The sequence below is a fragment of the Pseudobutyrivibrio xylanivorans genome, from assembly GCF_010906925.1.
Lineage (GTDB): Bacteria > Bacillota > Clostridia > Lachnospirales > Lachnospiraceae > Pseudobutyrivibrio.
Genome location: NZ_VTVE01000002.1, coordinates 346,029 through 403,699, shown reverse-complemented (window position 1 = coordinate 403,699; position 57,671 = coordinate 346,029). Strand labels below are relative to the sequence as shown.

General features: G+C 39.6%; 63 protein-coding genes (2 of these 63 cut by a window edge). 61 read left to right on the top strand and 2 right to left on the bottom strand.

What is annotated here, in order from left to right; translation table 11 throughout:
- From F0Q01_RS08625 to F0Q01_RS08410, 44 genes are all read left to right on the top strand, one after another.
- Positions 1–168 carry the end of a phosphotyrosine protein phosphatase gene (locus F0Q01_RS08625; RefSeq protein ID WP_090153054.1) on the top strand. 285 nt of this gene lie to the left of the window's left edge, so the window shows 168 of its 453 coding nt (coding positions 286–453); the start codon falls outside the window, past its left edge; the stop codon is at positions 166–168.
- A gap of 26 nt (positions 169–194) precedes the next feature.
- Positions 195–680 (top strand): deoxycytidylate deaminase, encoded by a 486-nt coding sequence (locus F0Q01_RS08620; RefSeq protein ID WP_090153050.1) that lies wholly within the window; start codon positions 195–197, stop codon positions 678–680.
- A gap of 25 nt (positions 681–705) precedes the next feature.
- Positions 706–1,002 (top strand): AtpZ/AtpI family protein, encoded by a 297-nt coding sequence (locus F0Q01_RS08615; protein ID WP_090488168.1) that lies wholly within the window; start codon positions 706–708, stop codon positions 1,000–1,002.
- A gap of 4 nt (positions 1,003–1,006) precedes the next feature.
- Positions 1,007–1,444 carry a hypothetical protein gene (locus F0Q01_RS08610; protein ID WP_176753716.1) on the top strand — a complete coding sequence of 146 codons (438 nt, stop codon included), beginning with the start codon at positions 1,007–1,009 and terminating at the stop codon, positions 1,442–1,444.
- Positions 1,441–2,169 carry a F0F1 ATP synthase subunit A gene (gene atpB / locus F0Q01_RS08605; RefSeq protein ID WP_176753715.1) on the top strand — a complete coding sequence of 243 codons (729 nt, stop codon included), beginning with the start codon at positions 1,441–1,443 and terminating at the stop codon, positions 2,167–2,169. The genes F0Q01_RS08610 and atpB overlap by 4 nt, the downstream gene beginning before the upstream one ends.
- 42 nt (positions 2,170–2,211) lie before the next feature.
- On the top strand, positions 2,212–2,469 hold the full coding sequence (gene atpE, locus F0Q01_RS08600; protein WP_090488165.1) for an ATP synthase F0 subunit C: 258 nt from the start codon (positions 2,212–2,214) through the stop codon (positions 2,467–2,469).
- A 166-nt stretch (positions 2,470–2,635) separates the two neighbouring features.
- A complete protein-coding gene (gene atpF / locus F0Q01_RS08595; protein WP_090153045.1) occupies positions 2,636–3,151 on the top strand; it encodes a F0F1 ATP synthase subunit B in 516 nt (171 codons plus the stop codon).
- Positions 3,139–3,705 carry an ATP synthase F1 subunit delta gene (atpH, locus tag F0Q01_RS08590; RefSeq protein WP_090153043.1) on the top strand — a complete coding sequence of 189 codons (567 nt, stop codon included), beginning with the start codon at positions 3,139–3,141 and terminating at the stop codon, positions 3,703–3,705. Before atpF ends, atpH begins: the two co-directional genes overlap by 13 nt.
- Positions 3,702–5,207, top strand: coding sequence for a F0F1 ATP synthase subunit alpha (atpA, locus tag F0Q01_RS08585; protein ID WP_090153039.1), 1,506 nt, complete (start codon positions 3,702–3,704; stop codon positions 5,205–5,207). The genes atpH and atpA overlap by 4 nt, the downstream gene beginning before the upstream one ends.
- Positions 5,208–5,222: 15 nt before the next feature.
- Positions 5,223–6,089 (top strand): ATP synthase F1 subunit gamma, encoded by an 867-nt coding sequence (gene atpG, locus F0Q01_RS08580; protein ID WP_090153036.1) that lies wholly within the window; start codon positions 5,223–5,225, stop codon positions 6,087–6,089.
- 22 nt (positions 6,090–6,111) lie between these two features.
- Complete coding sequence (gene atpD, locus F0Q01_RS08575; protein WP_090153033.1) at positions 6,112–7,506, top strand: F0F1 ATP synthase subunit beta; 1,395 nt, start codon at positions 6,112–6,114, stop codon at positions 7,504–7,506.
- A 10-nt stretch (positions 7,507–7,516) separates the two neighbouring features.
- Positions 7,517–7,921 carry an ATP synthase F1 subunit epsilon gene (atpC, locus tag F0Q01_RS08570; protein ID WP_090153030.1) on the top strand — a complete coding sequence of 135 codons (405 nt, stop codon included), beginning with the start codon at positions 7,517–7,519 and terminating at the stop codon, positions 7,919–7,921.
- Positions 7,922–7,942: 21 nt separating this feature from the next.
- A complete protein-coding gene (locus F0Q01_RS08565) occupies positions 7,943–8,176 on the top strand; it encodes a hypothetical protein (protein WP_090153026.1) in 234 nt (77 codons plus the stop codon).
- A gap of 157 nt (positions 8,177–8,333) precedes the next feature.
- The gene (locus F0Q01_RS08560; protein ID WP_090488163.1) at positions 8,334–8,876 is read left to right on the top strand and encodes a helix-turn-helix domain-containing protein; all 543 of its coding nucleotides are present in this window, start codon (positions 8,334–8,336) and stop codon (positions 8,874–8,876) included.
- 231 nt (positions 8,877–9,107) lie between these two features.
- The gene (locus F0Q01_RS08555) at positions 9,108–9,710 is read left to right on the top strand and encodes a DJ-1/PfpI family protein (protein ID WP_090488161.1); all 603 of its coding nucleotides are present in this window, start codon (positions 9,108–9,110) and stop codon (positions 9,708–9,710) included.
- On the top strand, positions 9,694–10,632 hold the full coding sequence (locus F0Q01_RS08550) for a D-alanyl-D-alanine carboxypeptidase family protein (protein ID WP_090488159.1): 939 nt from the start codon (positions 9,694–9,696) through the stop codon (positions 10,630–10,632). The genes F0Q01_RS08555 and F0Q01_RS08550 overlap by 17 nt, the downstream gene beginning before the upstream one ends.
- Before the next feature lie 150 nt (positions 10,633–10,782).
- Positions 10,783–11,286 (top strand): GreA/GreB family elongation factor, encoded by a 504-nt coding sequence (locus F0Q01_RS08545; RefSeq protein WP_090152991.1) that lies wholly within the window; start codon positions 10,783–10,785, stop codon positions 11,284–11,286.
- Between the two features lie 132 nt (positions 11,287–11,418).
- Positions 11,419–12,855, top strand: coding sequence for an aminoacyl-histidine dipeptidase (locus F0Q01_RS08540; RefSeq protein WP_090488157.1), 1,437 nt, complete (start codon positions 11,419–11,421; stop codon positions 12,853–12,855).
- Between the two features lie 36 nt (positions 12,856–12,891).
- Positions 12,892–13,965 (top strand): 6-phosphofructokinase, encoded by a 1,074-nt coding sequence (locus F0Q01_RS08535; protein ID WP_090152986.1) that lies wholly within the window; start codon positions 12,892–12,894, stop codon positions 13,963–13,965.
- A gap of 30 nt (positions 13,966–13,995) precedes the next feature.
- A complete protein-coding gene (gene dnaX, locus F0Q01_RS08530) occupies positions 13,996–15,594 on the top strand; it encodes a DNA polymerase III subunit gamma/tau (protein WP_090488155.1) in 1,599 nt (532 codons plus the stop codon).
- Between the two features lie 44 nt (positions 15,595–15,638).
- The gene (locus F0Q01_RS08525; RefSeq protein WP_090152981.1) at positions 15,639–15,977 is read left to right on the top strand and encodes a YbaB/EbfC family nucleoid-associated protein; all 339 of its coding nucleotides are present in this window, start codon (positions 15,639–15,641) and stop codon (positions 15,975–15,977) included.
- Between the two features lie 5 nt (positions 15,978–15,982).
- The gene (gene recR, locus F0Q01_RS08520; protein ID WP_090488153.1) at positions 15,983–16,582 is read left to right on the top strand and encodes a recombination mediator RecR; all 600 of its coding nucleotides are present in this window, start codon (positions 15,983–15,985) and stop codon (positions 16,580–16,582) included.
- A 150-nt stretch (positions 16,583–16,732) separates the two neighbouring features.
- The gene (locus tag F0Q01_RS08515; protein WP_090488151.1) at positions 16,733–17,146 is read left to right on the top strand and encodes an EamA family transporter; all 414 of its coding nucleotides are present in this window, start codon (positions 16,733–16,735) and stop codon (positions 17,144–17,146) included.
- 46 nt (positions 17,147–17,192) lie between these two features.
- The gene (locus tag F0Q01_RS08510) at positions 17,193–18,092 is read left to right on the top strand and encodes a M15 family metallopeptidase (RefSeq protein ID WP_242941851.1); all 900 of its coding nucleotides are present in this window, start codon (positions 17,193–17,195) and stop codon (positions 18,090–18,092) included.
- 728 nt (positions 18,093–18,820) lie between these two features.
- On the top strand, positions 18,821–21,739 hold the full coding sequence (locus tag F0Q01_RS08505) for a DUF6240 domain-containing protein (RefSeq protein WP_090488149.1): 2,919 nt from the start codon (positions 18,821–18,823) through the stop codon (positions 21,737–21,739).
- 166 nt (positions 21,740–21,905) lie between these two features.
- On the top strand, positions 21,906–23,522 hold the full coding sequence (locus F0Q01_RS08500; RefSeq protein WP_090488147.1) for a flagellin: 1,617 nt from the start codon (positions 21,906–21,908) through the stop codon (positions 23,520–23,522).
- A gap of 67 nt (positions 23,523–23,589) precedes the next feature.
- Positions 23,590–24,066 carry a flagellar protein FliS gene (locus F0Q01_RS08495; protein ID WP_090152968.1) on the top strand — a complete coding sequence of 159 codons (477 nt, stop codon included), beginning with the start codon at positions 23,590–23,592 and terminating at the stop codon, positions 24,064–24,066.
- A 128-nt stretch (positions 24,067–24,194) separates the two neighbouring features.
- The gene (locus F0Q01_RS08490) at positions 24,195–24,653 is read left to right on the top strand and encodes an A24 family peptidase (protein ID WP_163927202.1); all 459 of its coding nucleotides are present in this window, start codon (positions 24,195–24,197) and stop codon (positions 24,651–24,653) included.
- Between the two features lie 12 nt (positions 24,654–24,665).
- Entirely contained in the window at positions 24,666–25,655 is a 990-nt protein-coding gene (locus F0Q01_RS08485) for a hypothetical protein (protein ID WP_090488144.1), read from the top strand.
- A complete protein-coding gene (locus tag F0Q01_RS08480; RefSeq protein WP_330388730.1) occupies positions 25,624–26,862 on the top strand; it encodes a CpaF family protein in 1,239 nt (412 codons plus the stop codon). Before F0Q01_RS08485 ends, F0Q01_RS08480 begins: the two co-directional genes overlap by 32 nt.
- Positions 26,796–27,548, top strand: a complete 753-nt coding sequence (locus F0Q01_RS08475; protein WP_090488140.1) for a type II secretion system F family protein — start codon at positions 26,796–26,798, stop codon at positions 27,546–27,548. The genes F0Q01_RS08480 and F0Q01_RS08475 overlap by 67 nt, the downstream gene beginning before the upstream one ends.
- A complete protein-coding gene (locus F0Q01_RS08470) occupies positions 27,532–28,770 on the top strand; it encodes a type II secretion system F family protein (protein ID WP_090488138.1) in 1,239 nt (412 codons plus the stop codon). Before F0Q01_RS08475 ends, F0Q01_RS08470 begins: the two co-directional genes overlap by 17 nt.
- A gap of 14 nt (positions 28,771–28,784) precedes the next feature.
- Positions 28,785–28,979 (top strand): Flp1 family type IVb pilin, encoded by a 195-nt coding sequence (locus tag F0Q01_RS08465; protein ID WP_242941850.1) that lies wholly within the window; start codon positions 28,785–28,787, stop codon positions 28,977–28,979.
- A complete protein-coding gene (locus tag F0Q01_RS08460; protein ID WP_090488136.1) occupies positions 28,979–30,466 on the top strand; it encodes a DUF5702 domain-containing protein in 1,488 nt (495 codons plus the stop codon). The genes F0Q01_RS08465 and F0Q01_RS08460 overlap by 1 nt, the downstream gene beginning before the upstream one ends.
- A 23-nt stretch (positions 30,467–30,489) precedes the next feature.
- Positions 30,490–31,458 (top strand): TadE/TadG family type IV pilus assembly protein, encoded by a 969-nt coding sequence (locus F0Q01_RS08455; RefSeq protein ID WP_143096649.1) that lies wholly within the window; start codon positions 30,490–30,492, stop codon positions 31,456–31,458.
- Positions 31,459–31,474: 16 nt separating this feature from the next.
- Positions 31,475–31,912, top strand: coding sequence for a prepilin peptidase (locus F0Q01_RS08450; RefSeq protein WP_090154141.1), 438 nt, complete (start codon positions 31,475–31,477; stop codon positions 31,910–31,912).
- Positions 31,909–32,115, top strand: a complete 207-nt coding sequence (locus F0Q01_RS08445; protein WP_090154139.1) for a hypothetical protein — start codon at positions 31,909–31,911, stop codon at positions 32,113–32,115. The genes F0Q01_RS08450 and F0Q01_RS08445 overlap by 4 nt, the downstream gene beginning before the upstream one ends.
- A 3-nt stretch (positions 32,116–32,118) precedes the next feature.
- Positions 32,119–33,261: a DUF6382 domain-containing protein gene (locus tag F0Q01_RS08440; protein ID WP_090488132.1), complete on the top strand. Its 1,143-nt coding sequence runs from the start codon at positions 32,119–32,121 to the stop codon at positions 33,259–33,261.
- 85 nt (positions 33,262–33,346) lie between these two features.
- On the top strand, positions 33,347–35,914 hold the full coding sequence (gene secA / locus F0Q01_RS08435; protein WP_090488131.1) for a preprotein translocase subunit SecA: 2,568 nt from the start codon (positions 33,347–33,349) through the stop codon (positions 35,912–35,914).
- Positions 35,915–36,011: 97 nt separating this feature from the next.
- Positions 36,012–36,806 (top strand): class I SAM-dependent methyltransferase, encoded by a 795-nt coding sequence (locus F0Q01_RS08430; protein WP_090488129.1) that lies wholly within the window; start codon positions 36,012–36,014, stop codon positions 36,804–36,806.
- Positions 36,807–37,099: 293 nt separating this feature from the next.
- A complete protein-coding gene (locus F0Q01_RS08425) occupies positions 37,100–37,942 on the top strand; it encodes a DUF5688 family protein (RefSeq protein ID WP_090488127.1) in 843 nt (280 codons plus the stop codon).
- 180 nt (positions 37,943–38,122) lie between these two features.
- A complete protein-coding gene (locus F0Q01_RS08420; RefSeq protein ID WP_090488125.1) occupies positions 38,123–38,320 on the top strand; it encodes a hypothetical protein in 198 nt (65 codons plus the stop codon).
- Positions 38,307–38,891: a hypothetical protein gene (locus F0Q01_RS08415; RefSeq protein ID WP_090488123.1), complete on the top strand. Its 585-nt coding sequence runs from the start codon at positions 38,307–38,309 to the stop codon at positions 38,889–38,891. The genes F0Q01_RS08420 and F0Q01_RS08415 overlap by 14 nt, the downstream gene beginning before the upstream one ends.
- 53 nt (positions 38,892–38,944) lie before the next feature.
- Positions 38,945–39,982, top strand: a complete 1,038-nt coding sequence (locus F0Q01_RS08410) for an acyltransferase family protein (protein ID WP_090488121.1) — start codon at positions 38,945–38,947, stop codon at positions 39,980–39,982.
- Between the two features lie 32 nt (positions 39,983–40,014).
- On the opposite strand, the gene F0Q01_RS08405 is transcribed toward F0Q01_RS08410, so the two are convergent.
- Entirely contained in the window at positions 40,015–40,872 is an 858-nt protein-coding gene (locus tag F0Q01_RS08405) for an AraC family transcriptional regulator (protein ID WP_090488120.1), read from the bottom strand.
- A 159-nt stretch (positions 40,873–41,031) separates the two neighbouring features.
- On the opposite strand from F0Q01_RS08405, the gene dapF reads away from it, so the two are divergent.
- The 7 genes from dapF to F0Q01_RS08370 are packed head-to-tail and all read left to right on the top strand — an operon-like array spanning position 41,032 to position 47,733.
- Positions 41,032–41,865, top strand: a complete 834-nt coding sequence (dapF, locus tag F0Q01_RS08400; RefSeq protein ID WP_090154122.1) for a diaminopimelate epimerase — start codon at positions 41,032–41,034, stop codon at positions 41,863–41,865.
- Positions 41,866–41,910: 45 nt separating this feature from the next.
- Positions 41,911–43,383: a UDP-N-acetylmuramoyl-L-alanyl-D-glutamate--2,6-diaminopimelate ligase gene (locus F0Q01_RS08395; protein WP_090488117.1), complete on the top strand. Its 1,473-nt coding sequence runs from the start codon at positions 41,911–41,913 to the stop codon at positions 43,381–43,383.
- Entirely contained in the window at positions 43,370–44,263 is an 894-nt protein-coding gene (gene dapA, locus F0Q01_RS08390; protein ID WP_090154118.1) for a 4-hydroxy-tetrahydrodipicolinate synthase, read from the top strand. The genes F0Q01_RS08395 and dapA overlap by 14 nt, the downstream gene beginning before the upstream one ends.
- A 1-nt stretch (position 44,264) precedes the next feature.
- Complete coding sequence (locus F0Q01_RS08385) at positions 44,265–44,945, top strand: rhomboid family intramembrane serine protease (protein ID WP_242941849.1); 681 nt, start codon at positions 44,265–44,267, stop codon at positions 44,943–44,945.
- Positions 44,946–44,947: 2 nt separating this feature from the next.
- A complete protein-coding gene (locus F0Q01_RS08380) occupies positions 44,948–45,943 on the top strand; it encodes an SCP-2 sterol transfer family protein (RefSeq protein WP_090488115.1) in 996 nt (331 codons plus the stop codon).
- Between the two features lie 23 nt (positions 45,944–45,966).
- Positions 45,967–46,383: an HIT family protein gene (locus F0Q01_RS08375; protein ID WP_090488113.1), complete on the top strand. Its 417-nt coding sequence runs from the start codon at positions 45,967–45,969 to the stop codon at positions 46,381–46,383.
- A gap of 21 nt (positions 46,384–46,404) precedes the next feature.
- Positions 46,405–47,733: a serpin family protein gene (locus F0Q01_RS08370; RefSeq protein WP_090488111.1), complete on the top strand. Its 1,329-nt coding sequence runs from the start codon at positions 46,405–46,407 to the stop codon at positions 47,731–47,733.
- On the opposite strand, the gene F0Q01_RS08365 is transcribed toward F0Q01_RS08370, so the two are convergent.
- Positions 47,734–48,798: an undecaprenyldiphospho-muramoylpentapeptide beta-N-acetylglucosaminyltransferase gene (locus tag F0Q01_RS08365; RefSeq protein WP_090488109.1), complete on the bottom strand. Its 1,065-nt coding sequence runs from the start codon at positions 48,796–48,798 to the stop codon at positions 47,734–47,736.
- Positions 48,799–48,939: 141 nt separating this feature from the next.
- On the opposite strand from F0Q01_RS08365, the gene F0Q01_RS08360 reads away from it, so the two are divergent.
- From F0Q01_RS08360 to lysS, 10 genes are all read left to right on the top strand, one after another.
- Positions 48,940–49,299: a response regulator transcription factor gene (locus F0Q01_RS08360; protein WP_163927200.1), complete on the top strand. Its 360-nt coding sequence runs from the start codon at positions 48,940–48,942 to the stop codon at positions 49,297–49,299.
- A 107-nt stretch (positions 49,300–49,406) separates the two neighbouring features.
- The gene (locus F0Q01_RS08355; protein ID WP_090488105.1) at positions 49,407–50,615 is read left to right on the top strand and encodes an SH3 domain-containing protein; all 1,209 of its coding nucleotides are present in this window, start codon (positions 49,407–49,409) and stop codon (positions 50,613–50,615) included.
- Between the two features lie 118 nt (positions 50,616–50,733).
- Entirely contained in the window at positions 50,734–51,729 is a 996-nt protein-coding gene (gene argF / locus F0Q01_RS08350; RefSeq protein WP_090154103.1) for an ornithine carbamoyltransferase, read from the top strand.
- On the top strand, positions 51,722–52,489 hold the full coding sequence (locus F0Q01_RS08345; protein WP_090488103.1) for a biotin--[acetyl-CoA-carboxylase] ligase: 768 nt from the start codon (positions 51,722–51,724) through the stop codon (positions 52,487–52,489). The genes argF and F0Q01_RS08345 overlap by 8 nt, the downstream gene beginning before the upstream one ends.
- 23 nt (positions 52,490–52,512) lie before the next feature.
- Positions 52,513–52,839: a DUF6145 family protein gene (locus F0Q01_RS08340; protein ID WP_090154099.1), complete on the top strand. Its 327-nt coding sequence runs from the start codon at positions 52,513–52,515 to the stop codon at positions 52,837–52,839.
- 3 nt (positions 52,840–52,842) lie between these two features.
- On the top strand, positions 52,843–53,613 hold the full coding sequence (locus F0Q01_RS08335) for a type III pantothenate kinase (RefSeq protein ID WP_090488101.1): 771 nt from the start codon (positions 52,843–52,845) through the stop codon (positions 53,611–53,613).
- A complete protein-coding gene (gene dusB, locus F0Q01_RS08330) occupies positions 53,613–54,590 on the top strand; it encodes a tRNA dihydrouridine synthase DusB (RefSeq protein WP_176753745.1) in 978 nt (325 codons plus the stop codon). The genes F0Q01_RS08335 and dusB overlap by 1 nt, the downstream gene beginning before the upstream one ends.
- A 143-nt stretch (positions 54,591–54,733) precedes the next feature.
- Positions 54,734–55,213: a transcription elongation factor GreA gene (greA, locus tag F0Q01_RS08325; RefSeq protein ID WP_090154093.1), complete on the top strand. Its 480-nt coding sequence runs from the start codon at positions 54,734–54,736 to the stop codon at positions 55,211–55,213.
- Between the two features lie 88 nt (positions 55,214–55,301).
- Positions 55,302–56,687: an MATE family efflux transporter gene (locus F0Q01_RS08320; protein WP_177209282.1), complete on the top strand. Its 1,386-nt coding sequence runs from the start codon at positions 55,302–55,304 to the stop codon at positions 56,685–56,687.
- A 94-nt stretch (positions 56,688–56,781) separates the two neighbouring features.
- Positions 56,782–57,671, top strand: the beginning of a protein-coding gene (gene lysS / locus F0Q01_RS08315) for a lysine--tRNA ligase (RefSeq protein ID WP_090488098.1). The gene runs 1,138 nt beyond the window's last position; only the first 890 of its 2,028 coding nucleotides appear in the window; its start codon is at positions 56,782–56,784; the stop codon falls past the right edge of the window.

Below are 57,671 nucleotides of genomic sequence, written 5' to 3'. Positions count from 1 at the left end.
AGTGAATACACTAATGCCACAGAGGAAAATACACGCCTCTTAAATGAGCTTGTTGGGGACGAGCTTGAGGTGATGGATCCATATGGTGGCTCAGTACAGACATACGGACTGTGCTATGAGGTCTTAAAGGCATCAATTGAGAAGTTAATGAGGGTATTAGAGGCATAATTTATATTGTATTGGAGGAGAATACCATGAGTGATAAGAGACTAGATTATATTAGCTGGGATGAGTACTTTATGGGCGTTGCAGTATTATCGGGTATGAGATCTAAAGACCCAAATACACAGGTTGGAGCTTGTATTGTTAGCCAGGATAATAAGATTCTATCCATGGGTTACAATGGTTTTCCAAATGGATGTTCAGACGACGAGTTTCCTTGGGCAAGAGTAGGAGACCCTCTGGAGAATAAGTATTTCTACACAACACACAGCGAGCTTAATGCAATATTGAACTATAGGGGTGGTTCGCTTGAAGGCTCAAAGTTGTATGTATCTCTTTTTCCATGTAATGAGTGTGCTAAAGCAATTATTCAGTCTGGTATCAAGACAATAATTTACGATAGCGACAAATATGAAAACACACCATCAGTTATCGCATCTAAGAGAATGCTTAGAGCAGCAGGTGTGGAGTTTTATCAGTATCAGCACACAAATCGAGAAATTAAAATAACACTATAATTGTCGGATTTTATAGGAGACAACATTGAAGGACAAGAGAAAACAAAATCGGGAAGTAACAAATTCCCTGGTGCTTGTGTTGCAATTTGGCCTAAACATTATAACGCCAATATTGCTGTGCACCATAGTTGGAGCAGTTTTAACTAAAAACTTTGGCTCCAAGGGATATACGATAGCAGGCATTCTGATAGGCATAGTTGCGGCATTTAATGGCGCCTACAGAATGGTTAGGGGTTATCTCAAGAATCCGGAGTCTCCGGGGCAGCGTGCGAGACGTCTGGAAGAAGAAGCAAAACAAAGTCAAGAGGTAAAGGATGATTAATTGGATGAAGAGATTGAATCAAGCCTTGCCGGGCTTGGTTTTAGGAATCCTTCTGTACGGATTGCTGGTTGAGATTATCGGTGTCTGGTTTGTAAATGACAAACTTAGATATACTACAGGACTTTTAATTGGAATCGGATGTGCTATTGGCATGGCCATTCACATAGCGATGATTATTGAGGAATCAGTGAGAATAGGTCCTGGACATGACAAGTATCTTTCATTTAAATCGGTGGCGAGATATTTTGTCTTGTGTGCAATTATGATAGGGATGACGTTTTTTAAACTTGGAAACATGTTTACAGCGATCATCGGTGTACTTGGGCTCAAGGTTAGTGCCTACGCACAGCCTTTGCTAATAAAAGCTTTCAAAAAGAAACATGAAGATATGGAAAGCAATGAAGATTTAGAAATAAATAGTGAAAAGGAGGTGAAAGTGTGACAGAAGGAATTTTACTGGCCTCAAGCGATACTGTGGACATGATAAAAGGTCTGTTCAAGTATGAAATATTTGGACAGGAGGTTTGGATCACAACCTCACATGTTTGCATCTTAATCGTGTGGCTTTCATTGGTAATCTTTTCCATAATTGCCAATCGCAAGCTGAAGCATGCCACTGAAGTTCCTGATACCTTCCAAAATATTCTGGAGCTTATTGTAGGACTCCTAGATAGCATAGTGGAAGGAAGTATGGGTAAGCACGCACCAGTGTTTGCAAACTGGATATGTACCATATTCTGTTTCATTTTGGTATCCAACTTATCTGGTTTGGTTGGCCTAAGACCACCAACAGCCGATTACGGTACAACACTGGCTCTTGCATTAATTACCTTTGTTTGCATTCATGTAGTAAAGGTAAGGCATCAGAGTGCAAAGGACATTTGGGTGGATAAATGTTCACCATTGCCACCATGGTTGCCAATTTGGCTTCCTATCAATGTCATTTCTGATATTGCGGTGCCTATTTCAATGTCACTACGTTTATTTGCAAACGTTCTTTCAGGAACAATCATTATGGGTCTTGTATATGGATTGCTAGGAAAGTTCGCCTTAGTATGGCCTGCAGCATTGCATGTATACTTTGATATTTTCTCAGGTGCAATTCAGACCTACGTTTTCTGTATGTTAACAATGACGTACATTACTCAGTCTTATGGTGATTCTTAAGAGGACTGAAAAAGAATAATACTTTTTAGGAGGAAAACATTTATGAACATTACAGGTACAGACTTAATTAAAGCTTGCTCAGCAATTGGTGCTGGTCTCGCAGTTATCGCTGGTATTGGTCCTGGTATCGGCCAGGGTATTGCAGCAGGTCACGGTGCAGCAGCCGTTGGACGTAATCCAGGAGCACAGGGACAGATCATGTCTACTATGTTACTTGGTCAGGCCGTTGCCGAGACAACAGGTCTTTATGGCTTAGTTATCGCCCTTCTGTTACTCTTTGTACAGCCATTAGTAGGATAAAAAAATCATCAAGATTTTTATTATCCGTATAAGGATGCTTTTTTGGAAACAGGTTTACAAAAAAGTAGTCTGGCTGAAAGCCAGATTAAAATGAAGTTTTCATATACTTCATTTTAACCATGGCTAATAAAACCTAGGAAGAAAAATAAAAAAGGAGGGCTAAAAGTTGGAAAGACTATTTGACTTAGATGCACAATTGCTTAATGATGCAGTACTTTTAGCCATTGCAGTATTCTTCCTATTCCTTATAATGTCCAACATGCTGTTCAACCCAGCTAGAAAGCTGCTTAAGGACAGAAAAGAAGGCATTGCAAAGGATATTGCAGATGCAAAGAACGATAAGGAAGAGGCAGAAAAGCTAAAGGCGGAGTACGAAGCAAAGCTTAAGGATATCTCAAAAGAAAGAGATGCTATCCTAAGCGAAGCAAGACAAAAAGCCTTGAAGAATGAAACCAAGATTGTAAGCGATGCTAAGGAAGAAGCAGCTGCCATCGTAGCACGTGCTAACGAAGAGGCAGAGCTTGAGAAGAAGAAGGTTGCAGACGAGGTTAAGCAGGAGATGATTTCTGTAGCTGCTGTAATGGCACAGAAGGTTGTAGCTGCCAACATCGATACAACAATTCAGAATACCTTAGTAGAGCAAACACTTAAGGAAATGGGTGAAAAAACATGGCTAAATTAGTCTCAAACGTATACGGTGATGCGTTGTTTGAGTTAGCTGTGGAATCAGGAAGAGTCGATGACTTCTTAAAAGAAGCAGAAGGTGTAATCGAAGTTGTTAAAAAAGATGACGGCTTTTCTCAGATGATGAATCATCCAAAGATCAATAAAGAAGAGAAGCTTCAGATTATCGACGAGATTTTCAAAGGCAGAGTAAGTGATGAGATTGTGGGACTCCTTAGAATGCTTGAGGAAAAGGACCACATCAAAGAAATAGAAGGCGTTTTAAACTATTACATTGAAAAAGTTTACGATTACAAAAAAATCGGTCGCGCAACTGTTTCAACTCCACTTGAACTTACAGATGCTCAGAAAGCAGATGTCGAGAAGCGTTTGCTTCAAACTACAGAATATAGCTCATTTATTATGAACTATATCGTAGACCCTGAGTTAATCGGGGGTATGGTAATTCGCATTAAAGATAGAGTTGTTGATAGTTCTATCAAAACTCAGATTAATAAATTGTCACACGAGTTATCAAATATTCAATTGAAAGTAGGTGAATGCGCTCCATGAATTTAAAACCAGAAGAAATTAGCTCGGTTATCAAAGAGCAGATGAAACGCTATGCAGCGCAGCTTGACGTGGCAGACGTAGGAACTGTTATTCAGGTTGCCGATGGAATTGCACGTATTCACGGATTACAGAACGCTATGCAGGGTGAGCTCCTTGAGTTCCCTGGTGAAGTTTACGGCATGGTCTTAAACCTTGAGGAAGACAATGTAGGTTGTGTTCTTTTAGGAAACGATAAGAATATCAACGAAGGCGATACAGTAAAGACTACTGGTCGTGTTGTTGAGGTTCCAGTTGGTGACGCTATGCTTGGACGTGTAGTTAATGCGCTTGGACAGCCTATCGATGGAAAGGGACCTATTGAAACTACTAAGTTCCGTCCTATCGAGCGTGTTGCTTCAGGTGTTATCTCACGTAAATCCGTAGATACTCCATTGCAGACAGGTATTAAAGCTATCGATTCCATGATTCCTATTGGACGTGGACAGCGTGAGCTTATTATCGGAGATAGACAGACAGGTAAGACTGCTATCGCTATTGATACAATCATTAATCAAAAGGGACAGGGCGTAAAATGTATTTACGTTGCAATTGGCCAGAAGGCTTCTACAGTTGCAGCCCTTGTTAAAACATTAGAGGAATATGGTGCTATGGCTTGGACAACAGTTGTTGCCGCTACAGCATCAGAGCTTGCACCACTTCAGTATATCGCTCCTTATTCAGGATGTGCTATCGGTGAGGAGTGGATGGAGAATGGACAGGACGTTCTCATCATCTATGATGATTTGAGTAAGCATGCTACTGCATACCGTACACTGTCATTACTTCTTCGTCGTCCACCAGGACGTGAGGCTTACCCAGGCGATGTATTCTACTTACACTCAAGACTTCTTGAGCGTGCAGCTAGACTTTCAGATAAGTTAGGCGGCGGTTCACTTACCGCACTTCCTATCATTGAGACTCAGGCAGGCGATGTATCAGCATATATCCCTACCAATGTTATCTCAATTACTGATGGTCAGATTTATCTTGAGACAGAAGCATTTAATGCAGGTTTCAGACCAGCCGTTAACGCAGGTCTTTCAGTATCCCGTGTAGGTGGTTCTGCTCAGATTAAGGCTATGAAGAAAATCGCAGCTCCTATCCGTGTTGAGCTTGCTCAGTATCGTGAGCTTGCAGCTTTCGCACAGTTTGGTTCAGAGCTTGATGCAGATACAGCTGAGAAGCTTGCTCAAGGTGAGAGAATCAAGGAGATGTTAAAGCAGCCACAGTATGCTCCAATGCCAGTAGAGTATCAGATCATGATTATCTATGCTGCTACTAAGAAATATTTGCTTGATATTCCAACAGCAGACATTCAGGCTTTTGAAAAGGCATTGTTTGATTTGGTTGATACCAAGTATCCAGAGATTCCTGAGTCTATTAAGACTACAAAGGTTCTTGAGGATGATATGGAGCAGAAGCTTATAAAGGCTATCGAGGAGTGTAAAAAGAGCTACAAGTAAGGAGGGTGATCTGTTATGGCCTCAATGAGAGACATAAAGAGAAGAAAACAGAGTGTTTCCAGCACTCAGCAGATCACTAAGGCCATGAAGCTTGTATCTACAGTAAAGCTCCAGAAGGCTCGTTCTAAGGCAGAGCAGACTACACCGTATTTTAACGCTATGTACAATACAATCTGTAGCATGCTTGCCAAGGCAGGAGCAGTAAATAACAAGTACCTTAAGGACAATGGTTCTGAGAAGATTGGCGTTATTGTCATCACATCAAACCGTGGTCTTGCAGGTGGTTACAATTCAAATATTGTAAAGATGATTACTGGTTCTGATATGAAGCCTGAGGATGTAAAGCTTTATGTAATAGGACATAAGGGAGGCGAAAGTCTTACTCATAAGGGTTATGAGATTGTTAAGGACTATTCTCCAGTGATGGAGGCCCCTACTTATGCAGATGCAATGGAAATCTGCAAGGATGTCCTAGGAGCATATGCAAGCGGGGAAATCGGACAGATTTACCTTGTATATACACACTTCAAAAATACAGTTAGCCAGATTCCAAAGCTTATGAAGCTACTTCCAGCAGAGGTTGCAGAGGAAGATGTTGCAGCAGCTAAATCTTCAGGTGCAGAGGCTCTTATGAACTTTGAACCAAATGAAGAAGAGGCTCTCGACCTCATTGTTCCAAAGTATGTGACTTCACTTGTATATGGTGCCTTAGTTGAGGCGGTTGCATCTGAAAATGGTGCTCGTATGCAGGCAATGGATTCAGCGACAAATAATGCTGAGGAAATCATTAGTGATCTATCATTAAAATACAATCGTGCCCGCCAGGGATCAATTACTCAGGAGTTGACCGAGATTATCGCTGGTGCCGAGGCACTTTCTTAAAAAAGCAGATAGGAGTGAAAAAATGGCAAATAATATTGGTAAAATCACTCAGATTATCGGTGCCGTACTTGACGTAAGCTTCGCAAATAGCGAGCTTCCAGAAATCAACGACGCTCTTGAAATTACAAGAGATAATGGAGAGAGACTGGTTGTCGAGGTAGCACAGCATTTGGGTGACGATACAGTTCGTTGTATTGCCATGGGTCCTACAGATGGTTTAGTACGTGGAATGGATGTACTTGCTACAGGAGCACCAATTTCGGTTCCTGTTGGTGAGGCAACACTTGGTCGAATCTTCAACGTACTTGGAGATGCTATTGATGAGCAGCCAGCACCTGAGGGTGTTGAGAAGATGCCTATCCATAGAAAAGCTCCAGCATTTGAGGAACAGGCAACATCAACAGAAATGCTTGAAACAGGTATTAAGGTCGTTGACCTTCTTTGCCCTTATCAGAAAGGTGGTAAGATTGGATTGTTCGGTGGTGCCGGTGTAGGTAAGACCGTACTTATCCAGGAGCTTATCCACAACATCGCAACAGAGCACGGTGGATACTCAGTATTCACAGGTGTAGGTGAGCGTACTCGTGAGGGTAATGACCTTTACTATGAAATGAAGGAGTCAGGCGTTATCGACAAGACCTGCATGGTTTTCGGTCAGATGAACGAGCCACCAGGAGCTAGAATGAGAGTTGGTCTTACTGGACTTACTATGGCTGAGTACTTCAGAGATAAAGGTGGAAAGGACGTGCTTCTTTTCATCGACAATATCTTCCGTTTTACTCAGGCTGGTTCAGAGGTTTCAGCCCTCCTTGGTCGTATGCCTTCAGCCGTTGGTTATCAGCCAACACTTCAGACAGAGATGGGTGCTCTTCAGGAGCGTATCACATCTACAAAGAATGGATCTATTACATCAGTTCAGGCTGTATACGTGCCTGCCGATGACTTAACAGACCCAGCTCCAGCGACAACATTCGCGCACTTGGATGCTACTACAGTTCTTGAGCGTTCTATCGCCGAGCTTGGTATTTATCCAGCGGTAGACCCACTTGGTTCTACATCGCGTATCCTTGACCCACGTATCGTTGGTCAGGAGCACTTTACAGTTGCACGTGGTGTTCAGGAGATTCTTCAGAAATATAAGGAATTACAGGATATTATCGCTATCCTCGGTATGGATGAGCTTTCAGAAGAGGACAAGCTTGTAGTTAACCGTGCACGTAAGATTCAGAGATTCTTGTCACAGCCATTCTTCGTAGCTGGTCAGTTTACTGGTCTCGAAGGAAAGTATGTGCCAATCGCTGAGACAGTACGTGGCTTCAAGGAAATCCTCGAAGGTAAGCATGATGATATTCCAGAGAGTTACTTCCTCAATGCTGGTACAATCGACGAGGTTCGTGCCAAGATGAACGCAAAGTAGGAGGTGGCAAATGGCAGATAACACCTTTAAAGTATCAATCATTACGCCAGAGCGTACCTTTTATGAAGGTGAGGCTACTATGGTTGAATTTAATACAGTCGAAGGACAGATTGGTGTGCTTCCAAAGCACATCCCTTTGACTACTGTTATTGCGCCGGGCATTTGCACAATCCATGAGGCAGAATCAGAAAAGAGAGCCGCTGTTCATGCAGGACTTGCAGAGGTTTTGCCTGACAAGGTGACAATATTGGCAGAGATTGCCGAGTGGCCTGATGAAATTGATTTAAGCCGTGCCCGCAGCGCGGAAGAGAGAGCTAGAGAGCGATTAGCAAGCAAGGCCGAAAATATAGATTTGCTAAGAGCTGAGATAGCTTTAAAGAAAGCATTAATTAGACAGGATATTCTTGCTAAATAATGCAAATGGGAGGAACGCACCATGTTAGATGCTGATACAAGGCGAGACATAGAAGATCTTAAAAGACAATTGAAAACCTATGAGGATGAAGAGGCTCAGTTGCTAAAAGAGCTGGAAGTTTGTCGTGCACGAAAAACTGAAGTAAAGGACAAGCTTAAAGTGTTGAGCGATGACGATAAGTATCAACAGGACATGTTGGCTATGGTCTACCAGCAACGACATGGTCTAGGTAAGTCTAAGAATCCCGAAGAATAAAATGTACATTTTATGTGGCACCGTATTTGCGGTGCCATTTTTTTATTATTATAATAAATGCAAGCTGAAGTTGCGTAAATGCAAATGTAAATTGGTAGAAAATAAATGCAAGAAAGATAAACTTCTAAATATAAAAGATTGAAAGGAGGATAATAACATGAGTTTTGCGGAAAATCTAAAAGAAACAAGAAAAAGAAATCAAATGTCTCAGGAAGAATTGGCAGAGATGCTGGGGGTAAGTAGGCAAGCTGTCTCTAGATGGGAATTAGGCGATGGTTATCCAGAAGTAGAAAAGCTAATTATTCTGGGTGAAAAGCTTAATGTCTCACTAGACTATTTGTTACTTGATAAGAAAGAGTTTGATGAAACAGCCCCTGATAAAGAAAGAGTACAGTCCTCAAATAGAACTATTAGAATCACATCACCAAATGAAGGAGTAATAATAGACACAACCCTCGTTATGCGCTCCCAGGAATTCAAGGGCTCAAAGAATAGCCCAAAGTATGCTCTTTTTGCATCAGAAAAAGGAAATTCAATATTTGGCCCTCTAAATAGATTCTTAGGTTGGTACAGAGACATTGAGAATATCACAAAGGAGATTGAAGAAATCAATCAAGCAATGGATAAAGGCGAGGCATCATATATTTTGAGGTATAGTGTGAAGTGCAAGAGGAAGTTTTTGAAGGTTGAGATGGAGTGAGTAATAGTTAAATTCCACTGATAATAGTTACAAGCTGTATAAATAGATGAATTAATATGGTACAGTTATAAAAGGTAGTTTGAGGTAAAGGGGGATGTTATGTTAACTATTTTAGCAGCAGGACAAGGGCACACAGACATTGTAATATGGATTTGTATAGGTGTGGCTGTATTTGGAGGTTTACACATAACAAAAAAGAAGTAATCATCTACGCGAGGAGAATATGCACTTATGAAACGAATACTAATATTTTGTTGTACTGGATTTGAGATGATGGAGTTTGCTCCATTCTACGACGTGGCCGGTTGGGCAAAAAGCGAATACGGCTTTGATGTAGAAATCGATACATGCGGATTTACTAAAGATGTAAAAAGTGCATTTTGGGGAACAGAAATCAAGGTAGATAAATTAATCGCAGAGGTAAATGTGGATGACTATGATGCACTTGCAATTCCTGGAGGAGACCATCTCTATGGTTTCTTTGGCGAGGCATACGACGAGAGATTTCTAGAGTTAATTCGTAAATTCGATAATAGCAAAAAGGGAATAGCAAGTATTTGTGTGGCGGCCCTTCCAATAGGAAAAAGTGGTGTGTTAGCCGGAAGAAAAGCTACTACTTATCATCTTGCAGATGCCTATAGACAAAAGGAATTAGCAGGCTTTGGTGTAAATGTAATACCTGATGAGCCAGTTGTAATAGATGATAATATAATCACCTCATATTGTCCGCAGACTGCACCGGCAGTTGCTTTTGAGATGATGAAAAAGCTCATTGGAGAAGAGAAAGTAAACGTAGTAAAAGAAGGAATGGGTTTTGATGAAATTAATATTTAAAAACATTAAGAAAAAATTATATACATTGGCTTTAATTGGAGCAATGCTTTCAGCAGCCTGGACCAATTATGTCGTTGTAGATGCTGAGGAATATGTAGCACAGCAACCAGCTATAGCATTTGATGCAGCAGGATGTCTTGTTGCAAATAATGCAACTGGAAGAATCATATATTCACAGAATGCAGATGCCGTATTGGAACCTGCTAGTACTGTAAAAATCATGACGGCGCTTTTGACAGTGGAAGCTATCGAAAGAGGAGATATTGCATTAGATTCTCCAGTACTTGTGAGCAGTACAGCATTAGCGAGCCTTCCATCAGATGCTAGTCATGTGGAGCCAAGACTTATGGCAGGAGAGGCGCTCAATGTAGATCAGCTTTTATCTGCTATGATGGTAAGCTCCGATTGTCAGGCATGTAATGTGCTTGCTGAATTATTAGGTGGTTCGGTACCAAATTTCGCAGCCATGATGAATGCTAGAGCAGCTCAGCTTGGATGTGTAAATACCAATTTTACGAATCCTTCTGGTTATCCAGATAATAAGATGTACACCAATGCGACAAGCTTGTATTTAATTACTGCAGAGGCTATCAAGCATCCGCTTTTTAACAAGTATTTCGGATTACAATCTGCTGTGATTCCAGCAACCAATTTATGTGTTGCACCAAGAATACTAGTTAACACAGACGCCTTGATGATACCAGGAAATATTTACTACAATCCAGCAGTAATAGGTGGCAAGACAGGAACAGCAAATAGAGCAGGTCAGTGCCTTGTCAGTGTTGCCGAAAGAGATGGTAAGAAAGTTATTTCTGTAGTGCTAGGTGCAAGAAACAGAACTATGATAGATGGCAATGTTATTTCCATGAGATACTATGAGAGCAATAGATTGATAGAGCACGGATTTAATAATTATTGGTAAATATAGTGAGAGATGAAAGTAGGAGTGATTATCAACAGACAATTATCATAAACCCCTTCAACATGAAAGCACCCTAATTGCGGGGTGCTTTTTACTATGGATTTTATGTGCTAAACTATATAAATACTGAAAATAATTTTGGAGGTAGTTATGGGCGAGAGATTAACCAAAGGTGATATAGAAAAAATACAGGCAGAGATAGATGAGAGAAAGCTGGTTATCAGACCAAAGCTTCTAGAAGAGGTTAAGGAGACAAGAGCGCAGGGCGATTTATCTGAGAACTTTGAGTATCATGAGGCAAAGCGTGCTAAAAATATGAATGACAGCCGTATCAGATATTTGGAGAAGATGCTTAAATTTGCAGAGGTTGTAGATGATTCAAGTGCCGAGGATGAGGTGGGAATTAACAACACAGTTACCATTTACATTCCAGAGGATGATGTGGAGGAGACTTATAAGCTTGTCACATCTATCAGAGGCAATTCTCTGAAGGGACTTATTTCAATAGAGTCGCCTCTAGGTGCAGCAATTAGAGGCAAGCACGTAGGCGACAAGGTAATGGTAAAAGTTAATGATGATTATTCCTACGAAGTAGAGATTAGGAACATAGATAATTCATCTACAGACGAGGATGACCAAATTAAAAGGTATTAAATTAAAGACCTAAGTTCGATAGAATTTAGGTCTTTAAAATGTTATAGTAAAGATAGGTTTTTATGGGTAAAACTGAGTAAGCATCTTAGAGGGGTGCGATAAATAATTAATAGTTAGGAGATTTATTTAAAAATGGCAGTATTAAGCAATTGTAAGCCAGAGAGAGTATTTCATTATTTTGAGGAGATTTGTAGTATCCCACATCCTAGTTACCACGAGGAGAAAATTAGCGCATATCTAGTAGATTTCGCTAAGGCTCACAACTTGGAGTATTACCAGGATGATTTATACAATGTAATTATGATTAAAGAGGCATCTGAGGGAATGGAAAGTGCAGCTCCACTTATTCTTCAGGGCCACATGGATATGGTTGCTGAGCAGGAGCCTGATTGCAAGAAGGACATGCTCACAGAGGGGCTTGACTTAGAGATTGTTGATGGGTTCGTTACAGCTAAGGGCACAACACTTGGGGGCGATGATGGAATTGCAGTAGCTATGATTCTTGCAATTCTTGAGGATGATCAGCTTAAACACCCACGCCTAGAGGCAGTTATTACCGTTTCAGAAGAGGTTGGAATGGAAGGAGCGGCCGCTATTGATGTTTCAATGCTCAAAGGTCGCAAGCTTCTTAATCTCGACAATGAAATGGAAGGACAATTCTTAGCTGGTTGTGCAGGTGGATGCAGAATGGAGATTAAGTATCCATTTGTAAAAGAGTCAGTTAAGGGGTCATTAGTTTCAGTAGATGTTAAGGACTGCACTGGTGGTCACTCAGGTGCAGAGATTAATAAGGGCAGAGCCAACGCTTCATTTATGGCTAATAGACTTTTAGCTGCAGCAGTTGAGGTTTCTGATATTAATCTTGTAGATTTTGTTGGTGGTACAAAGGATAATGCTATCCCTCGTGCTACATCATTTAAGGTAATTGCTTCTGATGAGGCTGTTAAGGCAATGGAAGCAGAGGCAGCTGCAATTAAAAATGAATTTGCTATCACAGATCCTGATATGAAAATCGAGTTTAAGAATGAGGGTGATGTGACAGTTGATGGCGTAAGTGCCGCAGACTCTAAGCGTATTGTTGAGCTTTTATTATCTATGCCAGATGGAATTCAGGCAATGAGCCATGATATTGAGGGTCTTGTTGAGACTTCTCTTAATCTCGGTATTTTAAAGCTTAATGAGGATCATCTTTTATTTGCAAGCGCTCTTAGAAGCTCAGTAGACAGTGCTAAGAAGGCTCTTATGAGAAAGGTGTCAATGGTTGCTAAGGCATACGGTTGTGATGTTTCAGCTCATGGTCAGTATCCAGCATGGGAGTACTTGAGAGTCTCAGCTTTTAGAGATGAAGCAGTTAAGATTTACAAGGAAGTTACAGGTCAGGATGCAGTAGTTGAGACTATTCATGCAGGTGTTGAGTGTGGTCTTTTAGCATCAAAGCTTCCAGGACTTGATGCAGTTTCAATTGGACCAGAGATGTACGATATTCATACTCCAAAGGAGCGCCTTTCTATCGCTTCTACAGAGAGAATATACAATTATGTAAGACGAGTTATAGAGGAAAGTAAATAATTAATTAGGGGTTACTAGGAGGAAGGAGAAGAGACTATGTTTAGAATCGGAATGCTTACTAGTGGTGGTGATTGTCAGGCTCTTAACGCAGCTATGCGTGGAGTAGTTAAGGGTTTGGCTGCAAATGTTAAGGATTTGGAAGTTTACGGATTCTTCAACGGCTACAAGGGTCTTATTTACGGGGATTACAGACTCCTTACTAATCAGGATTTTTCAGGAATCCTCACAAGAGGTGGTACAATTCTTGGTTCTAGCCGTCAGCCATTTAAGCTTATGAGAGAGCCAGATGAAAACGGTCTTGATAAGGTAGAGGCTATGAAGTCCAACTACTACAAGTTGAATCTTCAGTGTCTTGTTATCCTTGGAGGTAATGGTACACAAAAGACCGCCAATCTCCTTAGAGAAGAGGGCCTTAACATCATTCATCTGCCAAAGACAATCGACAATGACATCTACGGTACAGATTTTACATTCGGTTTCCAGAGTGCCATTGATATCGCTTGTAACACTATCGATTGTATTCATACAACAGCGTCTTCTCATAGCCGCGTATTTATTGTAGAGGTTATGGGACACAAGGTAGGCTGGCTTACACTTTATGCAGGCGTTGCATCAGGTGCAGACATTATCCTCCTTCCAGAGATTCCTTATGATATTAAAAAGGTAATTAAGGCTATCAATCGTCGAGCAGAAGAGGGCAAGGGATTTACCATTTTGGCAGTTGCCGAGGGAGCTATTTCCAAGGAAGACGCCAAGCTCTCTAAGAAGGAATATAAGAAAAAGCTTGAGACCTCAAAATTCCCATCAGTTTCTTATGAAATTGCAGATAGAATTCAGAAGGAGACAGGTATTGAGGCTAGAGTTACAGTTCCTGGTCACATGCAGCGAGGCGGTAGCCCAGATCCATATGATAGAGTTCTTTGTACTCGACTTGGTTCTGCAGCAGCTCAGGCTATCATGGATGGTGATTACGGCAACATGATTGCTATGGTTGATGGCAAGACTAAGAGAGTTCCTCTTGAAAAGGTAGCTGGCAAGCTCAAGATGGTTGAGCCAGATTGCCAGATGATTCAGGAAGCTAAGAGAATCGGCATTAGCTTCGGTGACTAATTTTAGAATAATTTAGGGTAGGTAATTGTTATGTCCTATATGGCATTATATCGAAAGTTCAGACCACAGACATTTGACGATGTTAAGGGTCAGGACCACATTGTTAAAACACTTCAAAACCAAATAAAAAATGACCGTATAGGACATGCATACCTATTTACAGGTACACGAGGTACTGGTAAGACCACAGTAGCCAAAATCCTAGCTCGCGCCATCAATTGCGAGAATCCAAACGAGGACGGTTCTCCTTGTATGGAATGCGCTATGTGCAAGGCTATCACTGATGGTACATCCATGAATGTTATTGAGATGGATGCTGCTTCTAACAACGGTGTAGACGACATTCGTACTATTCGTGAAGAGGTTCAGTACCAGCCAACAGAAGGTAAATACAAAGTATATATTATTGATGAGGCTCATATGCTTACTGATGCAGCAGAGAATGCACTGCTTAAGACTTTGGAAGAGCCTCCTTCTTATGTAGTTTTTATTCTTGCAACTACTGAGGTAGATAGGCTTCAGATTACAATACGAAGCCGCTGCCAGAGATATGATTTCCATCGTATTTCAATTGATACTATTGCTGCTCGTCTTACTGATTTGATGAATCAGGAGGGCATAGAGGTAGAGGACAAGGCAATCCGCTATATTGCTAAGGCCGGAGACGGTTCTATGCGTGATGCCCTTAGTCTTATGGAGCAGTGTATTGCATTTTACATGGGTCAGACCCTTACTTACGATAATGTACTGAAGGTCCTTGGGGCCATTGATACCGAGGTATTTTCTCGACTGACACGTAGCATCGTAAATGGTCAGATAACAGGTGCTATTAGCATTCTCGAGGATATCATCAATCAGGGTCGAGACCTAAATAAATTTGTAAATGACTTCACTTGGTATTTGCGAAATCTTATGTTGCTTAAGAGTTCAGATGATATGGAAGATGCCCTTGAGATGTCTTCCGAGAATTTGGCACTTCTTAAAGAGGAAGCCCAGATGGTTGACACAGAAGTGTTAATGAGATACATTCAAGTCCTGTCTGTACTTTCTAACGACATTAAATTCGCAAGCCAAAAGAGAGTTTTAATAGAGATTGCTCTTATCAAGCTTTGCAAGCCTGAGATGGAGCAGGATATGTCGGCACTTCTTAATAGAATGGCCAACTTAGAAAAGAAGGTGGAATCAGGTGTGCCAGTTGTTATGGCATCCCCTGTAGGAGACACAGGAGCTACACCCAGTGTAGCAGCAGCGCCAGTGAAAAAGGAGCCACTTCCAGCTGCTGTTCCTGAGGAGGTCAAGCAAGTATCAGCTCGCTGGAGTTCAGTACTTGGCAAGATGCCACCTAATATCAAGATGTATCTTAAGGAAGTAAGCACCGTCACTGTTAATGAGAGCGGAGAGCTTCTTCTGATATTCGATCAGCCACAGGGCTCAGAGCGAATCGCAGGAGATTTCGTAAACAGACCTGAGGTGATTGATGAGATAGAACAGGCAATTGAATCTATGATTCAAAAGAAAGTGGTTGTTAAGGTTGAGATTAATTCAAGTGGAATTAGTTCCCAGAACACCAAGACAGACGTCAGAGATTTCTTTGCAAATGTAGGCATTGAAATAGAACAAGAAGAATAGCAATTATTTGATTGTTAGATTTTATATTTACGGAGGTAACAAAAATGGGAAAAGGTAGAGGCGGATTTCCAGGTGGTGGAATGCCAGGTAATATGAGTCAGCTTATGAAGCAGGCACAGCGTATGCAGCGTCAGATGGAAGAGGCTCAGGCACAGCTTGAAGAGGCTGAGATGACAGGTACAGCTGGCGGCGGAGTTGTTGAGGTTACAGTTTCTGGTAAGAAAGAAATCACAAAGATTAAAATTGATCCAGAAGCAGTTGATCCAGATGATGTTGAGATGCTTGAGGATCTTGTTATGGCAGCAGCCAATGAGGCACTTCGCAAGGTTGATGAGGTAAGCCAGGCTAGCATGTCTAAATTTACAGGTGGTTTAGGATTTTAATCTAGATGGAATACTATAGCAGGGAAATTAGTAATTTAATAGCAGAACTAAGTGACCTGCCTAGCATTGGAAGTAAGTCAGCCCAGAGGCTGGCTTTCCATATATTAGGTATGGATGAGGAAAAGGTCAATGACCTTGCCAATGCCATTGTTCAGGCACGCAAAAATGTGCGTTACTGTAAGGAGTGCTTTACTCTTACTGACGATGAACTGTGTCCAATCTGCTCCAATCCAAAGCGCAATAAAAATGTGATTATGGTAGTAGAGGATACGAGAGATTTGGCAGCCTACGAAAAAACAGGCAAGTTTGACGGAGTTTATCATGTGCTTCACGGAGCTATTTCTCCTATGGCAGGTATAGGACCTGGTGATATCAAGCTCAAGGAGCTTATGGTTCGCTTGCAGCAAAACGATGTGCAGGAAGTTATCGTAGCTACTAATTCATCACTTGAGGGTGAGACTACAGCTGCTTACATTAGCAAGCTCATAAAGCCAACAGGAATCAAGGTCAGCAGAATTGCATCCGGTGTTCCAGTTGGAGGCAATCTAGAATATATAGACGAGGTTACACTGCTTAGAGCACTTGATGGCAGAACAGAACTATAGTCTTTCTTAGGGAACTTTTACTTGAATGAGATAAAGGTTCCTTTTTTGCATGATAAGGAATTTCTTTGGGGTACTATTGAGGTGATTTCTGGTTTTATCACTGGAGATTTTGCCGTGGGAATAAATACTTTTTAAGAAGGAGGGGTTCTTATGTGGTTAGTATTTGCTTTTTTATCTGCAGTATTTGCGGCACTTACTTCAATACTTGCAAAAGTAGGAATTGAAGGCGTTAACTCTAATTTGGCAACTGCAATACGTACAGTAGTGGTAGTTATTATGGCTTGGGGAATAGTTTTTATGACCAATGTACAAAGCGGTCTTGGTTCAATCAGCCGTAAGAGCTGGATATTTTTGATATTATCTGGACTTGCTACTGGAGCTTCTTGGCTATGTTACTACAGAGCATTACAGACAGGAGAGGCATCAAAGGTAGTGCCTATTGATAAGTTGAGTGTGGTAATCACTCTGATTTTGGCATTTATTTTTTTACACGAGCAATTTACAATTAAGTCATTAATAGGGTGCGTATTGATTGGCGTAGGTACCTTGTTTATGGTTTTGTAAGAGACAGGAGTTCTTTCCTAGAAGATAGATTTAAAGGAAGCAAACAATGTTAAAACTAAAGCTAGATAATTTGTTAAAAAGATTTATAAAAGGTAAAAGAGTACATCTCAAGGCGGTTGGAGTAGCAATAGTTGTTATTTTGATAGTGATTTGTTTTAAAGGAATCACCGGCAGAGATGGCAGCGTGCATGCTAGAACGGAAATCGATAGGGAGAGTACAGTGAGTAAAACCGTAGATGGGGTGGAGGATGCTAGTCCTCAGGTTAATAATACACAAGTACTTCCAGTAGCAAAAAAAGGAGAGACAATCATGAATACTGCAGACGTTAAGGATAAGGCTAATTTTTACGCAGTAGAATTTACAGAGGAAAGCGAGATTTTTACAAGAATAAAAGGAAAGTCCTACAAGGATAACTGTACAGTTCCTTTGTCAGATTTGAGATATTTACATGTTTTGCATGTAGGATTTGATGGGAAGAGTCATGATGGAGAGATTATTTGCAATAAGTATATAGCAGATGATTTGCTTGAGATATTTGAGGAGCTATACGAGGCAAAGTATCCTATAGAAAAGATTAAGCTGGTGGATGAGTACGATGCAGATGATGAGGCATCTATGGCAGATAATAATTCTTCTAGCTTTAATTTTAGATACATAAGCTATACTACTAAGATTTCAAAACATGGCTACGGCCTAGCAATGGATATAAACACACTTTACAATCCATATGTTAAAACAGTTAATGGCAAGCTTAGCATAGAGCCTGCCAATGCAGCAGACTATGTGGATCGGAGCAAGGACTTTGATTACAAAATAGATGAAGATGATTTGGCATACAAGCTTTTTATAGCCCATGGTTTTGAATGGGGAGGAAGCTGGAAGAGTTCAAAGGACTACCAGCATTTTGAAGTACCAGACTCTGTAGTGAAGACTTTGTATAAATAAATGGTTCTAGGAAGTGGGGCAAACCAAATTGTTCTAGAGGTTGATTCGTGGGAGACGGCTTTTGCCGTCTCCTTTTTGTATGTTGAGTTGTTGCAGTTAATGATTGTCAGGAATTGGTAGACATGTGGATAGATGTAATAGCTGATATGTCGTTATTTGTTTTGCTAAATGTCTTATAGTGCAACATATTATATGTTGTGGGGAAAAGTTGATGGGGATTTACGGGGATATTTCAAATATTCATTTTATACCCGTAGTCCAGAGGAATTCAAAAAAGCCAGAATCGAAAACCTACGGGTAAAATTTAATTTTTGGAATTTGCACCGTAGGGAATTTTTGAAGGCTACGGGGATTTTTCGGAAAGTGTAAATAAACCCGTAGACTAACTTAGTTTGAAGAAACCCGATTACGGGTATTTTAGAAAAAAAGAGAAAAAAACCGTAAATGAAAAATTTTAGGACCGAAAAGCTACGGTGCAAATCGCGATTTTTAAAAAATACCCGTAGGTTTTGGATTCTGAAAAATTTTTAGAGGGATAATGAGCAGAAAAAAGAATTTTACAATATAAATTGGTAAAAGAGAGCGGTAGAAAGTCCGCTATTTGCATACGAAAGGGGTCATAAGCGAAAAGTCAGATAGAAAACTCCGAGTAAATATTTTAGAAAAACGTCCGACATATATGTTGTCAGAGGAATTATCTGATGATTTAAATACCCTGGAGGAACTATATGCAAATAGAAGGACTCAAGGTAAAGGATTACATCAAAACAGAAGGTACAGGCGACCAATTATTGGCCGTGGGAACCAGCGGTATCAAGGACGATAACAAAGCAAATAATAATAAGGAGCTTAGAGCTCTTAGTGTAGATAATGCATTTTATGATAATAAGGGAAAGATGACTGATGAGGAGTTCGTAAAGGATATGAACGAGGCATCAGCTCTTGGCATGTCTACAGTTAATGCAGTAAAAAATGTAGAGCGCACTTGGGATGAAGAGGCAACAGCTAAAACTAGAGAAGATGGACATGACCCTATGGACATGGAGCCAGAGACACTAGTTACTGTAGTGGATGAAATAAAGATGAATCTAGCTAAGGCTGGGGCAGATATCTCTAAAATGGGTGGTCTTTCAAAGGCTGAGATTGAGGCAATGTCGGGTTCAATTTCTCAGGCAGTAGAGATGACAAATGGTCTTGGGGATACACTTCCAGTTGAAGCTCAGGCTTATCTTGTAAAGAATGAATTAGAGCCAACAATTACTAATATATATAATGCAACATATTCTGCACCTGCTAATCCAGTGGCAGAAGAAACAGAAGAGGACATTATTGGTCTTCTTGAAAAACTAGGCGATAAGTTAGATTCACTTATAGAAGAGATAGAGAGTGAACAATCAGAGTCTGCGCAAAGACCAATGTCACCAGCTGAATTGAAAGAGATGGTGGCGACCATGATGAAGCAAGATGTTCCTGTTACAAAGGAGCATCTTGAATACATGGCACAGCTTAGCGAGTATGAAAAGCCAGAGGAAGCAAATATCGTAAATGCGATATCTGACATAATAGCAGAGGGAAAAGAGCCACAGGATGCATATCTTATTCCTGGTTATTCTCTCATGGATCAGGCTAAGAAGACTTTTGCAGAAGTAATGGGAATGGATGTAAATCAGCTACCTACTATTACTGCTCAAAGACAGCTTACTGAGATTCAACTTACAATGACAGTAGAGGCTACTTTTACCATGATGAAAAATGGTATAAGTGTAAATACTAATGACCTGTCTGATTTACTTGATAAATTAAAACTTCAGGAGACAAATCTCCTTCAAATTCTTATGAAGGCAGAGAATAAGGAAGCAACAAATTCCAATGTAAATCTTTTCAAAGAAGTAATGAATAACATGGCAGAGATTCAGTCTGCCCCTGCAGCAGTCTTTGGAAGATTCTCAAATATTGGAATGGAAACATTCTCCTATGTACATCAGGTCAGCGTATCTGTTACTGCTGAGTACTCACGTATGGAGATGACTTATGAGGCAGTTGGAACAGAGGTACGAGCAGACCTTGGTGACAACATTAACAAGGCATTTAGAAATGTAGATGACATTTTAGATGACCTTAGTATTGAAGTGACTGAATCTAGCCAAAAGGCTGTTAGAGTACTTGCATATAATGAAATGGAAATTACAGCTGAGTCTGTTACATCAATGAAGGCATCTACAGAGTTGGTAGCTAGAACATTTAAGAGCATGACTCCAGCAGTAGTAGCTGAGATGATAAAGCGAGGCAATAATCCTCTTGATATGACTATGAATGAGCTGAAGGAAACTGCAGAAAATATTAAGGCAGAAACTGGAAGCACATCAGACGAAGAGGGATTTGCAAAATTCCTTTGGAAGGCTCAGCACAGTGGTGATATTACTGAAGAAGAGCGAGATGCATTTGTAGGAGTATATAGACTTCTTCATCAAGTAGAAAAATCTGATGGGGCAGCAATTGGCGCTCTTATTAGTCAGGGAACAGAGGTTACACTCAGAAATCTTATGACAGCAGTACGCTCTAGCAAGCATACAGGACGGGATTATGAGATCAATGATAAATTCGGTTCCTTAGATGAAATGGTTGTAAAGGATTTATCTATCACAGAGCAGATAGAAAAGGTATTCCTTACTAATAGATGTCGCGATGCAAAGGAGGCTATGACTCCTGCTAAGATGCATCAGGTAGGACAGGAAGAAATTCTTGATATGAATCCTGATGAGTTTGCAACAGCTATGGAGCAGACTACTTCAGAAGCTGAGGCTCAGGCTGAGGTCCAGTACAATGAGTACATTACAAGCCAGCTTAAGCAAGCTATGTCAAGCAGCGCTAATGTAGAAAATATTTTGGAGCAGTTTAATATACCAAATTCTGCAAATATGATTTCTGCTGTTCAGGCTTTGATGCAGGATAGCAACACAGTCATTAAAGATTTGTATGGCAGAGCAGCTAAGCAGCAGGATATGGATATTCAGGATTTGATTGATTTGGCATACCAGAGATTTTCTGATGCTTGCCATACTCCTGAGGAGATGGCGGAGGCTGAGGAGGCCCTTGGCACACTTGCAGAAAATGTCATGAAGAAAATGATAGAAATGGAAGATGTACGCACTATCGATATGGATTCCATGAAGCTGGTTGTGCAGCAGTCAAAGGCTATCAGAGAGATGGCAAACAGTGGAGAGACATATCATATTCCTATTATGGTGGCTGATGAAGCTGGCAATATGAACCTGCGAATTGTCAGAGGAAGTGGAGAGTCTGGACTTATTAAGATGGCTCTTTATCTTCAGTCAACAGGAACAATCTCTACCACATTTAGATATGAGGCAGGAGAGGTAAAAGCAAACGTAGAATGCGAGAGTGCACAGACTAGAGAAATGTTTGCAACGCAGGCTCCTATGATTGCAAATACAATGCAGCAGGAGACAGGATTTTCATTTAGTTTTTCATTTACAAGAGTAGAGGGTGTCAGCGTGACAGACGTGTATAATTGGCAGCTTGGCAACTTCCAGGTGGAGGAAAAACGTGACAATGAAATCCAGACAGAAGCCCTTTATGGCATTGCCAGAGGCTACATAAAAGTAATGAGTGAGATGTTTATGTAGCCATTTTAATGGACAAAAAATTTTAATCGGAAAACATACAAAAGCTTGGTTAAGTTTGGATGTATCCCTCCGATAATATTTGTGTAAGGACATGGAAGACCTATACAATTTCAAAAAAACACCGCACGGATGCTAGACTTGTTTTACGGCTATTAGGAGGCAGCATATGCGAATTAACAATAACATGTCAGCGGTGATTACCAATAATCAACTTCTTGGTACTGAGAGTTCCCTTTCAGACGTAATGGAAAAATTAAGCTCTGGTTTTAGTATTAACCACGCATCAGATGACCCATCTGGTATTGCTATTGCGGGCAAAATGCAGGCTCAGATAGATGGTTTAAATCAGGCTTCGACAAATGGTTCCGATGGTATTTCGGTTCTCCAGACAGCTGAAGGTGCTTTAAACGAAGTAACAGATATGATTCAGAGAATGAGAGAATTATCTGTTCAGGCAGCAAATGGAACTAACTCTGATTCTGAGCGAGAGGCTATTCAGAAAGAAATAGAATCTCTTCTAGATGAAATCGATAGAGTCGCAGCGACAACAGAATTTAATACAATAACTCTTTTAGATGGATCACTAGATTGTAGAACATATGGAAATGATGTTACTAGAATTGCCACATCAAATGATGTTCCATCTGGTATCTATCAGCTTAAGATCACACAGGCAGCTCTTAGAGCAAAGACTACAATAAACGCTACAACAGCAGGAACAGTTGTGGAGAACTTCGATAATACTTTTAAGAAAATCGAGACTACAACAACTGTTAATGTTCCAGGGCTTACAGCATTTAATTACAAGGATTTCATTGACCAGACAACTTGGGAAACAGTGACTAGAGACTATTCTGGTGCAACAACAGTTACAACAAGTACTGGTACTAAAAATGGTCTTGGATTATCAGGCTCAATTGCTATAAATGGATACCCAATGGAGTTTGCACAGGGCTCATCTGGTGAAATGGTATATGGGCAGTTGAGAATGGCATGTGAAAAGGGCGGAGCAGTTATTTCTGATTTTGACGATCCAGATGGACTTTCAATTTCATCATATAAATATGGTGATAATGCAGAGTTAGAAATCGATTTTTCTAGCGTGGAATTTGCGAAGGCTCTCGGATTTGATGAGAATGTTTTGGCAAAGGATGAGGGCGGAAATACTATTCCAAAGTTCTTGGGAACAGGAACTGATGCCAAGATGACACTCTTTAAAAAGGGTGATGTAGATGACACCGGAAAGCTTATCGACACAGAATTTGGTAAGCAGGCAACATACAAGACTGAAGGTAGACGTGTAATCATCACAGATACAAAGGGCTTTGAAATGTCGTTCTTTGCAGATGATGGATACACAGGAAATGTCACATTAAATGTTACTGACATCGGTTCAATGGCACTTCAGGTCGGTGCTAATGAGGGCCAGCAGATGAAGGTCAGAATTGCAGCAGTAACAACACAGTTTATGTACATAGACGATGTGGATGTGACTAGAGCAAAAGGACCAGAGGATGCGATGGACGCTCTCGGAGACGCGCTTAGCTATGTAACAGCAGTTCGCTCACAGCTTGGTGCATACGAGAATCGTCTTGATCATACAACAAAATCTCTTGATGCCACTGCGGAAAATATGACCTCAGCGATTTCAAGAATAGAAGATGCCGATATGGCTACAACAATGGTGGAATACACTAAGTTAAATGTACTTGAGCAGGCAGGTGTATCTGCACTGGCACAGGCAAATGAGCTTCCACAATTAGCTTTACAGCTTCTTCAGTAAGATTTTATAGCGTCATTAGCCCGATGGGGCGACGACAAAGAGCTAGTTTTATTAGGAGTGATAGTGAATGAACAGAGATAAGATTTCAGCTTTTACCTTAAAAATTGCTTCGAGCAATGGATGTGGCTTGATTTCAATTCTTTATGACATTTATGAAGAATATGAAAAAGATGCCATTGACGATTTTAAGGCTGGGAATGTAGACAGTGCAATTGAGGCAACAAAAAAATGTGCCGAGGTTGTCAGTCACCTCCAGAAAGATTTAAATTTTGAATACAAGGTAAGCGGAAATCTGTACGCGCTCTACGATTACGTACAGCGAAATGTAGCAAAATCCATTTATAAAGCTAACTCAGACGGATTGAAAGAAGCTAAAAAGGTGATGGATGAACTGGGCGATGCGTTTGAACAGCTAGCAGAGCAGGACAAATCCAAGCCACTAATGGGCAATACACAAAAGGTTATAGCAGGTATTACCTATGGAAAAGGCACATTAAACGAAAGTTTGATGGGCAACCAAGCTAGTAGAGGCTTTTGGGCATAAAGTAATATTGATATTTCATGACTCTCGACTCGTTCGGGAGTCTTTTTTTATGCATAACTAACAAAATTTCAAATAGTCAAAAATAACAAAAATAAATATAGCGAGAAATGCTCTGTATTTTTTCCCAGGTGGAATTTATAATTCTCCCCGAAATGGAGGTGAGAAAAATCAGCACATTCCTGATTTGGAGCATTCTTACCACTGGTTGTTTATTTGACGCCAGGGATTACAAGATTCCAAATGAGCTTATTATACTTGGCTATATAGGAGGATTACTTCTAAATATACATAGCTATCAGATAATGGGAGTTGCCATTTTTATTACAAAAGCAATTTGGCCAATCCTTCTACTTTCTCTGCTGACTGTAGTAAGGGGATTAGGTGCGGGTGATGTGAAACTATTTTCTGTTATGTCTACGATGGTGGGGGCAGCGGATCTAGTTACTACATTTATATACTCGGTTATGATTGCTGGAGTCATAGCGATAGGGCTTTGTATAAAAAATGGGCATATAGTAAAAAGAAAACTTCACTATTCTTACTATATTGCGGCTGCATTTTTTTTACTGCAATACAAACAGGGATAGATGGAGGTTAATATGAAAAATTTGGAAATAGCACTGTGCGATTCATGCACAGATTACATTCTCAAATTCGCTTCTTTTCTTATGGAGCGCTCAAAAGTCGGGGTACATATATTTACAACCCCAGAGAGTTTTTATTCAGATGAAAACGATTATGATATCGCAATTATGTCTGAAGAATTTAAAGAGATAATGAGCTTTAGACCTAAGGGGCTCTTAAAGGAAAAATATTTCCTATGTGAGAATCAAGAATTAGAGCAGGATAACTATATTTTTAAATATCAATCAGTAGAAAAGATATTTAATAGAATTCCTGGTTTGAGAGATACAAAAGCTAGTATTAAAAAATCTAATGAAAAATCTAATGTAACAGCTATTTACTCGCCTGTTACTCATGAACTGCAGTTGCCATTTGCAATGGCACTGTGTCAATCATATAGAACCTATGGAAAGGTTTTATTCATAGATCTTGAGGAGATTTCTATTTTGACTTCCCTAATAGGAAGTAACAATAGCTTTAATCTGATGGATCTTCTATACGAAATTAATACTAATTCAAATGCTTTTGATTTATCTAAATATGTACAGAGTTTTATGGGATTTGACTATGTTGAGCCTTTTACTAATCCAAATGAGATAAGTGAAATTGATGAGGACACTTGGAGAGATTTTTTCAATGCACTTCTTAAAGAAAACTATGACCAGATTATAGTTTTATTTGGAAGGACAATAAATGGATTTTCCAAATTTATTGACAGCTTTAACAAGCTATATGTGCTAGGAAAATCGGGAGATTATTTCAAAAGAGCCCAGGAGCAATTCTTTGATTATTTGGAAAAACTTGAGGCGAATGTGGATATAGAGGAAGTAATTTTGCCTATGTCTGCAGGAAATTTGTCTGATGGTGCATATCACATAGAGGAATTGTTGCAGGGCAATTTGGGAGTGTTTGTGAAAAAGATGATGAATGCTAATGGAAAAAATGAAATTAAAATGTGTGGATAGTTTAGAAGAAGAAATACGAAGACAAACAATGGATGAAATTGATTTGTCTTATGACGTAAGTGATGAAGAAATTCTTCGAATAATACAGGAAAAAATAATCCTAAAATCGAAAACTACACCCCTTTCTCTTAAGGAAAGACAGTATATTGAAAATCATGTCTTTAATTCCTTGAGAAAACTGGATGTACTAGAAGATTTACTGATGGATGAAGAGATAACAGAAATTATGATAAATGGCCCGGATAATATTTTTATAGAAAAAAAGGGCAAGGTTATCCATTCGAAGGAGAAGTTTTCATCTGAAGAAAAGCTAAATGACATTATTCAAAATATAGTTGCAAACAGCAACAAGATAGTAAATGAATCTAATCCAATAGTGGATACAAGATTAAGTGATGGCTCCCGAGTAAATATTGTGTTAAAGCCAGCCGCTGTGGATTATCCGATTATTTCAATCAGAAAATTTCCTAAGGAGCAGATGACTATGGCAAAGCTTCAGGAGTTTGGATCAATATCAAGGGAACAAATTGAGTTTTTAGAAAAGCTTGTTAAGGCAAAATACAATATTTTTGTGTCGGGTGGCACTGGCAGTGGTAAGACCTCATTCCTCAATGCATTAGGAGAATTCATTCCTTCTGATGAGCGAGTGATTACAATTGAAGATTCTGCTGAGCTTCAGCTCAAAAAGGTTGAGAATCTAGTAAGACTTGAAGCTCGTAACGCAAATCTGGAAGGGAAAAATGAGATAAGCATTAGAGACTTGCTTAAGTCATCACTTAGAATGCGCCCAGACAGAATTATTGTTGGAGAGTGCAGAGGTGCAGAGGCACTTGAGATGCTACAAGCATTTAACACTGGCCACGATGGAAGCTGTTCTACCGGACATAGTAATTCCTGCAAAGACATGTTATCTAGACTAGAGACCATGGTCCTTATGGGGGCCGAAATCCCTCTTCCTGCAATCAGACAGCAAATTGCATCAGGTATCGATATTATTGTTCAGCTGGGGCGACTTAGAGATAAGAGCAGAAAGCTGCTTGAGATATCAGAAGTAGAAGGAATTGAGAATAATGAGATTAGATTAAATACACTGTACAGGTTTAAAGAAAATGGAGAAAAGGAAGGGAGGATTGTTGGTGAATGGGAAAAAGTGGGAAAACTGATTCACACAGACAAGCTATCAGCAAGAGGTCTATCACTGGAATAGGCCAAGGGTTTCTTATCACTATAGTTATAGCTTTCCTTTTTTATAAATCTATTTTTGGACTAATAGTAGGTGTAGTGGTGGTTCCATTTTGGCTAAAACTCTGTCAGGGAAAATATGAAATGGAAGAAAAAGCTAGGGTATCAGTTGAATTTAAAGAGTACATGATGCTTATTGTTACAGCTTTGCAGACTGGTTATTCATTGGAAAAAGCGTTAAAGCAATCAGAAAAAGAACTATTACGTTTATATCCCAAAAATTCAGCAATCATTAATCCAATTCATGTTATGAATCAAAAGATTGCAATGAATATACAAGTAGAAAAAGCTTTTTCAGAATTAGCGGAAACCATTGAGCTGGAGGAAGCTGTAAGCCTGGCAGAAATTATATCCTTTGCAAAAAGAAGCGGTGGAGATTATGGAAAAAATATTAGGGATACTGCAATTAAGATAGAAGAAAATCTGGCAGTAAAAGAAGAGATACAAACCATAACCACTGAAAAGCGTTTAGAACTAAAAGTTATGAGCGTAATGCCAATGGGAATATTGGCGTATATATCATTAACTTCAAGAGGATTTATTGCGCCATTATATGGCAATTTGCTAGGAGTTATCTTGATGACAATTTGCCTATTTATTTATGGGGCACTGATAGTTATGGGAGGAAAAATAATTGATATCAAAGTCTAATAATAAATCACAGCCGATTAACACAAAAATCATTTTGACAATTGTTGTGATTGTTGGAGTTTTGATTTTGCTCTATGACTACAAAAGCGCCAAAAAAGATTTTGCAGGGATAATTCCAAGAAATGAATCTGGAGGGCCAAAGGTGAATGAGAGTCTAGAGGTAGAGTTTCTTGATCAAAACCAAGAAGTCACCTTAGAGGTATCAGCCAAGGGACTTAAGGAAAAGGACATAGAAAAGGCATTTAGTGATGCAGTAAAGGAAATTGACAAAACATATTTAGGTAAGAATAAATCCGCTGATAGGGTATCAGATAACTTGAATCTGAGAGATACATATGCAAATGGTCTTGTGGAAGTAGAGTGGAATTTTGATGTCTACGGATATATTTCAGCAGAAGGGATTTTAGACAAAGAAAAGATTCCGGAGGAAGGTCAGCTTGTGACTCTCACAGCCATAATGTATTGCCAGGACAGGGAGCAAATATACAGCTTCTGTGTAGTGGTGGTACCAAAGGGAATGGATACATTAGAAGGCCAGTTAAACGCAATCGAAAAAGCAGTAAAAAATCAAGATGAAAAGACTATGGAAGACGATAATCTTATACTTCCAACCAAGGTGGAAACCATGGATATAAAGTGGAGTAGAAAGATGGATTATCGAGGACTACAGTTGATAATTCTTGGTTTTGTATGTGTAGGTGCTTTATCAATTGGCAAAAAACGCGATGCTAAGAAGGAAAAAGAAAAGAGTATTGCGGATATGGATATGGACTACCCAATGATAGTTAGTGAGTTATCAATTTTGATGGGCGCAGGTATGAGTTTCAGGAAGGCGTTAGAAAGAATTGTACTGAAGTATACAAACAATGTCAGGGCTGGAAAAACTGAAATACGTCCAGGATTTGAACAAATGGTAATTACCTACAGAAGAATGTCTGATGGGTTAAGCGAGATACAGGCCATTGAAGAACTGGGAATGAAATGCGAAAGCAAAAACTATCGAAAGCTTTCAATGCTTCTCAGCCAGAATCTCAGAAAAGGCTCAAAAGATTTGATAGATTGTCTTGAAAAGGAGCAGCAAAATGCTTTTGAACTAAGAAAACAAAGGGCTATACGAGCAGGCGAGGAAGCATCTACTAAACTTTTGATTCCCATGGCAGGAATGCTTTTTATCGTAATTGTAATTTTAGTGGTGCCTGCTGTATTGCAGATAAATATCTAAAGGAGAGGAAAGAAATGAAGAACTTTTATTTAATGAAAATTAAGAATAGAATTTGGAATTTTATTGAAGAAGAGGATGGAATCGGAACAGTAGAGATGATTTTGATTCTGGTGGTACTTATCGGATTAGTACTCATTTTTAAGAGCCAGCTTACTTCGTTAGTTAATACAATTTTTGACAAGATTAATTCTCAGGCTGGAAAAGTATAGTGGCTAAGGGATCACTTACAGTTTTTTTATCGTTAATATTAGTTTCTGTTATGACCCTTCTGTTTACAATGTCTGAATGTATTAGATTTGTATCTATTGATTCTATGGCGCAGGAATATACTGACATGGCAGTTGAGAGCGCTTTCTCAGAATACAACCCATATTTATGGACTAATTACAAAATACTGGCAATTGATTTGGGTTATGGAACAGATAATCTAGGACCGGGAATATTTGAAACTAAAACTGCTGATTATTGTCAAGTGAACTCAAATATTGACCAGGGAAATAACTACGCAAGACTGATGGTTAATGGTTGCGAAGCTTCAAGCTACGGTCTTTTGACTGATGGAAATGGTCAGGTGGTAGTGGCCCTTGGGGCAAAAGCTGCAGGCTATGGAATACCATCTCAATTAATAGATGCCTATAAAGCAAATGTAGATGAGATAAATGGAATAGAGAAAGTGCCTGTAGAGGACAATGCTAAGTCCAGCAAAAATCAGTTAGATGGTGCTAGAGCTGCAAATGCTGAAGCAAAAAGAAGGGCAGCAGAAGATGATGACCCAGATACAGATCCAGATGATATTCCAAGCCCAGGAAGTGTAGAAGATGACCCGTTTGATGCCTTCAACACAATTCGTGAAGCATTTTCAAAGGGTATTTTAGTTACAGTTATTTCGGAAGACAGTATGTCGGATTATGAAATAAATACGGACCAACTTCCTTCTCATAGAAGTTTAAATGCAGGGTCAATGGAAATAACAGAGAGCAATGGGCTAGTGGATAAAGCTTTATTTATAGATTATCTATTAACCAACTACAGCTGCTATACAAATAATCTAAAGCATGATGGTATGCAGTATGAGCTTGAATATTTGATTGCTGGAAATAAATCTGATGTGCAAAATTTAGCTTCTGTTGTTGAACAGATTTTACTTATCAGGGAAGCTACAAATTATATGACTATATTGCGGACACCGTCCCTTGAGAATCAGGCAGATGCAATAGCGCATATATTGGCAGGATTTACCCTTAATGAGGGGATAATACAAGCTGTCAAATACGGAATTATTGCCGCATGGGCTTACGCAGAAAGCACCATGGATGTTAGAACTCTCCTGTCAGGAGGAAAAATTCCAATCATGAAAAATCTAGATCAGTGGAGTTCAGATGTATATCATTTATCGACCATAGCAGATGTAAATACGAAAGCAAAAGAGAGTGACACAGGCATTGGCTACAAGGAATATCTTATGGCATTTTTGGCAATTAGAAGTGAATCAACCCTTGGAATGAGAGCGCTTGATGTCATGGAAAATGCACTGGGTCATACAGAAGATTATAAAAGTGTAAAAATGGACAACATGCTTTATGCAGCAGATATGACATTAAGTTTCACATCTGAAGAAATGTTTTTATCGATGTTTAATCAAGCTGAGAGTACAAAAGGATATTTCATTTCAAAGAAAAAATATTTGTCTTACTAATCATAGAAAGGAGGTGTAAAAAGGTGTCTCTAAAAATCAGAAAAACTATTCCCCATAATTCAAATAAGAGTGTATGCCGGCCGCCAATTGGCAACACTTCAATTTTCAAAATCATATCAAAAAAATTCAAATCGCCTATATGTAATATAAATTCTAAAGAGATGCCTTTTTATGCCTCCTTTCAAAAAGCTAGTTACACAATAGAGGCAGCAGTAATAATGCCTTTATTTATCACATTGATGGTCTTTGGAATGTTTATTTTTAGGCTGCTTCAAGTACAAAGCGGCGTTCAGCATTCGATAGATACGGCAAGTAGAATGATGGCAATTACCCTTGGGAATATATCCAATGAGGGCGAATCAGATAAGGATGTAGAGATTAATCCTGATGATGCAACCTTGGGTAGTTTTCTTACTAGTGAAGGGATGAAAGTAGCTGCGATAGGATATGCCCAAGCTAATATTTCAAGTAATAAAGTACCGGTTGAGTTTGTGGATGGCGGTGCCCTTGGATTTAACTTTTTTGAAAGTAATGTAGAAGGAAATTATATTGATTTAAAAGTAACCTATACAATGACATTCCCTGTTGGATTGCTGGGTGACTTTTCTTTTGATGTTTCTCAAAGGGCAAGAAATCGAAAGTGGGTAGGATACTCGAAAGCAGAAAACACTACAGATGGCCTTTATGTATATATAACTGATCATGGAGAGGTTTATCACTCTAGCATGAATTGTACATATTTAAGACCTTCAGTACATAGAGTTCCAATGGGAGATTTGGTCAGCAGAAGAAATAATGGTGGAGCAATCTATTATGAATGCAAGCGCTGCAAAAATGTAAAACCAAATGGATTTGTATTTTTAACAGATTATGGAACAGCTTTTCATAATGACCCAAATTGTACAGAAATAAAACATAACATAAAAAAGGTGTTATACGAAGAAGTAAAAGATAGTATGAGGCCATGTAGTAAATGTGGCCAGACTCATTGATGGAATAGGAGTTATTATGCGAGAAATTGGTTTGATTATTTTCTATGGATTGACCGCGTTTGATGATATAAGAACAAAGCAGGTGCGAATACTTGAAATTATAGTATTTGGAATACTTGGAATAATTGTAAATGTCATTTGGCCGGTTAAATCGGTTGAAAGTATTATATGCGGCCTTCTGGTTGGAATAGTTCTATATATTTTCAGCATACTTACAAAAGAAAAAATTGGTAAAGGAGATTGCTTTATCATAATGGTAAGTGGCTTATATCTTGGATTTATTGATGTTTTAATACTGATTTGGATAAGTTCATTTCTAGCACTTATTTACGGATTGATTAAAATCAAAAAGTTAAAAAAGGATAGCAGCTATGAAATACCATTTGTACCATTTTTGCTGAGCGGATTTCTATTGATGTATGGAATTCATAGTTTTGGGAGCTTGATTATATGAAACTAAAAGGGAGTTATACGGTAGAGGCTACAGTAATAATTAGTGTGAGCCTGATATTATTTGGACTTGCTGTAGCACTTGCCTATGAATTGTTTAAAGAGAGCATTAATTACGTAGCTCAGGCCGGAGAAAATTATGATGCGGTGCGAATGTTTAGACTAAAAGAAGCTGCCATGGATGTAATTAATGCAATTAGGGATTGAGTTATGGAAATTAAATATATAAGAAAACACAACGATAGTTTCATGACAATTATTGATGAGGCTAATGCTGTTGAATATGAAACAAAGATGATAGATTCAAATGACATATCCATTTTGCTTGAATATTCAATTATAGAAATCGATGGAACAACACAGTATAAATACAATATTAGCCGAAAAGAAAATCTACAGGATTATTTGGAAACTAGAGATTACTCTTTAGAGGCGATTGAAAAAATAGTGCTCAGTCTGCAGATTGGATTATCAGAATTGGAAAAATATCTGATAGATGAAAGCCATATTTTCCTTGAAAAAGATACTATTTTTCTAGAGAAAACAAATGCCGGAGAGAGATTATCATTATGTTACTATCCGAAGGATAATGGAACTATTCAGCAGCAATTTCGGGTTTTGATGGAACATATCGTTTCGAATTTGCAGGGAGGAGACAGAAAAAAAGCGGAGCATATCTATGCTATATACGATATTTGTCTTAAGGAAGACTACACCCTTGAGGAGGTGTTAGATTACCTGCAGAGCAATTCAGAGGAACAGCCTGAGATTGTAGTTAATAAAATTGAATTTGATGATGGTTTTGATGAAGACCTAGAGGACAATAAAATAGAAGATTATTTTGAAGATTCCAGTGAAAGCCTATATGACTATTATGAGAAAAAGAAGAAGAAAACATTAGGTGGAAGACTTTTATCGCTAAACATATTTGATGGCATAAAAGGATTATTGGAGAAAAAAGGTGAATCTGCCATATCAAAATCACTGAAATTTGAGGACTTTATTATAGAACCAGATACAGAAATCGAAGAAAAGACAGTATTGTTAAAAGATAGTAAGCCAGCTGGGAAACTGGTTTACGATGGCAGAGATGGAGCAGAGGATGATTACATCATTACAAAGGATATTTTTAGAATTGGTAGCTCTAAAACCAATGATGCAATATTGAATTCAAAAGCAGTGAGTTCCTCCCATGCCAAGATATACCGTGAGAACGGAGAGTATTTTCTTGAGGATATGAATTCATTAAACGGAAGTTATATCCAAGGTGGCATTTTAAATTACAAAGAGAAAGTAAAATTAAAGTCCATGGATGTAATCAGATTCGCCGATGTATCCTTTGTGTTTATGTAGCCCCATGTTGTTATCAGCCTCCTAATTTGGTACAATATTCTAAGTTTCGGGTGTTTGTACCCATAATTAGTTAGGAGATATGGAAATGGGATTTATTGACAAGGTATTTGGAACACATTCCGAGAGAGAGCTTAAGAGAATTAAGCCTATCGTGGATAAGATAGAATCATACAAGGAAGAAATGGGAAAGCTTTCCGATGAGGAGCTCCGTGGCAAGACAGCAGAGTTTAAGGAGCGCCTTGCTAATGGTGAGACTTTGGATGATCTTTTACCAGAGGCATATGCTACTGTCCGTGAGGCAGGTAAGCGTGCACTTGGTATGGAGCATTTTAGAGTACAGCTCATCGGTGGTATTATTCTTCATCAGGGCCGTATCGCTGAGATGCGTACTGGTGAGGGTAAGACTCTTGTTTCTACACTTCCAGCATATTTAAATGCGCTTGAGGGTAAGGGCGTACACATCGTCACAGTTAATGATTACCTTGCTAAGCGTGATGCTGAGTGGATGGGTGAGGTTCATCGTTTCCTCGGTCTTACTGTAGGTGTAGTTTTAAATGACATGACAAAGGAAGAGCGTCAGGCCGCTTACAATTGTGATATTACATACATTACTAACAACGAGCTTGGTTTTGATTATCTTCGTGACAATATGTGCGTATATGAGAAGGATCTTGTTCAGAGAGGCCTTCACTACTGTATCATCGATGAGGTTGACTCAGTTCTTATCGATGAGGCTCGTACACCACTTATTATTTCTGGTCAGTCTGGCAAGTCTACTAAGCTTTACGAGCTTTGTGATGTTCTCGCTCGTCAGTTAAAGCGTGGTGAGGATCTTCCAGAATTCTCTAAGATGGATGCCATCATGGGCGTTGAGAGAAATGAGACTGGTGATTTCATCGTAGATGAAAAAGACAAGGTAGTTAACCTTACAGCACAGGGTGTTGAAAAGGTAGAGCAGTTCTTCCACATTGAGAACTTAGCAGATCCAGAGAATCTTGAGATTCAGCACAACATTATCCTCGCACTTCGTGCTCACAATCTTATGTTTAAGGATCAGGATTATGTTGTATCAGACGGACAGGTTATGATTGTCGATTCATTTACAGGTCGTATCATGCCAGGTCGTAGATACTCTGATGGTTTACATCAAGCTATCGAGGCTAAGGAAAAGGTTGAGGTTAAGAGAGAGTCAATGACTCTTGCTAGCATCACATTCCAGAATTTCTTTAACAAGTACGATAAGAAGGCTGGTATGACAGGTACTGCTCTTACAGAGGAGCAGGAGTTCCGTGATATTTATGGTATGGACGTTGTAGAGGTTCCTACTAATAGACCAGTTCAGCGTATCGACCATGACGATGCAGTTTATAAGACAAAGGCTGAAAAGTACAAGGCAGTTGTTGAGGAAGTTAAGGCAGCTCACGACAAGGGACAGCCAGTACTTGTAGGTACAATTGATATTGATATTTCAGAGCTTGTTTCTAAGATGCTTCGCAAGGAGGGAATCGAGCACAACGTACTTAATGCTAAGTTCCATGAGAAGGAAGCTGAGATTGTTGCTGAGGCTGGTAAGCATGGTGCAGTTACCATCGCTACTAACATGGCCGGCCGTGGTACAGATATTAAGCTTGACGAGGAAGCACGTGCAGCAGGTGGTCTTAAGATCATCGGTACAGAGCGTCATGAGTCTCGTCGTATTGATAACCAGCTCCGTGGACGTTCAGGTCGTCAGGGAGATGTCGGTGAGTCACAGTTCTTCATCTCACTTGAAGATGATCTCATGAGACTCTTCGGTTCAGAGAGACTTATTACAATGTTCAATGCTCTTGGTATTCCTGAGGGTGAGCAGATTAAGCATAAGATGCTTTCAGATGCAATCGAAAAGGCTCAGAAGAAGATTGAGGAGAACAACTTCTCAGCACGTAAGAACCTTCTTGATTATGATCAGGTTATGAATGAGCAGAGAGAGCTTATCTATGCTCAGCGTCATAGAGTTCTTATGGGAGAGGATATGCACGACCAGATTCTTGGCATGATTCGTGACAAGGTTGACGAGTGCGTTGAAAAGACTATCCCAGATGATGTGGAGAAGGAGCTTTGGGAGCTTCCAGAGCTTAATCATCTCCTTTGCCCAGTAATTCCAGTTCCTGTTATGACACAGCTTTCAATCGGAAACATTAAGAGTAAGAAGGAGCTTAAGGATAAGCTTACTGAGATTGCACTTAAGATGTACGATGACAAGGAAAAGGAATTCGATCAGCCAGAGCAGTTTAGAGAGGTTGAGCGTGTAATTCTTCTTAGAGTTATTGACCGTAAGTGGATGGAAGAAATCGACGATATGGAACAGCTTCGTCAGGGTATCCGTCTTCAGGCATATGGTAATAGAAACCCAGTTGATGAGTACAAGGCAGCCAGCTATGACATGCTTGATGCTATGAATGCATCTATTATCAACGATACACTTATGATGCTTTACAGAATCCGTATTGAGAAGAAGGTAGAGCGTGAGGAAGTAGCTAAGGTTACAGGAACTAACAAGGATGAATCAGCAACTCGTGCACCAAAGAAGCGTGTCGAGAAAAAGGTCTTCCCTAACGATCCATGCCCATGTGGAAGTGGATTGAAGTATAAGCAGTGTTGTGGAAGGCACTAAGAAGGGGCCCTTTAGGGAAGATTTCTTAGTGCTATGTCGGCGCCCACTTTGCCCGTAGAGCAATTATAATAGCGCTGACTTCCCGTGTTAAAATAATATGACAAATTTAGAAGAATATTACAATAAATTCAATGAGGACAAGCGTCTAAACAGTCGCCATGGTATCATGGAATTCACTGTGACTATGAAGTATGTTCATAAGTATTTGGACTTGCTTGCCTCTGAGAATTCATTAGATAAATCCGATATTAAAATATTGGATATAGGTGCAGCCACAGGCGGCTACAGTATTCCATTGTGGCAAGAGGGTTATGACGTCACAGCTGTAGAGCTAGTTAAGCACAATCTTGGAATGCTAAAGTCCAAGGGTACTGGCGTGAAAGCATACCAGGGCAACGCCCTAAAGCTTAAGCGTTTTGAAGACAATAGCTTTGATTTAACACTACTGTTTGGTCCAATGTATCATCTGAAGACTAGTGAAGAGCAGCTTCAGGCACTTTTAGAAGCCAAGCGTGTTACAAGGCCTGGTGGGTATATTCTTGTAGCTTATGTTATGAATGAGTATGCATTCTTAACATACGGTATTAAGGAAGGTCATGTTCTTGAGAACATCGCTGATGGCAAGCTAGATGACACATTTCATGTGAGACCTGCTGAGGATGATTTATATATGTTTATGCGCACGGAGGATATTGCAGCACTTAATCAGGCTGCGGAGCTTCAGCGTATGCAGATTATTTCTCCAGATGGTCCTGCCAACCATATGCGCCGAGAGGTAAATGCACTTACAGAGGAGCAATTCAAGCAGTTTATCAACTACCAGATGACTGTTTGTGAAAGAGAAGATTTACTAGGAGCATCTGCTCATACAGTAGATATCCTTAAAAAATAATACTGTCTTTCGGTTATTCGCCGAAGAGGGGATTCCCCTCATGATTTCCCAAATTTCAATTAAAAAATTAATCTAGGGTCCTTGAAATAAGGACCTTGGTTTTTGATACCCTTTTTTACTTAATAGGAAATTACTTTGTAATATCCTATTAAGTAAAAACAAGCTGTGCTTGAAAGATGTGTCTCGCTGGCAGATGAATTTAATTGCTTACAGCAATTGCCAGCTCGCACTGCTGGAGTTTTGCAAAGCAAAACTCTAATTTAGAAAAAAATGAGTTATGAGGAGTTATTAAAATGGAAATTACAAAAGAATTATTAAATAGAATAAATGATGAATTAGAGGATTTTTATGTCAAAGAGGGACGAGTAAAAAAGAATAATATCGAAAAGCAGGCACTAACAATTATTCCAAAGGAAGGAGATAAAAGTGTATGTCCTACTGTTTATGCGGATGATTGCAATTCATTCGAAGAATTATTAGAGACGATTAAAGCTGCATCGCAGGTTAAGACACCTGTTTTTGATGTAGATGAAATTACATCTAGAGAATACATTTTAAATCATCTTAGGGCTTGCATGATTTCAAAAGACAATGTCATCTTAGAGGACGAGGAAGTAGTTTACAGACCATTTTTAGATATGGCCATTGTTTATAGGGTGATAATGTATCATCCGGACAACAATCAAATCGGCTCAATTCTTTTAAGAAAAGGGATGCTTGAGGAGGCAGGAATCGAAGAAAGTGAATTATACGAAATTGCAAAATCAAATAGAGACTATCAAATGAAAACACTTTTCCAGACAATCGAGGACATGACTGGGGTAAATTATGAAGAGGAGTTTAGCTGTCAAGATGGACCGGATATGTATGTAGTGACATCTAAGGATAAAATACAAGGCTCCTCCGTATTAATTACAGATTTAATCCAGGAGTTAGGAACAAGTATAAGCAAAGAATGCTATGTAATACCATGTAGTATCCACGAAATTATTCTTATCCCATATGATGAGCGAATAAATGCAGAAAACCTTAAGCAACTTGTGATGGAAATCAATGCTACCGAGGTAAAAATAGAAGAAAAACTGACAGACTCTGTTTATTTATTGGATAAAAGTGGAATATCTAAAATAGCATAGACTACAGGATAAATGAGTTTGCATTTACTTTGTAACGGGAAGTGCACTTCGCTTTTTTTGATGTTGAAACCATGGTATAATTAAAGGACAAAAAGGAGAAAAATAAGGCCTTATCACTGAAAACAATCATAGGTAAGCAAGTGACAACTTCCTCTGTATAAAACAATGAGGAGAGCGGAAATGAGAGGTGCTATAATGGCAAATACAAACGTAATTCGTTATAACAAGCCTAATATTGGTTCTTTGCCAAAAGAAATTGGAAAAGACATTCTTATGACAATTATGAATACGCCAAAACCTGATTATGAAAAGCGCAAGAAAGAAGCTGAAGAATTAGAAGATAAAATTTTCGCAGCAGAATATAATGGAAAGGCGTAATGCAGTAATTGAAACTAAACATTTATATTGTACACATCTAAGCGATGCAGATGTGAATGAAATAAAGAAATTTTCAGTAGTAAACAAAGAAGGTATAGGCGTAGAAAAATTTATAAGATTTAATTCTTATATACATGAAGATACTAACCTAGACCGTTCATATCTAATACGTGTGAAGGCGACGGATGAACTAGTAGCATATTTTTCACTACGTGCAGGATTTGTTGCTCTTGATAACACGTTGGAAAATGAAGACTCTTTTGATTCGATTCCTGGCGTTGAGATATCAAATTTTGCAATTAGCAAGCATTATCGACAAAAACATCCTAAGACAAAGGGGATAGGTAAGGTTATATTTGAAAATATAATTAAACCTATAATCGGAGAAACCGCAAAATTAATAGGTGTGCGCATTATTTATATTTTTGCATTACCAAAAGATAAACTTCTATCTTATTATCATGGGGCCTTTGATTTTGTGAGATTAAGTGAAGAACAAGAAAATAAAATGCATAATAGAATACGTCCGGCGTATGATAAAGACTGTATTTTTATGTATCAAAGAATCTAATATTCCACAAATAAATCTCAGAAAAAAGAAGACTAATTATTAAAGGGAGCATCATGAAGAAGCGAATTATAGGACTGGATATACTTAGAGTATTAGGAATTGTATTCATTTTTTTGTATCATGTGACAGACAGTTATGTGGGGCTAGGTGGCACAGGTGATGGAGTGTTTTCATCACTTGCTTTATTTAGTATCCTCTCTAGGCCAGCGAGCATATTTTTGTTTTTGATTTCTGGATTTGCCCTTATGTATAATCGCGAGGGTGAGCTGAAGCTAAAGGACTATTATATTAGAAGATTTAAGAGTCTTTATATTCCATTTTATGTGGCATATATATTGATGCTGGGCATAGGAGTTGTGCTGTTAAAATGGGCTCCATGGAATTATATTCCTAAGAGGAAATTCGTATATACGATACTTGGAATAGACGGGATAGCTGTAAAATATAGTCCAAATTATTATCTGATTGGCGAGTGGTTCATGTCATGCATAGTAATCTGTTATTTGCTATTTCCACTACTGGCCATATTAATAAAAAAGGCTAAGTATCTTACACTGTGTGTGCTATTTGCAGCCTATGTTATCCTAGCAAACTTTATCAATCCATTTGAGCTGTCAGTATTCATAAATCCTTTATTTATAATATTCTATTTCTATGTGGGAATGTGTCTGAAGGGATGGCTGATAGATAATCAGATATCAAAAGCTGTAAAGATCATTAGCGTTGTTCTATCAATTGGTATTTTATTCATTTACCTTGCAGATAGCCTTTTTACAACAAAGCAAATAATTGCCTGCACCGAGAGTGAGGCAGAGCTATTATGCTTTATCTGGTCCATAGCTTTGGTGATTGCATTCAAGGATATTAACCTGAAAGAGGGAGCGATATTAGCAAAGATAATAAAGTACCTATCAGGTATAAGCTGGTACGTAATTCTTGTTCACCATGTGCTTGCAATAATCTACTTTACAATTAATGGTGTATCTGAAAATCTTGTAAGAGATTTTGTAATCATATTAGCCCTGAGCATTATTTTAGCAGAGGTGGTTAGAAGGATTACAAATCTTATTAAGAAACTGGTATTCACGTAAATGCGGAATAGACAATTCGCATATACGTATTATTAAAATGAAAGTGAGGCCTGTGACTCAGCCTTTTTACGAGGGCTGGTGCCATAGGTCTTTTTGTATGCTCTTAAGAATGTGGAGTAGGTGCCGAATCCAGACTGCTGGCTAGCCTCTACTATTGATAATCCGGCATCTATATAAGACTGAGCCAGGGACAGTCTTTTGATAGTGATATAGTTTCCGATGGTATAGCCGGTTTCCGCCTTAAAGGTGTGCATTAGATAATAGCGGGAAAGAAAGAATTTCTCGCTTAGAGAGTCTACGGATAAATCAGACGTAAGATTTTCATTTATATATTGGATAATGGAGTTGATTTTGGTGCCAGCGTAGTTAGTAGAAATATATTCAACCTCATTGCTGATGGCAGCCCTATTAAGCTCCACCATAAACTCAAGAAAAAGGACCTGCATAAAAAGCTCATTGGCATAGGCATCTTTTCCCAGATTATTTATTAACTGTCCAATAGAGGCAGCAACCTTTGAATTTTTAAAGGAGTGAAGTCTAAGTACGTGGGAATTTTTTTCCATTGCATTTTTAAAACACAAAGATAAATCATTATCATCTCTAGTGTATTCGGCCAAAAATTCCTTTGAAATGTAAATGATGATTCTTTCATATACTGAGTTGTCATGGAAGATAGGTCTATGAACTTCGCCTGCATTTACAAAAACAATATCACCAGCCTGCAAATCAAAATTTTGTCCCTCAATAGAGTATGAGGCATTTCCAGACAGGTGAATTAGAACCTTGTGGAAATCGTGATAATGAAAATCGATTTCTCCAAGATTGGAATCCTTTAGATGGAATATTTTGAAATTGGAATATAAATATCCTTTTTTATTGTACTCAGCCATAAATATCCTCTATTAATAACTCTGATTTAATTAAAGTATAAAACCGGATAGCACTATTTGCAATATTTTGAACACTAGGGTGGCTTAACAAAACGAAAAGTGCCTAGTATAATGAATTTAGATTAGGAAACTATGTATAGCACCGAAAGGATATTACTTATGAAATTTACAAAAATGCATGGCTGTGGTAACGATTATGTTTATGTGAATCTGTTTGAGGAGCAGGTAGATGACCCTGCAGCAGTATCAATCAAGGTTAGCGATAGACATTTTGGAATTGGCTCAGACGGAGTGATTACAATTGGCCCATCTGACAAGGCTGATTTCAGAATGAGAATATATAATGCTGATGGTTCAGAGGCAGAGATGTGCGGCAATGGTATTCGTTGCGTTGCAAAGTATGTTTACGACCACAAGCTTACAGACAAGACAGAGATTTCTGTTGAATCAGGAGCAGGCGTTAAGTATCTTACTCTATTTGTTGAAAATGGCAAGGTAGAGCAGGTAAGAGTTGATATGGGCGAGCCTATTCTTACACCAGCTGAGATTCCAGTAGTTGCTGATGGAGATAAGGTGATTGATGCGCCTATTGAGGTTGGCGGCAAGACATGGAACATGACATGTGTTTCCATGGGCAACCCACACGCAGTAGTTTTTGTAGATGATACAGAGCATTTTGAGCTTGAGAAATATGGCCCATTATTTGAGAGTCATGAGCGCTTCCCAAAGAGAACAAATACTGAGTTTGTTCAGGTTATCAGCCGTACAGAGGCTAATATGCGAGTTTGGGAGAGAGGCTCAGCAGAGACATGGGCATGTGGAACTGGTACATGTGCTTGTGTTATGGCATGTATTTTAAACAACAAAACAGAGGATAAAGTTTTAGTACATCTTCGCGGTGGAGACCTTACTATTGAGTACGACAGAGATACAAATCATGTATTTATGACAGGTCCTGCAACAGAAGTATTCTCAGGAGAAATTAATTTATAAATTGTAAATCAATCAGATTATATCTGTAGGAAAATGGAGTATAAAATGAAATTAAGTAGCTTAATCGAAAAACTTGATTATGAATTATATTCAGGCAGCGTAGACTGTGACATCACAACTCTTACTTATGATTCTAGAAAAGTAGAGGAGGGTTCACTTTTTGTATGTATCTCAGGTGCAGTTAGAGATGCCCATGATTTCATACCTGATGTAATTGAAAAGGGTGCAAAGGCAATCATCATCGAAAAGGATGTTGAAAAAGTTGAGGGAGTTACTTTTATCAAAGTGGCAAATTCCCGTGAGGCACTTGCAATTACATCTGCAGCTTATTTTGGCCATCCAGCAGAAAAGCTTAAGACCATCGGAATCACAGGTACAAAAGGCAAGACAACAACCACATACATGGTAAAGTCTATCTTAGAGAAGGCAGGAATGAAGACAGGTCTTATTGGAACAATCGAGTCAATTGTAGGGGATGAGCGTATCCCAGCTGTCAACACTACTCCAGAGTCTTACCGTGTTCAGGAGCTTTTTAAAGAGATGGTAGATGCAGGCCTTGATGCTGTAGTTATGGAGGTTAGCTCACAGGCCCTTATGCAGCACAGAGTGTCTGGATTTACATTTGATATTGGTGTATTTACAAATCTTGAGCCAGATCATATTGGTGAGAACGAGCACAAGGATTTTGCGGACTACATGCACTGCAAGAGCCTTTTGTTTCAGCAGTGTAAGACTGGCATTTTCAACGGAGATAGCGAGCACATCGATGGCATTTTAAAGGATCACACATGCGAGGTTATCAAATACGGCTACGGCAAGGATAACGACCTTGTAGCTGAGAATGTTGAGCTTTTAAATGAGCACGGAGCGTTAGGAGTTAAATATCACATTTCTGGCACAACAAACATGGACGTAGAGGTAAATGTACCAGGTACATTCTCTGTATATAATTCACTTACTGCTGTTGCAATTTGCAAGCAGTTTAATGTTGCTGAGGACAAAATCAAGGCAGCCCTTAAGGATGTTCATGTAAAGGGACGTATTGAGCTTGTTCCAGTTTCTAAGAAATTTACAGTTATGATTGATTATGCTCACAATGCAATGGCACTTGAGAGTCTCCTCACTACACTTAAGGCCTACGAGCCAGGCAGACTTGTATGTCTTTTCGGTTGTGGTGGAAACAGAGCAAAGAGTCGCCGCTATGAGATGGGTGAAGTGTCTTCAAAGCTTGCTGATCTTACAGTTGTTACTTCAGACAACCCACGTAATGAGGAGCCAATAGACATCATCAATGACATTTTAATTGGTGTTCACAAGGCTGATGGCGAGTATGTTACTATCCCAGACCGCAAGGAGGCTATTCGCTATTGCCTGACCAATGCAAAGGAAGGTGACATTGTAGTTCTTGCTGGCAAGGGCCATGAGGACTACCAGGAAATAAAAGGTGTTAAACACCACATGGATGAGAGAGAACTCATCGCTGATATTATTAAGGAGGACGGTCATGACATTATTTAAAGGTGCAGGAGTAGCGCTGATTACTCCATTTAACGAAGACGATACCGTAAATTATGACATGCTTGGTACTCTGATAGACAGACAAATAGAAGGTCACACTGATGCAATCATTGTTTGCGGTACCACAGGTGAGCCAGCCACAATGAGTGAGGAAGAAAAGCTTTCTGTTATTGAATTTACTGTAAAACGTGTTAATCACAGGATTCCAGTAATTGCTGGTTCAGGCGGCAATTCAACACGACTTGTTATCGATTTTTCGAAAAAGATTCAGGCTCTTGGGGTAGATGGACTTCTTATAGTTACTCCATTTTACAACAAGGCAACACAGCAGGGACTGTACGAGCACTACACTAAAATAGCTCATGAGATTGATCTTCCAATCATCATGTACAATGTGCCTAGCCGTACTGGATGCAACATTCTTCCAGAGACAGCTATGAGACTTGGCCTTGAGAATCCAAATATAGTAGGCATTAAGGAAGCTAGCGGAAACATTTCCCAGATTACAAAGCTTGCAAGCCTTTGCAGAGGCTGCCTTGATATCTATTCTGGAAACGATGACCAGATTATTCCAATTTTAGCTCTTGGTGGAATTGGAGTAATATCCGTGCTTTCAAATGTGGCACCACGAGGCACCCATGACATGGTTATGGAATATTTAAATGGACACGAGGAACGAGCACGAAAGCTACAACTTGATTATCTTGAGCTGGTAGATGCACTTTTCTGTGAAGTAAATCCTATCCCTGTTAAATCTACAATGAATATGTTAGGATTTAATGTAGGTAGTCTTAGACTTCCACTTACAGAGATGGAGGATGAGCATAAGGTGGCAATGAGCAAGCTGCTTAGCAGAATGCCACAGGAAATGCTTGCATAGGGTGAAAACTAATAGCGAAGAATTTTTAAAACCGAAGAATGGTCCAGTGACATTTATTTTGGTGGCAATTAATATAATTGTCTTTATTGTGCTGGAGTTTATGGGTGATACTAGAAGCGGAGGATTCATGCTTTTACACGGGGCGATGAATCCTTACCTCATTTTATCTAATGGGGAGTGGTATCGCCTTTTTACATGCATGTTTTTGCACTTTGGAATTGAACATTTGGCCAATAATATGCTCTTACTATTTTTGCTTGGACAGATCTTTGAGCGAGCAGTGGGAGTGACTAGGTATATTGGCATCTATATAGGAGCAGGTTTGGCTGGCTCCTTTTTGTCGTTTTTCTACATGTGTCTCATGGGGCAAAATGACATTGTGGCAGGTGCCTCTGGAGCCATTTTTGGCATAATCGGTGGAATGATTGTTGTCATAATAGTCAACAGAGGAAAATATAGCGGAATCAGCACAAAGCGTATGATTTTCATGGCGGTGCTGACCCTTTATTTTGGATTTGCATCAGCTGGAACAGACAATGCAGGGCACATAGGAGGTCTGGTGGCAGGATTACTTTTTACACTAATTACCTATGGAATTCCAACACTTATACACAATCATCACGTTGATTTAAACAGTGAAAAAACTTATACTTTAGATAATAACGAGCACAAAGAGGGTTAATAATGAAGGTAAACATTTACTACGGCGGTAGAGGTCTTTTAGAGGACCCAACATTATATGTTATCAATAAAATGGAGCAGGTTCTTGTTGAGCTTCAGGTTGAGGTCACTCTCTATAATATTTACGAACAGAAAAATCAAATCTCTATGCTGCCACAGACATTAAAGGACGCAGATGGAATCATCCTTGCAACCACAGTAGAATGGCTGGGTATCGGCGGCTATATGAATCAGTTTTTGGATGCTTGCTGGCTCTACGCTGACAAGACTTCCCTTGCAACTACATACATGCAGCCAGTAGTTATGTCTACTACCTACGGTGAGAGGGAGGCTATGGTTAGCCTTGAAAATGCATGGGCAATTCTTGGTGGTCTGCCTTGTGCTGGATTCTGTGGCTATGTTGAGGACTTAAAAGAATTCAGGGAAAATGCTGAGTATGCTCACATCATTGAAAAGAAGGTGGAGGCACTTTATAGAACTATTTCTCAGCACACTAAGGGACTTCCTACCAGCAATCAGGCTGTTACTAGAAGCATTTCTCGTACAGCGCAGCTTGAGCTTTCTCCACAGGAGTCAGAGCAGCTTTCTAGATTCGTATCTGACGATGAGTATGTTCAGACACAAAAGGCTGATATCGCTGATTTGACCAGCATGTTTAGAGACATGATGGGTCAAAAGCAGGAAGATAGCACCAACGAATATATCAACGATTTCAAAATACATTTCCGCGGCAACAAGGATTTTACTGCCAAATATTTATTTATGATAGATGGCAAGACCCAGCCACTTTTTGTATATGCAAATGGTGAGCAGCTTGAGTGCCGCTATGGTCGAGAAGACAATATAGATGTATATATGAAGCTTTCGGCAGCAATTATGGATAATATAGTAGCTAGTCGAGAGACATTCCAGAGAGCATTTTCAGTAGGAGATATGACTGCAAAGGGCAATTTCAAAACACTTAGAATGCTTGATGAGATATTCCCATTTTCAGATTAGTATTTACATTAAGGAGGCAAATGATGAAGGACGAAAAATGTATTTTTTGTAAACTAGCTAATGGAGATATTCCTACTAATTCTATTTATGAGGATAATGATTTTAAGGTGATTTTAGATGCAGACCCAGCTACAAAGGGACATGCACTTATTCTTCCAAAGAATCATTTTGCAAATTTACTTGAGGCAGATGATGATGTACTTGTAAAGGCACTTCCTCTTGCTAAAAAGATTGCTAAGAACATGATGGATAAGCTTGGTTGCGCCGGAGTTAATATCGTTCAAAACAATGGCGAGGCAGCAGGCCAGACAGTTCATCATTTACATATTCATGTAATCCCTAGATATGAAGATGATCCAGACAAGACAATTTGCGGATGGAGCCATCAGAAGTTTACAGATGAGGAGACAGCAGAGGTGGTTAAAAAGCTATCTATGTAGTTGTTCCGTGGGGGGATAAATATGAAAAAAAGAATAATTAGTCTTTTATTAGTTGGTATGATGACAGCCAGTCTTGCCACAGCATGCGGTAAAGGCAATGAGCCAGAGCCTGAGCCACAGGAGCCAAATTCGTCTAACCAGACATTAGGAGAGTTGGAGCATAAGCCAGTTGACGGGGACGTTTCCGGAATAGCTGGCATGAATGATTTTAATAGTCAGTTGATAGCCTATGTTGGAGAAAATGGCTATGAAAAAGAGAATTATATGATATCTCCTACATCTTACAAGGCTGCTCTTTGTCTTGCAGCGGCAGGTGCAAATGGTCAGACTCAGGATGAGCTACTAAAGGCTATGGGATTTCAGAGTGTTGATGAGATGAATGCTTGGTATAGCATGGTCTACAACGAGACAGTGGATTTCAATGATAGTCTAGAGGCTGAAAAGGAAAGCATTGCTGAAATCCAAAGTGACCCTGATATGGCAGACTATTATACAGTAGATGGGGAACCAGACGGAGCATTTAGATTGGTAAATTCTATCTGGGCCAATGAGGACGGCAATCCTGAATTCACCCAGGAATACATAGACCTTGCCAAGGAAATGTATAGCGCACCAGCTACAACAGTACCAGGTGCTGACCTTGCAGATGCAGTAAATTCATGGGTTTCAGATGCCACAGATGGCCTTATTAATAGTATTACTAATGACATGAGTTCTGTAGACTTAGCTCTTGTAAATGCCCTCTACTTGAGAGCTGGCTGGGTAGATTCATTCCCAGAGGGTGGTACAGTGGATGATGATTTTACAACAATAAATTCTGAGACTGTTACTAAGAGCTATATGTGCAAGCAGGATGATACATATTACTACGAGGGTGAAAATGGCAAGCTTATCATTCTTCCACTAGACTATGGTGTTAAAGCAGCATTTGTATTAGGCGAGATTGACGATATAGATACGGCCTTAAAAGAGGCTACAGAGTACGAGGTAGACATAAAGCTTCCAAAGCTAGATATGGAAAGTGAATTTGGTAGTAGCGTATTGATTGGGTATTTAAAGAGTCAGGGCGTAGAGCTTGCATTTGATAAATACGGAAGCGCAGATTTTTCTACAATGTCCACTGTGCCTGTATATATCAGCGATATTATTCAAAAGACTAGAATTAAAACAGATGAAGAGGGACTTGAGGCAGCAGCTGTTACAGCAATTATGATGACTGAGTCAGCAGCGATGCCGGAGGAAAAAGAAGTAAAGACATTCTATGCCACAGAGCCTTTCAAATTCTTCGTTTACACAGAACTTGAAAACGAAGAAAATGAAATACTCTTCTATGGACAGATGGTTAAATAACTAACCACAGAGTTCAGAAATTAAATTCATGATAGTTGTATTGGCGTCCAGTAAATGGCTGGATGCCATTTTTTCTTTTATCTTGTCGCGACGTTTGTAGACATCTTTTACAGATTTAACAAGAATATCGCCAGTTAATTCTTCCTCTTGAAGGACAGTAGAAAATCCCTGCTTTTCATAGCTTTCAGCATTGAGAATCTGGTCGCCACGGCTTGCAGCTGCAGAAAGAGGAATAAGTATATTTGGAATCTTAAGAGCAAGAATCTCGCTAATTGAATTGGCGCCGGCACGGCTAATCATAAGATCAGTCATAGCAAAAACATCATTGAGCTGTTCACTGATAAATTCATATTGTTGATAACCGGTCTTGCCAGTGAGGTCATTGTTGATATTTCCCTTGCCTACAAGATGAACAATCTGGAAATCCTGAAGCAAGGTATCAAGAGATGACCATACAGCATTGTTAATAAACTTAGAGCCAATGCTTCCGCCCATAATAAGGATAACTGGCTTTTCATTATTAAATCCAGTGAAGCTAAGACCTGCCTCCTTTGAACCGGAGAAAAGTTCCTTTCGAATAGGGGAGCCTGTGTGTACAGCCTTGCCCTCAGGAAGATATTTCATTGTCTCAGGGAAGTTGCAGCAGACCTTTGATGCAAAAGGAATGGCAAGCTTGTTAGCAAGTCCTGGTGTCATATCTGACTCATGGATAATAGCAGGTACATGCTGTCTGGCAGCAGCCATAACAACTGGAACAGAAACGAAACCACCCTTAGAGAAAACAATATCAGGCTGAAGATGTTTTAATAGCTGATTAGCCTCAGAAAAGCCCTTAATTACTCTAAATGGATCAGTAAAATTTTTCCAATCATGATAACGTCTTAATTTACCTGATGAGATGCCGTAGTAAGTAACTCCTGCATGCTCTACAAGCTTTTTTTCAATACCGGTATATGAGCCGATATAGTGCACTTCGAAACCAGCCTCTTTTAAATATGGAAGAAGTGCCAAATTTGGTGTGACATGACCAGCAGTTCCACCACCAGTCATTACTATTTTCTTCATATATAAAATCTCCAATAATAAAGTTGATTTAAACATTTACAATAATAACAATCGTATAAGAAAAGTCAAATTCATGGTGTAATAACAGTTAATCCATGATAGAATGAAGAAGAACTATAGATGATTTTTGGAGAGTATTGTATGAAGATTCTAATAGTTGACGACGAGATATTTGCAAGGAGAACCTTGGAAAGGTTACTTTCCATGGAAGATGACGTTGAGGTTATTGAGGCAACAGATTGCTATGATGCCTTTGCTCTCTATGAGGAAAAGCTTCCAGATATTGTGATTACAGATATCATGATGAAGGGTGGAATCGGTGGCGAGTGGCTCATTGAGAAGATTCTCGCTTCTAATCCGGATGCAAATATTATTGTTTGTTCAGGCAGACAGAAGACAGACCTTTTAAAGTACAAATTAATGGGAGCTAAGTATTGCATACAAAAGCCTATCAAGTACCAGGAATTATGGGATTGTATCGATGAGCTCATGATGTCATAGTCGCTAAATTTGACAAAAAATTGTAAGAATGTTATATTAGCCTTTGTAACAAAATCGTAACAACTTATTTTTTTCTGTAAAAAAGGGAGAATAAGAAACGGAGGCATATGAGTAAATTTAGCGATATAGTTGCTGTATTGTACCAGGAAAATAAGAAGTATATTAACAAGCGTACAATGCAGGGCGGCGCTCTTGTGGTAGCACTTTGCATGTTATCAACAATGGCTTATGTTGAGTCACCAGCCAAGGCTACTAGAAGCGTTGAGTTAGAGCCAGCAAGTACTGCAGGTGCTTTTTATGCTGTATCTAATATTGAATTGAGCGCACAGCAATCAGAACTAGTTTATGCAGCGTCAGACGTTACAGTTGTATCGGCTACTACAGATCAGGTAGAGCCAGACGGAAATGATAAGTATGACCAGTGGGCTGATAAGGTCATGGCAGATGTAGATGAGTATCTATACATTCGTGCAGAGGCAGATGCCAGTTCCGAAGCTATTGGAAAGCTTCGCGCAGGTGATGTTGCTACACTAGTTGATGTTTTTGATGGATGGTACGAGATTGAGTCAGGTAATGCACACGGTTTCGTATCAGCAGATTATTGTATTACAGGTATCGAAGCATATGAGCATGCTCTTGATGTATGCGATTCTTATGCTACTACAGGTGTTGCAGGACTTCGTATCCGTAGCGAGGCATCTGAGGATTCTAAGATACTTAAGGTAGTACCACAGGGTACAAAGCTTACAGTTAATACAGACGCAGAAGAAGTCGAAGGTTGGATATCTGTATCATACGAAGGCAATACAGGATATGTTAAGTCTGATTATGTTCAGGTAGATATGGCTACAGGAGAGGCTATCACTCTTGAAGAGGAGGCCGCAGCTATAGCCGCAGCCGAGGAAGCAAAAGCCGCAGCTGCAGCAGCCGCTGAGCAGGCTAAGCAGGAGGCAGCCGCTAAGGCAGCTAGCAACCAGACAGTTATAGCTTCAGCTGATGATATTACACTTCTTGCAGCAATCATTCAGATTGAGGCTGGTAGTGAGATTTATGAAGGACAGGTTGCAGTAGGTGCTGTAGTTATGAACAGAGTTTATAGCGGTTCTTATGCTAATTCTGTCAATGGTGTTATTTTCCAGAGAGGCCAGTTTGCTACATCACGTATGTCAGCAGTTATTGCCAAGGGACCAAAGGCATCATGCATTCAGGCAGCACAGGAAGCTATGGCAGGTTCTGATCCAACAGGTGGTTTAACACACTTTAGACGTGCCGGTTCAAAAGAAGGCTTGGTAATCGGTAACCACGTTTTCTACTAAAATTAAAATAATGTATAAAAAATCTAGCTCTTGGGCTTTACCCAAGAGCTTTTTTGTGCTATGATGCATAATAAATCAAAACGAATGAATATTTATACATAAAAGACGGAGGTGCGATATGAACTTTAAAGGTAAGAACTTTTTAAAAATGTTAGATTTTTCATCAGAGGAAATTAATTATTTAATTGATTTGTCACTTAAGCTTAAGGACGAAAAGAAGCAGGGCAAGTCACAGAAGGACTACATGGCTGGCAAGAATATTGCTCTTATTTTTGAAAAGACATCTACACGTACCCGTTGTTCTTTTGAAGTGGCTGCATACGATATGGGTGCTTGTGTAACATATCTTGATCCATCTGGTTCTCAGATTGGCAAGAAGGAATCTATTCCTGACACAGCTCGCGTACTTGGCCGCATGTTTGATGGTATAGAGTATCGTGGATTTGAGCAGACAAAGGTTGAGGAGTTGGCAAAATATGCAGGTGTTCCTGTATGGAATGGTCTTACAAATGAGTCTCATCCTACACAGATGATTGCAGATATGATGACAATTAAGGAACATTTTGGAAAGCTTTCTGGAATAAAGTTTGTATATATGGGCGATGCCCGTTATAATATGGGTAACTCACTTATGGTCACATGTGCAAAACTGGGAATGGATTTTGTTGCATGTACAAACAAAAAGTATTTCCCAGAGGCTGCTCTTGTAGAAGAGTGCGAGAAGATTGCAAAGGAGACAGGCGCTACTATTACATTGACAGAGGATGTGGCAGCAGGTTGCAAGGATGCTGATGTTATCTACACAGACGTATGGGTTTCAATGGGAGAGCCTGATGAGGTCTGGGAGGAGCGTATCAAGGAGCTCAGCCCATATCAGGTAAATGCAAAGGCATTCTCATATGCGAAGCCAGGTGCTAAGTTTATGCACTGTCTTCCAGCATTCCACGATTTAAAGACTACTATTGGTCAGGAAATCTACGAGAAGTTTGGCATTGACTGTATGGAAGTTACAGACGATATTTTTGAAGGTGAGCGTTCAATAGTCTTTGATGAGGCTGAGAATCGTATGCACTCAATAAAGGCTATCATGTACGCAACATTGGGAAATGCTTAATCAAATTACATACGAATACTATGATACTGTAGATTCAACAAATGATAGAATAAAGGACAGGGCCCGCCAGAACGCAGATGGGGGCCTTGTTATTTCTGCAGGCACTCAGACAGCAGGCAAGGGACGTATCGGCAGAAAATGGGAGTCGCCTACCCATGACTCTATTTCTACATCTATGCTGCTTAGACCAGAGGAGATTAGCCTTGATGCTATTCCGACTATTACGGTGGTGGCGGCTATGGCTGTTAGAGATGCCCTCAGCAGATTATATGGATTAGATGGTCAGATTAAATGGCCTAATGACATCGTCCTTGATGGAAAAAAGATTTGTGGTATCCTCACAGAGATGGAATTAAAAGAAGGCAAGGTATGGTACGTGGTTGTGGGCATAGGTGTTAATGTGCACAACAGGCAATTCCCAGAAGACATTGCCTTTAAAGCTACGTCAGTTGATTTGCAGCTGGAATCAGTTGGCAAACAAGGCCATAGAGGAGAACTTACAAAAGCTATATGGGAGAGCTTCAAAAAGTATTATAATATCTTTATTCAGACACAGGATATGAGTGGCTTGAAGGAAGAATATGAAAGCCATCTTGCTAATTGTGGACAACGTGTTAGAATAGAAGCTCAGGATAATTCCTACGAAGCTACCGCTATTGGCATTAATAATCGAGGCGAACTGATAGTTGATGTTGATGGCGAGGAAAGAATAATCAGAACCGGTGAAGTATCGGTAAGAGGAATATACGGATACGTATAGCTTTTTTCGATTAAAGGAGATATATGGACGAAGTAGTTTTATGTGGCTCTAGTTGCTACACTAAGAAATTTTATTTGAATCCAGAATTTGAGGGACTCCCTCCAATGATTAAGGATGAGCTGAAAGTTATGTGCGTGCTTTACACCGAGGAGGTCAGCGGCACGATTCAGATGCTCTTTGATGAGGATGGTTCTCTTCGCATTCAGGTGGACCACAATGAAGACGATTTGCTTTATGATGAGATTGGTTCTGCTCTTGAGGTCAAGAGAATGCAAAGGGAGCGTATGGAATTATTTGAAGCTCTTGAAACATATTATAAAGTCGTATTCTTAGGTGAGGGAGGTCTTTAGACTATGCTACTTACAATAGACGTTGGAAATACAAATATCACACTTGGTGTGTTTAAGGACGAGGAACTTTTAGGTTCATTTCGTGTAACAACAAAAATCAATCGTACATCAGATGAGTTCGGTATCACATTTAGAGAGATTCTTCGCTCTAACGATTTGGACGCAGCAGAAATAGATGATGTTATCATAGCTTCAGTAGTGCCAAATGTTATGCACTCACTTACCAGCTCAATTATCAAATATTTTGACACACAGCCAATTATTGTTGAGGCTGGAATTAAGACTGGTATCAGAATAGCTACAGAGAATCCAAAGCAGATTGGTGCAGACCGTATCGTTGATGCGGCTGGGGCATACGAGCTTTACGGCGGACCTGTACTTGTTCTTGATTTCGGAACAGCTACTACATACGATTTGGTAGATGCAAGTGGCGCATTTGTTTCAGGTGTTACAGCTCCTGGTATCAGAATCAGTGCCAAGGCCCTCTGGGAAGACGCAGCTAAGCTTCCTGAGATTGAGATTAAAAAGCCAGAGAAGATTCTTGCTAAGGAGACAATTTCTTCTATGCAGGCCGGTCTTGTCTATGGTCAGATTGGTCAGACAGAATACATTGTTAAGAACATGATCAAAGAGAGCGGTTATGAGAATGTTAAGGTGGTAGCTACTGGCGGTCTTGGTAATCTTATTGCAAGCGAGACACAGTGCATTGACATTTACAATCCAAACCTTACACTTTTTGGTATGAAATTTATTTACGATAAGCAAAAGAAATAATGATTGAACAATTACAAATAGGAAATGTAAAACTAGAGAATAATTTGATTTTGGCACCAATGGCAGGAGTAACAGACCTGCCATTTCGTTTGTTATGCAAAGAACAGGGCGCAGCCCTTTGTTGCATGGAAATGGTCAGCGCCAAGGGAATCTATTATAACAATAAAAATACAGAGAGCCTTTTGACGGTTGATGAAAGAGAGCGACCTGTCAGCCTACAGCTTTTTGGTTCGGACCCAGAAATCATGGGGCAGATGACAGCTAAAATCGATTATCGTAATTACGATATATTAGATATCAATATGGGCTGTCCTGTACCAAAGGTTGTTAACAATGGCGACGGCTCTGCCCTCATGAAGAATCCAGTACTAGCTGGCAAGATAATTGAGAGCATGGTGAAAAATTCTTCAAAGCCTGTAACGGTTAAAATTCGAAAAGGTTTTGACGATGAACATATTAACGCAGTAGAGATGGCACATGTGGCAGAGGAATCTGGTGCGGCGGCAGTGGCTGTCCACGGACGTACCAGAGAGCAGTATTATTCTGGCAAGGCCGACTGGAGTATCATTGCTGATGTCAAATCAGCGGTCAAGATTCCAGTCATTGGAAATGGTGATATCTTAGATGCAAAAGATGTGATTGCCATGAAGGAGCAGACAGGCTGCGATGGATTTATGATTGGCAGAGGTGCTCAGGGTAACCCATGGATTTTCCATCAGATTCTTCATTATTTTGAGACAGGGGAATTGATAGGCAAGCCACCGATGGAAGAGATGGTAAAGACAATGCTTCGTCACGCCAAGCTTCAGATTGAATTCAAGGGAGACTACCTTGGAATCAGAGAAATGAGAAAGCATGCGGCATGGTATACAGCAGGCTATAAGGGTGCCAGCAAGCTGAGAGGTAGGATAAATGATGTGGAATCTTACGAGGAATTAGAGCAGCTTTTTACTGAGTTTCTTAGCACTTATTGCTAAATGATTTTGAAGATTCTATGAATAACTTTTGGAATTCTTGACATCAATTTATGAGTGGCTTATAATTCAAAAAGTTACTACGATTAAGAGGGTTTCGGGTATCGAAATCTTTAAAAATATATCCGAACAGGAAAGGAAAAATTATGGAAGCAAAGAAGAATTTACTTACAGCCGAAGGACTTAAAGTATTAGAGGACGAGCTTGAGGATCTCAAGGTCAATAAAAGAAAAGAAGTATCTCAGAAGATTAAGGAAGCTAGAGAGCAGGGCGACCTTTCAGAGAACGCTGAGTACGATGCAGCGAAGGATGAGCAGAGAGATATCGAGGCTCGTATCGAAGAGATCGAAAAGATTTTAAAGAATGCTGAGGTCGTAACAGACGAGCATGCAACTAAAAATATTAACATTGGTTGGACAGTTACACTTCTTGATGTAGAGTTTGATGAGGAAGTAGAGTACAGAATCGTTGGTTCTACAGAGGCTAACAGCCTTAAGGGCAAGATTTCTAACGAGTCACCTGTAGGTAAGGCTATTCTTGGACACAAGAAGGGCGACACTGTTGTAGTTGAAACAGATGCAGGCGAGCTTCAGTACAAGATTCTTGCAGCTAAGAAGACAAAATAATTTTTAGACTTATTTTGGGTCACAACCATATTTTGGTTGTGATCTTTTTTATTTTTTAACTAAATTCGAACAACAAAGGAGGGACAAAATGCTGGCTGAATTTAAGAAAAAATACATAGGTAGTAAAGCTTTTTATAAACGATATATATTTCTGGCAACACCTATGATTATCCAAAATGCCATTACAAACTTTGTAAGTTTTTTGGACAACATAATGGTAGGCCGACTGGGAGCAGATTCTATTTGTGCGGTATCTACAGTTAACCAACTGAACTTTGTGTTCATGCTTGCTGTATTTGGTGCGGCATCGGCAGGAAGTATTTTTGGTGCCCAGTATTATGGTAAGGGTGACCATAAGGGTCACATGTATACATTCCGTTTCAAGCTGTACGGTACTTTGCTTGTGACAATTCTTGGAATAATAGCATTTAAGCTTTTTGGAAGTCAGCTTATTTCGCTTTTCCTGACAGAGAGCGAGGGGGCTTCTCCGGAAAAAGCACTTGCACTGGGCCTTCAGTATCTGGGAATTGTTCTGGTGGGGCTTATTCCTTTTGCAGTAAACCAGGCATACTCTACCAACATAAAAGAGACAGGACAGACAGTTGTACCTATGGTAGCAGGTATGATTGCCGTGGCAACAAACGCAATACTTGATTATTGCTTGATTTTTGGTTTTGGACCATTTCCAAAACTTGGAGTAGCAGGAGCAGCTATTGCAACTGTTATAGCTAGATACATAGAGGCATCTATTGTTGTTATCTGGGCTCATACACACAGAAGTGTTAACAAATATCTGGAGGGTGCCTATGTGGGATTTGGTATTCCAAAGGATATCTTTAAAAGCATAATGATTAAGGGCACTCCACTTATGTTAAATGAGGTGCTTTGGGCTGCAGGTGTCAGCGCAGTTACTCAGTCATATTCACTTAGGGGAATGGACGTGCTTTCGGCGCTTAGCATTTCAAACACGGTTGCAAACTTATTTAATATTGTATTTATCCAGCTTGGCGCTTGTATAAGTATTATTGTAGGACAGCACTTAGGTGCAGGAGAATTGGAAGAGGCCAAGGATGCTGATAATAAGATGATAGTGTTCAGCGTTTTCTGCTGTACTATTATGGCAATAATAATGTTTGCATGTGGCGGTCTGTTCCCACAGATTTACAATGTAGATGCGCATATCAGAAGTCTTGCAACAAGCTTTATAGCAGTTGCTGCTGTATGGATGCCATTTTGCTCATTTAGCCATTGCTCATACTTTACACTTCGCTCAGGAGGAAAGACTCTTGTTACATTCCTTTTTGACTCAGTGTTTACATGGGTTGTTATGGCACCATTTGCATTTGTGCTTACACGATATACATCTCTTGGAATAGTGTGGGTATATTTCCTTGTTCAGGGTACAGAGCTAATTAAAAATATCATGGGTTATTTCATGGTAAAGAGCAATGTATGGCTTGTGAAAATAGTTTGAAAGGGCCTGCCTTGACTGAATTGATACACTAGATTATAATTAAACGGCTTTTAAGATTACGTAAATAATAAGTAGAAATAGATAAGGAGACATTATGGCAGAGCAGGATATCAATCAGCTTTTACAGGTCCGCCGTGATAAGCTTGCTGCACTTCAGGAAGCAGGTAAGGACCCATTTCAGATTACAAAGTTTGATCAGACACATCACACAGACGAAGCACGTGCACTTTATGAGGAGCACGAGGCCAAGCTTTTAGCAGGACGTGCAGCTGTCAATACAGACGGTATGGATGAAGAGGCTGCAAAGCAGGCAGTTAACGACGATTACAATGAGCGTCGCGCAATCATGGATGCAGAGCCAATTCACGTTAGCATTGCAGGTCGTATGATGTTTAAGCGTGTTATGGGAAAGGCAAGTTTTTGCAATATTCGTGACCGCAAGGGTGATATCCAGGTTTATGTTGCCAGAGATGCAATCGGTGAAGAGTCTTATGCAGATTTCAAGAAGTCTGATATCGGTGATATCTATGGTATCAAGGGATGGGCTTTCAGAACAAAGACAGGTGAGGTTTCAATCCACGCTGAGGAGATGACTTTACTTTCTAAGTCACTTCAGATTCTTCCTGAGAAGTTCCACGGTCTTACAGATACAGATATGAGATACCGTCAGCGTTACGTTGACCTTGTTATGAACAAGGACTCACGTGATGTTTTCGTTAAGCGTTCACTTATGATGAAGGAGATTCGTAATTTCCTTGCTGAGCGTGATTTCATGGAGGTTGAGACACCTATTCTTGTTTCAAATGCAGGTGGTGCAGCAGCTCGTCCATTCGAGACACATTACAACTCACTTAACGAGGATGTTAAGCTTCGTATTTCTCTTGAGCTTTATCTTAAGAGACTTATCGTAGGTGGTTTCGAGCGCGTATACGAAATTGGTCGTGTATTTAGAAACGAGGGTGTTGACACTCGCCACAATCCTGA

Excerpts from the sequence above, each read along its gene's own strand:
- recR (WP_090488153.1), top strand. The coding sequence starts at position 15,983 with ATGGAATACTATAGCAGGGAAATTAGTAATTTAATAGCAGAACTAAGT.
- F0Q01_RS08465 (WP_242941850.1), top strand. The coding sequence starts at position 28,785 with ATGAAGAACTTTTATTTAATGAAAATTAAGAATAGAATTTGGAATTTT.
- F0Q01_RS08540 (WP_090488157.1), top strand. The coding sequence starts at position 11,419 with ATGGCAGTATTAAGCAATTGTAAGCCAGAGAGAGTATTTCATTATTTT.
- atpA (WP_090153039.1), top strand. The coding sequence starts at position 3,702 with ATGAATTTAAAACCAGAAGAAATTAGCTCGGTTATCAAAGAGCAGATG.
- F0Q01_RS08410 (WP_090488121.1), top strand. The coding sequence starts at position 38,945 with ATGAAGAAGCGAATTATAGGACTGGATATACTTAGAGTATTAGGAATT.
- F0Q01_RS08565 (WP_090153026.1), top strand. The coding sequence starts at position 7,943 with ATGTTAGATGCTGATACAAGGCGAGACATAGAAGATCTTAAAAGACAA.
- atpE (WP_090488165.1), top strand. The coding sequence starts at position 2,212 with ATGAACATTACAGGTACAGACTTAATTAAAGCTTGCTCAGCAATTGGT.
- F0Q01_RS08380 (WP_090488115.1), top strand. The coding sequence starts at position 44,948 with ATGAAGGTAAACATTTACTACGGCGGTAGAGGTCTTTTAGAGGACCCA.
- F0Q01_RS08440 (WP_090488132.1), top strand. The coding sequence starts at position 32,119 with ATGGAAATTAAATATATAAGAAAACACAACGATAGTTTCATGACAATT.
- F0Q01_RS08480 (WP_330388730.1), top strand. The coding sequence starts at position 25,624 with ATGGAAAAAATGAAATTAAAATGTGTGGATAGTTTAGAAGAAGAAATA.
- atpD (WP_090153033.1), top strand. The coding sequence starts at position 6,112 with ATGGCAAATAATATTGGTAAAATCACTCAGATTATCGGTGCCGTACTT.
- F0Q01_RS08550 (WP_090488159.1), top strand. The coding sequence starts at position 9,694 with ATGAAATTAATATTTAAAAACATTAAGAAAAAATTATATACATTGGCT.
- dusB (WP_176753745.1), top strand. The coding sequence starts at position 53,613 with ATGATTGAACAATTACAAATAGGAAATGTAAAACTAGAGAATAATTTG.
- F0Q01_RS08515 (WP_090488151.1), top strand. The coding sequence starts at position 16,733 with ATGTGGTTAGTATTTGCTTTTTTATCTGCAGTATTTGCGGCACTTACT.
- F0Q01_RS08420 (WP_090488125.1), top strand. The coding sequence starts at position 38,123 with ATGAGAGGTGCTATAATGGCAAATACAAACGTAATTCGTTATAACAAG.
- F0Q01_RS08335 (WP_090488101.1), top strand. The coding sequence starts at position 52,843 with ATGCTACTTACAATAGACGTTGGAAATACAAATATCACACTTGGTGTG.
- dapA (WP_090154118.1), top strand. The coding sequence starts at position 43,370 with ATGACATTATTTAAAGGTGCAGGAGTAGCGCTGATTACTCCATTTAAC.
- F0Q01_RS08415 (WP_090488123.1), top strand. The coding sequence starts at position 38,307 with ATGGAAAGGCGTAATGCAGTAATTGAAACTAAACATTTATATTGTACA.
- F0Q01_RS08620 (WP_090153050.1), top strand. The coding sequence starts at position 195 with ATGAGTGATAAGAGACTAGATTATATTAGCTGGGATGAGTACTTTATG.
- F0Q01_RS08360 (WP_163927200.1), top strand. The coding sequence starts at position 48,940 with ATGAAGATTCTAATAGTTGACGACGAGATATTTGCAAGGAGAACCTTG.
- F0Q01_RS08505 (WP_090488149.1), top strand. The coding sequence starts at position 18,821 with ATGCAAATAGAAGGACTCAAGGTAAAGGATTACATCAAAACAGAAGGT.
- atpG (WP_090153036.1), top strand. The coding sequence starts at position 5,223 with ATGGCCTCAATGAGAGACATAAAGAGAAGAAAACAGAGTGTTTCCAGC.
- dnaX (WP_090488155.1), top strand. The coding sequence starts at position 13,996 with ATGTCCTATATGGCATTATATCGAAAGTTCAGACCACAGACATTTGAC.
- F0Q01_RS08395 (WP_090488117.1), top strand. The coding sequence starts at position 41,911 with ATGAAATTAAGTAGCTTAATCGAAAAACTTGATTATGAATTATATTCA.
- F0Q01_RS08425 (WP_090488127.1), top strand. The coding sequence starts at position 37,100 with ATGGAAATTACAAAAGAATTATTAAATAGAATAAATGATGAATTAGAG.
- F0Q01_RS08370 (WP_090488111.1), top strand. The coding sequence starts at position 46,405 with ATGAAAAAAAGAATAATTAGTCTTTTATTAGTTGGTATGATGACAGCC.
- greA (WP_090154093.1), top strand. The coding sequence starts at position 54,734 with ATGGAAGCAAAGAAGAATTTACTTACAGCCGAAGGACTTAAAGTATTA.
- F0Q01_RS08320 (WP_177209282.1), top strand. The coding sequence starts at position 55,302 with ATGCTGGCTGAATTTAAGAAAAAATACATAGGTAGTAAAGCTTTTTAT.
- F0Q01_RS08545 (WP_090152991.1), top strand. The coding sequence starts at position 10,783 with ATGGGCGAGAGATTAACCAAAGGTGATATAGAAAAAATACAGGCAGAG.
- F0Q01_RS08340 (WP_090154099.1), top strand. The coding sequence starts at position 52,513 with ATGGACGAAGTAGTTTTATGTGGCTCTAGTTGCTACACTAAGAAATTT.
- F0Q01_RS08365 (WP_090488109.1), bottom strand. The coding sequence starts at position 48,798 with ATGAAGAAAATAGTAATGACTGGTGGTGGAACTGCTGGTCATGTCACA.
- secA (WP_090488131.1), top strand. The coding sequence starts at position 33,347 with ATGGGATTTATTGACAAGGTATTTGGAACACATTCCGAGAGAGAGCTT.
- atpH (WP_090153043.1), top strand. The coding sequence starts at position 3,139 with ATGGCTAAATTAGTCTCAAACGTATACGGTGATGCGTTGTTTGAGTTA.
- F0Q01_RS08560 (WP_090488163.1), top strand. The coding sequence starts at position 8,334 with ATGAGTTTTGCGGAAAATCTAAAAGAAACAAGAAAAAGAAATCAAATG.
- F0Q01_RS08555 (WP_090488161.1), top strand. The coding sequence starts at position 9,108 with ATGAAACGAATACTAATATTTTGTTGTACTGGATTTGAGATGATGGAG.
- F0Q01_RS08450 (WP_090154141.1), top strand. The coding sequence starts at position 31,475 with ATGCGAGAAATTGGTTTGATTATTTTCTATGGATTGACCGCGTTTGAT.
- argF (WP_090154103.1), top strand. The coding sequence starts at position 50,734 with ATGAACTTTAAAGGTAAGAACTTTTTAAAAATGTTAGATTTTTCATCA.
- F0Q01_RS08525 (WP_090152981.1), top strand. The coding sequence starts at position 15,639 with ATGGGAAAAGGTAGAGGCGGATTTCCAGGTGGTGGAATGCCAGGTAAT.
- F0Q01_RS08485 (WP_090488144.1), top strand. The coding sequence starts at position 24,666 with ATGAAAAATTTGGAAATAGCACTGTGCGATTCATGCACAGATTACATT.
- F0Q01_RS08535 (WP_090152986.1), top strand. The coding sequence starts at position 12,892 with ATGTTTAGAATCGGAATGCTTACTAGTGGTGGTGATTGTCAGGCTCTT.
- dapF (WP_090154122.1), top strand. The coding sequence starts at position 41,032 with ATGAAATTTACAAAAATGCATGGCTGTGGTAACGATTATGTTTATGTG.
- F0Q01_RS08345 (WP_090488103.1), top strand. The coding sequence starts at position 51,722 with ATGCTTAATCAAATTACATACGAATACTATGATACTGTAGATTCAACA.
- F0Q01_RS08355 (WP_090488105.1), top strand. The coding sequence starts at position 49,407 with ATGAGTAAATTTAGCGATATAGTTGCTGTATTGTACCAGGAAAATAAG.
- F0Q01_RS08430 (WP_090488129.1), top strand. The coding sequence starts at position 36,012 with ATGACAAATTTAGAAGAATATTACAATAAATTCAATGAGGACAAGCGT.
- F0Q01_RS08500 (WP_090488147.1), top strand. The coding sequence starts at position 21,906 with ATGCGAATTAACAATAACATGTCAGCGGTGATTACCAATAATCAACTT.
- F0Q01_RS08445 (WP_090154139.1), top strand. The coding sequence starts at position 31,909 with ATGAAACTAAAAGGGAGTTATACGGTAGAGGCTACAGTAATAATTAGT.
- F0Q01_RS08610 (WP_176753716.1), top strand. The coding sequence starts at position 1,007 with ATGAAGAGATTGAATCAAGCCTTGCCGGGCTTGGTTTTAGGAATCCTT.
- F0Q01_RS08375 (WP_090488113.1), top strand. The coding sequence starts at position 45,967 with ATGAAGGACGAAAAATGTATTTTTTGTAAACTAGCTAATGGAGATATT.
- F0Q01_RS08475 (WP_090488140.1), top strand. The coding sequence starts at position 26,796 with ATGGGAAAAAGTGGGAAAACTGATTCACACAGACAAGCTATCAGCAAG.
- F0Q01_RS08405 (WP_090488120.1), bottom strand. The coding sequence starts at position 40,872 with ATGGCTGAGTACAATAAAAAAGGATATTTATATTCCAATTTCAAAATA.
- F0Q01_RS08510 (WP_242941851.1), top strand. The coding sequence starts at position 17,193 with ATGTTAAAACTAAAGCTAGATAATTTGTTAAAAAGATTTATAAAAGGT.
- atpC (WP_090153030.1), top strand. The coding sequence starts at position 7,517 with ATGGCAGATAACACCTTTAAAGTATCAATCATTACGCCAGAGCGTACC.
- F0Q01_RS08495 (WP_090152968.1), top strand. The coding sequence starts at position 23,590 with ATGAACAGAGATAAGATTTCAGCTTTTACCTTAAAAATTGCTTCGAGC.